The following is a 51,289-nucleotide window of genomic DNA, read 5'->3' on the forward strand; positions in this document are numbered from 1 at the left end:
AGTTTTCAAAGAGCAATGTTCGTTACTTCCTAACGAAGCAACTTTTATATAATATCATTTTCGCGAATCCTCGTCAACACTTTTTTAAGATTTGTTTTACTTTCTTAATCTGTATGTGACTCGCTCGTAACAACAGATATAAATATACCACCATTGTATCTTCGTTGCAATACTTTTTTTAAAAAATTATACAACTAGTTTTTGTAACTAAAGGTATTAAATAAAAAATCGAATACGAAGCAGTCTTTTTAAAAGACTGTTCGTACTCGATTTAGTTTACCTTCTCTTCCATTAACGGTGACGCATTAATGGGAATAATAGAACATCGCGAATTGATGGAGAATTCGTTAACAGCATAACTAAACGATCGATACCAATTCCTAAACCACCAGTGGGAGGCATACCGTATTCTAATGCTTCAATGAAGTCTTCATCCATTTCATGCGCTTCATCGTTCCCTTGTTCACGTTCTACTAATTGTGCTTCGAAACGTTGACGCTGATCGATCGGATCATTTAACTCTGTGAAAGCATTTGCGTGTTCGCGAGCTACAATGAACAACTCAAAGCGATCTGTGAAACGTGGATCTTCTGGATTTTTCTTTGCTAATGGCGAAATTTCAACTGGATGACCATAAATAAAAGTTGGTTGAATTAATTTTTCCTCTACTACTTGTTCAAAGAATTCATTTACAATATGGCCAAATTCCATCGTATCTTTTATTTCAATATTATGCTCTTTCGCTAATTGTTGAGCTTCTTCTTTCGTCATGTGCTTCCAGAAGTCTACTCCTGTATATTCTTTAACCGCATCAACCATGTGAAGTCGTTTCCACTCAGGTTTTAAATCAATTTCATATTCACCGTATTGGATGGTTGTTGTACCTAGTACCTCTTGCGCTACATGTGCCACTAAGTTCTCTGTTAAACTCATAATGTCCTTATAATCTGCATACGCTTCATATAATTCAATCATTGTAAATTCAGGGTTGTGTCTTGTTGATACCCCTTCGTTACGGAATACACGACCAATTTCATATACCTTTTCCATTCCGCCGACGATTAAACGCTTCAAATGAAGCTCAATCGCAATACGAAGGTGCAAAGGCATATCTAATGCATTGTGGTGTGTATTGAATGGACGAGCAGCCGCTCCACCAGCAACTGAATGCAACATTGGTGTTTCTACTTCCAAGAATCCTTGTCCATCTAAATAACGACGGATTTCTTGAATGATTTTACTGCGCAAAATAAAAGTATGCTTGCTTTCCTCATTCGTAATTAAGTCGACATAGCGTTTACGATAGCGCTCCTCAACATCCTTTAAACCATGGAATTTATCAGGAAGCGGACGAAGAGCTTTTGTTAAAAATACATACTCTTTTGCCTTGATTGAAAGCTCTCCTACATTTGTTTTAAACACAACACCTGTTACACCAACAAGGTCTCCTAAATCCGTTTGTCCGAAATCTTGATACGGTTCTTCACCGACTGCATCTTTTCTTACGTAGATTTGAATTTGCCCACTAATATCTTGAATATGCGCAAACCCAGCTTTTCCTTTTCCACGTTTCGTCATCACACGTCCTGCAATCGTTACCTGGATTTCTTTTTCTTCCAGCTCTTCCTTAGAAATATCACCATACGCTTCTTTAATTTCTGCTGCTGTATGTGTACGATCAAAGCGGCTGCCAAATGGATCCTTCCCACCTTCTTGCATCGCTTGCATTTTATCTCGTCTTACTTGCAATTGGTCATTTAATTCTTCATGACTCATCGAATATCATCTCCGTCTGTATTTTTCAGCATTATATAACCGTATGCGATTGATTGTTTAACATCCTTATTTATTCTTACATAAAACAAAGAAATCGAACAAGCCTTTTAACTGAAATATTTACGTTTTCAGCCCATATAAAAACTGCCAGAAAATCCGGCAGTTGAAGTTAAGCGTATTATAGGGAAACGCCGACACAATGTCAAACGTTTACACCATTTGCATATTTTGTTCTTTCGCTTCAATTTCTTCTACAAGACCGTATAGAAGCTTCACAACATCTTCTCGTGTATTACATTCGTTAATCTCTTTACGTGCTTTTCCATTCCCTTGAACACCTTTTAAATACCAAGCAGCGTGCTTACGCATCTCACGTACTGCAATATTTTCATTTTTCAAGGCAATAAGGCGGTCCATGTGGAGTACGCATACATCCATTTTTTCACGTACACTTGGCTCCGGCATTAGTACACCTGATTCTAAGTATTTAACAGTTTGATAAATCATCCATGGATTCCCAAGTGCAGCACGGCCAATCATAACACCATCAACACCGACCCCGTCTAGCATTCTTTTAGCGTCTTGAGGCGTTACAACATCCCCATTCCCGATAACCGGAATGTTCACTGCATTTTTCACATCTCGAATAATATCCCAGTTTGCTTTTCCTTCATACATTTGAACACGCGTTCTGCCGTGTACAGCTACCGCACTGCCGCCAGCACGTTCTACCGCTCTTGCATTCTCGACAGCAAAAATATGATTGTCATCCCAACCGATACGCATTTTCACCGTAACTGGTTTATCAACTGCATCAACAACCGCTGACACCATATCATAAATTTTATTTGGATCAAGCAGCCATCTTGCTCCTGCTTCACATTTAATAATTTTAGAAACGGGGCACCCCATATTAATATCAATAATATCAGCATTTGTGTTTTTATCCACAAACTTAGCCGCTTGCACAAGTGATTCTTTTTCGCCGCCGAAAATTTGTAAGCTCAATGGATTTTCACGTTCATCTATATATAGCATACCCATTGTTTTTTTGTTCTTAAGATTAATCCCTTTGTCACTAATCATTTCAGCACACACAAGTCCTGCGCCAAACTCCTTTACTGTTAAACGGAAAGCCGAATTGCAAACACCAGCCATAGGAGCCAGCACAACAGGATTACTTATTTCAACATTTCCAATCTTCAACAAACTATGGGCCTCCCTTACTTTTCTCTTTCTTATCATCTAGCGGTTGCAGCTCTTCTAATGACACACTGAGCATATCCGACACATCTTGTAAAAAATAATCTGGCGGTACTTTGTTTCCTCTTTCTACTTCACCTAAAAAAGAAACAGATACACCTATTTCTTTCGCAAATTGTTCTTGTGTAAACCCTTTTAACTTTCGAAAAGCCCGAATACGTCGCCCCCATTTTTCCGCTTCCATAATCGTACTCCTTCTTTATCCGGTATCTGATTTAGAATATCGTTCAAAGATGCGTTTACGTTCGGAAGTTTGATGTCTGGGTCTAATTCCAATAGTGGAACTATCACAAATGCTCTTTCTTGCATCCGAGGATGTGGAACAGAAAGACTCTCTGTCTCAATATTTTCTTGATTATATAACAAAATGTCAAGGTCTAAGGTCCGAGGCCCCCATCTAATTTCCCTCTTTCTCCCTAATTTTGTTTCGATATTCAAACAAGTTTGCAGCAATTCTTCGGGGCTTAAAGAAGTAAAAACTTTAATTACCGCATTTAAAAAGCAATCTTGATCTGTATATCCTACAGGATCTGTTTCATACAAAGATGAACAGCCGACAATATTTACCGATTCATTACCATCTAATAATCGAAGCGCTTCATGAAAAGTAGCAAGTCGATTGCCGATGTTGGACCCAATCGAAAGGTATGCGATATTCTCCATCGTTATCTCCCTCTCGTAATTTCAATTGCAACCGATTTATAATGCCCTCGTATCGGCGGATTAGGCTTGATTACTTTTACCGTACAATTTTGAATGCTAGGGAATTTCTCCAATAGCTTTGTTGAAATGGTTTCAGCAACTGCTTCAAGCAGCTTCATCGGCTCTCCTTCCACAATCCCTTGAACTACTTCAAATAATTCACCATAGTTAATAGAGTCATCTAAGCAATCCGTTTGACCTGCTTTTGCTAAATCCGTCTCCACTACTATATCAACAACAAATCGTTGTCCAAGTTTTGTTTCTTCTGGAAACACACCGTGATATCCATAAAACTCCATTTCGTTTAGATAAATTTTATCCACTGTATTCTCCTTTCTTAACAAGCGCATCCATCATCTTTGCTGTACGCGCCATTTCTTTCACATCATGTACTCGAACAAGCTGGCATCCTTGTCCAATACCGAAGCAAATCGTAGCAGCCGTACCTTCTACACGCTCTACCGGCGGCAAATCTAATACATGTCCGATCATAGATTTACGAGATGTAGCCAACAAGACCGGATAACCTAATGCCACAAGCGTATCAAGATTTCGCATCATTTCTAAATTCAGTGTGACATCTTTGGCAAATCCAATCCCTGGATCCAAGATAATTTGTTCCTCTCTTACACCGGCCGCTTTTACAAGAGCGATGCTTTCATACAAGTCTTGCAGTGCATCACGCATAAAATGTTGATAGGTTTGCCCCTCGCGATTGTGCATGAGGATAATCGGCACTTGATATTGAGCTGCGACCTTTGCCATTTCAGGGTCAGCCTTCGCTCCCCATATATCATTAATAATATGAGCACCTGCTTCAATCGCAGCTTTTGCGACCTTTGATTTATACGTATCAATTGAAAGCGGGACATCAATCCGTTTAGAAATCGCTTCAATAACAGGTGCGACACGCTCTATTTCTTCTTCATCTGGAATTCGCTCATAATTCGGGCGTGTTGACTCTCCCCCGATATCGATTAAATCTGCTCCATCCTCTACCATTTGCTCTGCATGTCTTAGGGCTGCATCAATATGATCGTAGCGACCGCCATCTGAAAAAGAATCTGGTGTAACATTTAAAATGCCCATAATATACGTTTTCTTTTGATAATCAAGCGTATAAGGGCCGCATTTTGTTTGCAAATTACTTATTCCCGACATTTCTTACTCTCCTTCATCTCATCAAAAAATTCACATACTGAGTGTACTCACTTTCAAAGGCAAAACGCAAGTTACACAACTAAAAAAAGCAAAGCCCCTAAAGGAACTTTGCCTTTTACTATTCCTACCAAGATTATTCAAAGTGATAAAGAGGTGTACTTAAATAACGCTCTCCGTTACTTGGAATAATAGCTAGTACTTTTTTACCCGCACCTAACTCTTTAGCTACTTTAATTGCAGCACTAATCGCAGCTCCTGAAGAAATACCACCTAAGATTCCTTCTTCTTTCGCAGCACGGCGAGCATATTCAAATGCTTCTTCCGTTGTAATTTGAATAATTCCATCATATAACTCAGTATTCAAGATGCTTGGTACAAAACCTGCACCAATTCCTTGAATTTTATGAGGGCCTGGTTTTCCACCTGATAAAACTGGAGAATCTTTCGGCTCCACCGCGTAAATCTTAATGTTTGGATATTTCTCACGTAACACTTCACCAGCACCTGTAATTGTTCCACCTGTACCGATACCAGCAATGAAAGCATCTAATCCTTCATCACCAAAAGCTTCAACAATCTCAGGACCTGTTGTTTGACGGTGAACTTCAGGGTTTGCTGTATTGTTAAATTGTTGAGGTAAGAAATAGCCTTTCTCTTTTGCTAATTCTTCTGCTTTAGCAATAGCACCTTTCATACCTTCTGGCCCTGGAGTAAGAACTAATTCCGCACCATATGCACGAAGTAAGTTACGACGCTCTAAGCTCATTGTTTCCGGCATAACAAGAATGGATTTATATCCTTTAGCAGATGCAACTAATGCTAGACCAATTCCTGTATTTCCACTTGTAGGCTCAATAATTGTATCGCCCTCTTTTAATTGACCGCTTTTTTCAGCTGCCTCAACCATTGCAAGTGCAATACGATCTTTTACACTGCTCCCTGGATTAAAGTACTCTAGTTTCAAGTAAATATCTGCGATGTTTTCTTCTGGAATTCTGTTTAATTTTACAATTGGTGTTTGACCAATTAATTCAAGTACGGAATTAGCAATACGTGCCATTTCGTTCACTCCTTCATTTTTAAATACCTAGTAAGTATATTGGTTTTATTAATTTAAAATTATCAGATTGTATAGACTATTGTCAACTATTTTCTACTTTCTTCTAGTAGTTTTTACTTATTTCACACCATAAAACCATTCAACTTCTAGTTCATCCCAAAATAGTTCGCTAGATACAGATGTTTGAATATGTTCCATAGCTAATTGACGACGAATCTGTTGTTTCACTTCATCATAAGAGAATTGCTCTCCTTTAATTTTTTCATGAAGATATAGAACCGCCCAGCCTTCTTCAATTTGAATCGGCTTGCTCCAATCATTTGTTTTCATTGATGCCGCCGTCTCAATATAGACCTTTGGCACTCGTTCATTATCTTCAGAAATAAAACCCATCGCCCCGCCTTGATTAGCTGTAAACTCATCAAGAGATTTCTCCATAGCTAACACCTGAAAAGAAACGCCCTTTGTCAGCTCTTTCACTACTTTATCCGCCTCACTTTTTGTCGTTGTTGTTAAGTGAGAAATTCGATAAGTAGTCGGGATTCGAAATAAATCCTGATTGTCGTTATAATAGTTTTTTATTTCTGTTTCCGATACGCTTACATCTTTCGTCAAAATCTCTTCTAATAATAAGTCTGCTTTGATTTGAGCCTTTCTCTGGTCTTCAGACTGACTTTGTGATTGTTCGTAGGTTCCATATAACGTTTTCATTATCTTATATTCGCGCTCAATTTCCTGGTCTGTGACGCTTACATCATATTTCTCAGCCATTTGTTTTACGACTTCCTCATCAACCATTTCTTTGAGCACATCTTTCCCGTACCGTTGTTCTAGCTCATTTATCCAACTCTCTCTTGAGATACCTACATCACCAATTTGAGCTACCGTTTCTCCTCCGCCAACCGTTCGAGAGTTAAACATCGGCCAAATCGCAAATACGACAATCGTAATCAGATTTAACAAAGCAAGACCAGCAACCATAGATCTTAACCGCTTCTTCGACAACTATCCTTCCCCCGTTGGCCTTTATTTTGCTTCTGCCGCTAATTCCTCAAGCTCTTCTTTAGAAAATTGATATTGTTCATTACAAAAGTGACACTGTGCTTCCGCCTTACCTTCTTCTTCAATAATGTCCTGAATTTCTGCTTTCCCTAAGCTGATTAAGGCATTTGAAATTCTCTCTCTTGAACATTGGCATTGAAACGATACTGGCATTTTCTCTAACACCTTTACATTTCCTTCTCCTAAAAGTTGGTCCAAAATTTCTTCAGGCGTTAATCCTGCTTGAATCATTTTTGAAACAGGCGGAATACTCTGCAATCGATTTTCAATTTCTGTAATAGTTGAATCGTCTGTTCCAGGCATTAATTGAATAATAAAACCACCAGCTGTTTGAATAGAGTTATCCGGATTCACAAGCACGCCTACACCTACTGATGACGGAACTTGCTCTGAAGTAGCAAAATAGTAAGTGAAATCTTCACCAAGCTCTCCTGATACAATCGGAACTTGGCCAGTAAAGTGATCACGTAATCCAATATCCTTTACAATCGTTAACATCCCATCGGTACCGACTGCTCGTCTTACATCCAATTTACCATGCTCATTTAAATCGAAATGAACGTGTGGATTCGTTACATAGCCGCGCACTTCACCTTTTGCATTGCTATCCACTAGAATGGCACCGATTGGCCCGCCACCTTCGATTTTAATCGTGAGCTTTTCCTCACCTTTTAACATAGCTCCCATCATCAAACCCGCTGTCATAGCACGACCTAATGCAGCAGAAGCAGTTGGCCATGTATAATGACGGCGCTGAGCTTCTCCCACTGTTTCTGTCGTAGAAACGGCATACGCACGCACCTGTCCATTATATCCCAATGCCTTTACTAAATAATCTTTCACTACTTTTGCCCCTTTCCTAGCTGCCTTTAATTCTTTAATTCTTTACTTGTTCACGATTCCGCTTATAAATTAACTGAAGTCCCTTTAACGTTAAAAACGGTTCTACAATATCAATCGCCGTGGATTCATTAGCAATTAACGGTGCAAGTCCTCCTGTCGCGATAACAAGCGGCTCGATTTTACTTTGCTCCTTAATTCGAGCAACAATGCCTTCTACTTGTCCTACATAACCATATAAAATACCAGACTGCATGGCTGAAACAGTATTTTTACCAATTACACCCTCCGGACGGCTAATTTCAATTCTCGGTAGCTTCGCTGCTTTTGAATAAAGAGCCTCCGTTGAAATATTAATCCCAGGGGCAATTGCTCCACCCATATATTGTTTGTCTTCATTAATGTAACAATAAGTTGTTGCTGTTCCAAAATCCACAATAATGAGAGGGCTTCCAAATTCGTGAATACCAGCAACAGCATTCACAATTCGGTCCGCACCTACTTCACGCGGGTTTTCATATTTAATGTCTAACCCTGTCTTAATACCTGGTCCAACAACCAACGGCTTAATACCAAAATATTTCTTACACATTCTCTCTAGCGCAAACATAATAGGAGGCACAACAGAAGATATAATCATGCCATCAAATTGGTCAAAAGATAGCCCCTCATGCTGTAATAAAGATTTAATGATCATTCCATACTCATCTTCTGTCTTATGACGATTTGTCTCAATTCGCCAATGATATTTCAAAATATCATCCTCATATACCCCTAAGACTGTATTTGTATTTCCAACATCTAATACAAAAATCATCGTTCTATCCCCCTAATAAATTATTCTCCTACGTCACACTTAATCATTATTTTACACGATAATAGAAGTAAAACGAAAGTATCTTGTCATATTCTGAGAATAAGATAAGTAATTACTAAGCGAGAAAAAGGTATTCCATCTAGGAATACCTTTTTCTCGTTATACAATCATAACTTATTATTTGTATCTTTTGGACCCTTTTCTAAAGAAGGTGCTTGATTCCCTTCAAAAGGTGTCGAATCTTCTTTTTTGGCATTAATCTTTACCTTTACATNNATCCGGTAGTTTCCCCTCACGGTACAGACTTTGGATTTGTTCTTGGTCTAGTGTTTCCACATCAAGTAACGTTCTTGCTACTAAATCTAACTTCTCACGATTTTCTGTAAGAATTTGCTTACATCTTTCATAAGACTCATTAATGATTCGTTGTACTTCTAAATCAATTTCATAAGCAATCTTATCGGAGTAATTTTGTTCGTTATTAAAATCACGACCTAAAAATACTTGACCTTGAGAGCTTCCGAATTGAAGCGGACCTAACTTGCTCATCCCGTACTCCATAACCATACTGCGAGCAATACCAGTAGCACGTTGGAAATCGTTATGAGCACCTGTACTTGCCTCACCAAACGTAATTTCTTCCGCTACACGTCCACCAAGCAAACCAACAATTTTATCCTTCAGCTCTGGCTCTGTCATAAAGAAACGATCTTCCTTCGGCAACATTACCGCATACCCGCCTGCTTGACCACGTGGAACAATCGTTACCTTATGTACCACTTCTGCATCATCCAATACTAAACCGATAATTGTATGCCCTGCTTCATGCCAAGCTACAATATTACGCTCTTTCTTAGAAATAACACGCGTTTTCTTAGCAGGTCCTGCAATAACACGGTCAGATGCTTCATCTAAGTCAGACATATCAATTGTTTTCTTATTCTGACGAGCTGCCACAAGAGCCGCTTCATTTAATAAGTTTTCAAGGTCCGCTCCAGAGAATCCTGGTGTACGTTGTGCAATAGCCTTTAGATCAACACTATCTGCTAATGGTTTATTACGAGCATGTACTTTTAATACTTCTTCACGACCTTTTACATCTGGGCGACCAACTGTAATTTGACGGTCAAAACGGCCCGGTCTTAATAACGCAGGGTCAAGAATGTCTGCACGGTTTGTTGCAGCAATCATGATAATCCCTTCATTTCCACCAAAACCATCCATTTCAACAAGCAATTGGTTAAGCGTTTGTTCACGCTCATCATGCCCGCCTCCAAGTCCTGCACCACGTTGGCGTCCAACAGCATCAATTTCGTCAATAAAGATAATACACGGAGCATTTTTCTTAGCATTTTCAAACAAATCACGCACGCGCGAAGCCCCTACTCCGACAAACATCTCAACGAAATCTGAACCACTGATAGAGAAGAATGGAACACCCGCTTCACCAGCTACTGCTTTCGCAAGTAATGTTTTACCCGTACCAGGAGGTCCCACTAAAAGCACCCCTTTTGGTATACGAGCACCTAGCTCAGCGAACTTTCGAGGGTCTTTTAAAAATTCAACCACTTCGACAAGCTCCTGCTTCTCTTCATCTGCTCCTGCTACATCATTGAAGCGAACTTTCTTCTTATCATCATTGTATAGCTTAGCTTTACTTTTCCCAAAGTTCATTACACGGCCGCCGCCGCCACCTTGAGCTTGGTTAAGTAAGAAGAAAAAGAGAATGAAGATGATAACAAATGGAATAATTCCTGTAAAGAACGTTACCCAACCACTTGTTTTTTCCGCAGGTTTTACATCAAATTTTTCAATTCCTTGCTTGTCAACAATCTCACCAATTTTTGCTTGATAATATTCATTTGGTGGGATATATGTTACAAAATATTGACCTTCTTTATACCCTTCAAGCTGCCCTATAATTTCATAAACGCCACTTTCAGGCTGCATGGTTAATGATTTTACTTTCCCATCTTCCAAGTTTTTATAAAGCTGGTCTTGGGTAATAGTCTCAGTCGGTTCATTGTTATTGTTAAAAATACTAACAATCCCAATAATGACCAAAAAGATCAATAAATAAAATATCGTATTACGGAAGATCCGATTCATACCCTACCTCCTCCCATGAGTCAACAAACTATAGTAAATAGTATCATAGAAAATTATTCGTTTACAATATTTTAACACCGCTGTTTTTATTGGTGTTCAGCTGAATCAGCTGTTGTAAATCTCAGGCTTTAATACGCCGATATAAGGTAGATTACGGTATCTTTCTGCATAATCCAAGCCATAGCCAACAACAAAGGCATCTGGCACGATAAAACCTGCATAATCTGGTTTTATATCTACTTTTCTTCCTGTAGGCTTATCTAACAATGTCACGATTCTGACCGATTTAGCTTTGCGGTATCTGAATAATTCCGCCAAGTAGCTTAATGTTAAACCGCTATCAATAATATCTTCAATAATCAAGACATCTCTGCCTTCTACAGATGCGTTCAAATCTTTAACGATTTTCACTTCACCGGAAGATACAGTCGAGTTACCATAGCTTGAAACATCCATGAAGTCCATTTCTAAATGGGCATCCATTCTTTTTAATAAGTCACTCATAAACGGCAGAGCTCCTTTTAACACTCCAACAGCTAATGGAAATTTATCTTGGTAGTCATTTTCAAGCTGTGCTGCTAATTCCTTAATTTTACTTTGAAGTTCTTCCTCAGTTATTAACACTTTTTCAATGTCATTTTTCATGGTCATTGTTATTAATTGCCCCCTATGAAGAATTAAGCTTTCTTATATTGTAAATAAATTAAAGACGATTCATCGATTACACTTTCTGATTCTATGTAGGATTTTTTTAGACCCGGAAGCCAAATGATGTGTCCCATTCCATCGACAACAATAGGCCAATCATTTCGTTTAAAAATAGGGACCTTCTCATCAATAAAAATATCCTTTATTTTCTTTGTCCCGCCTAAACCTTTGACTTTCATGCGATCCCCCATATGTCTTGTACGGACCGTTAAAGGAAAAGTAACCATCGAGTAAGGAATAATACAAAAATCATTTCCACTTATAGCAGGAATGTCTCCTTCTATATACTGTGCTTTAATCCTATATCCATTCGGAAGAAACGTATCACCAGGAATTTGTAATAAAAGGGAATAATTCACGGTTTCCCGTTTAAAAAAACGAAAGGTACATATATGATACGATTTTTCTACAATGAGGCCCTCCGGAAGATGCAATTCAGCAGATGGTTGAGGATTCAAAAATAAAGATAAAAGCTGATCAATATGTAGTGCTGAAAGCGATGATGGTCTATCTAAGTAAAGATAATTTAATATTAGTTGAATCGCTCTCCTTTGTAAAGGCTTAGGCATCGCAAGTATGGAATCAATCTGAATAGATGCATAACCTTTCTCTTTTTTCACCCAAATCCCATCCATTTTTTTTAAAACCAAGTCGTGCAAAAAAGCTTCATCTTCGTAAATTTCTTCACTGAAACGTTGAAATTGTTCATGAACAAGCGGATTTTCTTGCTTTAAAAAAGGCAATACCTCATGTCGAAAGCGATTTCTTACATAATCGTTCTTGGCATTACTAGGATCTATCCTCGGTTGCAAGGAATGAGTCCTAGCATATTCATAAATATCTGCCTTTGTTACAGCAAGAAATGGTCGAACAATTTTCCCATCCTTGAACGGACGTTTCAATGGAATACCAGCTCTCGCTGTTCCGGTTGCTCCCCTTGTCATACGCATCAGCATCGTTTCTACTTGATCATCACCGTGATGACCAAGAACAAGCGTCGAACACCCGTATTTCTTCATCAATTCTGCAAAAAGTTCAAAGCGTAATTTCCTTGCAGCAAGCTGCGTGCTCTCACCTGTCTGTTTCATATGTGCCGGTACATCGATTCGACACCCTTCAAATACAATGTCCCATTCTTTACAAATCTTCTCTACAAACAAATAATCTTCATAAGACTCTTCTCCGCGAAACATGTGATCGACATGAGCCACAAAAAGGTCCCACTCCATTACCTTCTGCAATTGTTTCAGAACATGTAACAATACAAGTGAATCAGGGCCTCCTGAAACCCCTACTAATAACTTTGCATTCTTTTCTATTAACTTATGCTTATGAATGACATGAAGCACTTTATGCTGTAACATACTCTCTTCCTTCTTTGTTGACAGTCTGCCCATCTCCCTCTATGTATACGATTCAACAGGCAAATTGTTTCAATTTTTTTGTATATAATTTACTATATCATAACAATTGATCATACATGTAAAGAGCGTACAACAAAGAAATAACTGCTACAAGGACAAACGTTTCCACAAAGTGACCTTTCTTTTTTTGTCTTGCCTTTTGCTGCAGACGACTTGCTTGTTTTGTTGATTGAGTTGGTTTAGTTTTTTGCACTTTTTGCGTTTTGGGAATGGGTTGATCACTTGGTTGACTTAAAATAGTAATTAAATCTTGGCGCATTTCTTCTGCTGATGTATATTTCCCAAGCAATGCTTTTTCCAACATCTTTCGATAGGGCTTCAATACTTGCTTCTGAATAATTCGCTCTTTTAATTGCATATATCCTTCCCCTTTTTTAGAAAAGCGAGTTGGATAAGCAGCATTAAGCATAATCATTGCTACAGCAAACAAGTCATATGATGGGTCTGCTTTACGAGAACCTAATCCCCAGTATCCTCTATCGAAAAATTCAGTAAACTCTTTAATAGCACGTCCTATCGCTGTTGTTCCTCCTACATCGACACAACGTACTCGGTAAGCAGGCATGGAGACAATTAAATTCTCCGGTTTTAAGTCCCCAAACACCCACCCATGTTTATGTAATTCCACTAAACTCGTTAGAAGCTGAAGCATAAGCACACCAATCCAAGCTGTTCCCTTCTTCTCTATAAACTCTAAAAGCCCTTCGCCTTTAATATACTCCATTACATAAAACGGCAAAGTAGCACCTTGTCGCTGAAAATCATCCGCTTCCAAAAAATAAGGTCCAATGGCAGACCCATGGACCTTAGAAAAGGATTTAAGAGTATTCATCTCAGAAATAATGGACGTACCATTGTCACTTAGTTTTAAGGCAAATGGCTGATTTTTACTTTCAACTAAGTAGACAACTCCATTTGCACCGTATCCTAACTCCTTGATAACTGTGTACTCATTTGCATTCCATTTTCCGGTAATGCGATCACCTTTTTTAAGTTTACATTGAGTCCTCATAGTATTGTTCATCATGTGATAATAAGCCCCTTAATGAACGCTTTTTATTAAAATATGATAATGCTTCACGAATGGCTGGACCTGTTGGCGTAATCCCTCCTGTTGTTAACTTCGGAAAGATTTTTGATAATGCATTAAGCTCTGGCGTCCATTCTAGTAATTTTTCAACATCTTTCTTTTTCCCGGGAAATACAAAAACAGAAAAGCGATTTTCACCTATTCTTGCATTCATACTGAGTGATAAGTCGAGCAGCGAATCCTTTACTGTAGGCAATTTATGCTTCATGCTGGCACTTGTATCCACAAGCACTAATACTTCAAGCTTACTCGTTTCTCCAAGCTCATCGACCACCTCCATCACTTCTCCTCGTGTATCCGGCGGTAAATCCTCAAGCTTCTTAGACTCTCCTAATATGTGCTTAAGCTCTCGATTAATCACCCCTTGTATCGTTTGAGTCATCGCTTTTTGTGTTACCATTTGAACAGTTTGTGATAATTGCTGTGCATACACAATTTGACTTACACCACCACCTGATAACGCAATATTTTCAATTTCTTTTATCCCTTTTTCATCAATGACATCATTTTCTACAACACCAATCACATTTACTGTAATCCCCCGCTCGCGAGCCAATGCTGCCATCGCTGCAGGATCTTCCCCTTGATTTGAGCAACCATCCGTAATGAGCAATATTTGACGCAATGTTCCTGCTTCCATGTGTCAGTCTCCCTTCTTTCAGTCTTTTAACATAATTGACTAAAATAGGGTTATTTATACAAACCATCACTGCGCTTTTTTACGTTTAGATGCGACCGGAATAGATGCCCACTTCGGTGTATTGTGCATAATTTTCGCTGTCACAATCGTCATGTCATCGTCAATTACTCCTTTCGTTCGAATGACTTCTTCTAAAATTAAATCGGAAATCTCTTGTGGATCATCTGTTTTCAGCTCTTTAATTTTCCGCTTCATCCAAAATTCAATATTTTCGATATGATCTGGTCCTTCAAAAATACCATCGCTCATCATGATCAGCACATCGCCTGCTTTCAGCTGTTCTGATACTACATCTACATCAAAGTCTTCAATAATCCCCATTGGTAAGTTACTAGATTCAATTTTAATAATTTTATCTCCTCTTTTTATGAAACTTGGAATCGAACAGACTTTTAAAAATTTTGCTTTAGCATCTTGTAAATCAATCATGGCTAAATCCAGCGTTGAAAAAATTTCATCGGTCGTGCGGAGAGATAATACGGAGTTTACTGATTTAATAGCAATCTTCTCTTCAATCCCTGACTGTAAAAACTTTTGTAACAGCTTTAATGTTTCCATGCTTTCGAAATGTGCTCTTTCTCCGTTACCCATTCCATCACTAATAGCTACTGCATATTTACCACTCCCAATCTCAAGTGTTGTATAGCTATCTCCCGAAACAAGACCGCCCCCTTTGGCCGCATGAGCAACACCCGTTTCAACTACAAACTTTTTAGCTGAACGAAACCGACTTCGCATTCCCCAGCTGGATTCGTTGCACATTGCTCTGAATGAACAACTACAGTTTCTCCTAATATATCTGATAGCATTGGTGCTATTAACTTTTCACACTCTCCTCTCCCTTGGCAGTAAGGTACTCTCATTTCAATATCGACATTCCCTTGATCTAAGTTATAGATTTCAATATGGCCAATATGAAGGCCAAAATCTTGAATCGCCTCCATAATTAATTCTTCATGTTGATGATGGCTTTGCCTTTCTCTTTGAATTTCTTTAGCGAAGTCCTCCATAACTGCGGATACTCCCCGCAATTGATCTGCAACTAATCTTCTGCTCTCCCTTACCTTTCTTTTTAATTTTTGATTAGCTTCATAAAAAGTAAGCTCATGTGCAATGGCCGCAATGACTCTAGGACCTGAGCGGCAATATTTCCCCCACTCATTCGCCGTTTTTTGTGGAAGCTGCCCATCATTTTCACTGAGTTGATACATAATTTCGTGCATGCCTTCATAAGTTGTATTAAAGTTCTTCACCCAACATTGTTCTTTTCTAAAGCACATTTGACATGTCTTTTCAGTCACATTCCCTAAAAAGTAATCAAATTCTTTTTCTTCTTCCTCCTTTATTCCATATTCATCTATTTGTGAGAAACTGTTAGACAGAGCTTCAAACACGTGAGAAAATTGCTCGACTCGTTGAGCTGTTACATCACGAACTTTACGGGCATATTGCTGCTGCTCATCCATATGCTCTGTCGTCCCAGGGATATGTTTAGAAATTTTATGAATTAATGAAGTGGGAGTTAAGAGAAATAATGCGACTGCAATTAATGATTCATAGAGGGTGATCATAATATTACCTGTCCCTTCACCGTATAAACCAATTAACAGCGTCGCAATTAATAAACCAATTGCAACCCCGGCTTTTTTCCCTTCCTTTAATAGGCCCCCAAGTAAACCTGCAAAAGCAAGTAGACTCATCTGATAGAGACTAGCTATACTCGCTAAACTAAATATTAAACCTGTGACGACTCCTACGGTTGAACCGATAGCCGCACCACCTGCCAGTCCAAATAGAAGTACAAGGTATCGTGAAAGAACATGGTCTAATGATATATCATAAAAGACCCAACCTATCGTTCCTGTCATCACAGAAGCCAGCAAAATAATAATGCTAATAATTTCTTCTGTTTTTAACGTTGGTGATCTTTTTCTAATCGATAGAAGTGGAATAGATTGAATAAAGATTAACGTTAAAATCATCGCTAATCCCGCTTCAACGCCAATCATCATAAGATCGTAAAGTTGAATGGATTGAAAGATAAGATAGTGCTCGGCTAAATTGGCCAAGAATAAGGAAGTAAATACATACAGTGCGATTGTCTTAAATTGCCCTTCGATATCCGGCTTCCTTATTTTATGAAGGATAAGGAATAAAAAGACCGATGCAAAGATGACAAGACTGTTAGAATAATGAAGAGTGAGAGCTCCTGCAAGTAAACCAATGAGGGCTAATGGGGCATGATCTCTTCGTATTAAGAAAACAGCTGCGAAAAACGGTAGTGCAAATGGAGCTAGTTGTGACAGAATTAAGGCTCTTCCTAAAAGAAAGCCAATAATAGCTACTGGAATTCCTTTATTGGAAAATAAATCCTCCATTTTAACCTGTAGCTTTTGAAACCAATTAATAGCCCCTGCCTTCACATTCTTCAGTTGAACTTCACCTAAAGGCTCTATTAAGCTTCGATTCACTTTTTCCATTACACACACTCCTATCCTTCTTAGTGTGTTTTATTATAAAGAGTGCTTGTTCAATTTTTTGTCATAATTTTAAAAGTGGCTATAAAAAATGTTCGACGGAATTCTCCTTGAACATCCACATGTATACAGGTTTTTAAAGGCGTATGGGCCTTTTCCAAACATTCACATCCATTTCCTATTCAAAATCCCCCTTTTTTTAGCTGATTTTCGCAAAAAATCATTAGTATATTTTTCCTAATGCTAGAAAACGACAAAAGGTTAATTTTTTATTGACAATTTTATAAGGCGATTGTAAGATATATCTTGTGCTTAAAAAGAGTATCATGGCGGTGTAGCTCAGCTGGCTAGAGCGTACGGTTCATACCCGTGAGGTCGGGGGTTCGATCCCCTCCGCCGCTATCTTTCATTTTTAAATAGGCCCCTTGGTCAAGCGGTTAAGACACCGCCCTTTCACGGCGGTAACACGGGTTCGAATCCCGTAGGGGTCATCATCAAAAATGCCTTAGGCTCATTCTCTATTAATAGAAGAAAGCCTAAGGCATTTTTTATAGCTTTATAAAACAGATTTATAGAAAGTTCGACCATAAAAAAACAAGCCCTTTAAGGCTTGCCTTTATATAAAATATGAAATGGTTTCACAGGATCATTGCTAGAATATGATTTTCAGCAGCAGTCTACCCGCGTCTTCCTCCTCTACCTCCCCGTTTTGTTTCGGTATTGCGTTTGAGGGAAGATAAGCGGTCTTCACTATCTTTTAAGAACTTTGCCATTTTTGTCTCAAAATTTTCCTTTGGACGGAAATTATCTTTAGAACGAAAATCCTTAGAACGGTCATTTCCTCTATTTTGGCGCGGACGTTGTGAATAAGATGATTGTCCTTCTGGACGATCTTTTGCTTTCTTAATAGATAAGCCGATTTTACCATCCTTCTCAACATTAATGACCTTTACCTCTACAGCATCGCCTACTTTAAGATGATCATTAATATCTTTTACATAGTTATCAGCTACTTCACTGATATGGACAAGTCCCGTTGCACCTTCAGGTAATTCTACGAACGCACCAAAATTTGTAATGCCTGTTACTTTACCTTGTAACTTGCTGCCTACTTCGATTGACATAAAAAAAATGTTCCTCCTTAGAAATGTTCAAAATCGCTTCACTATCTATTATAATACGAAAGGAAAAAAACAGTGTCAATATTAGTCACTGTCTTCATCATTTTTTGGTAAATTAAAAATAATTTCTCCCTCTTCTGATAAGAAGTAATCCCGTCTTACGATTTTCGCTATATACTCATCATCATTCAGCTTTACAATTTCTTCTTTAAGTACCTTTTCTTCCTTCTTAAGCGTCGCTAATTCGTTATCGATTTTTTCCCTCTGTTGCGCTTTTTCATCCAATGCAGCATTTTGAGATACGATAGTCACTACAGCAAAAATGAAAAAAGCGAACAAGCAGATTCCATATAGCATTAATCGCCGCCTTAACCCTCGCTTCTTTCTCTTCATGGACTGAGCTTTTTTTTCTTGTTGGACAACATACTCATTTTCCATTTTTGTTACGTTTATTTTGCGGAGGCTCTTCATTCCCTTCCACCTCAATCTTTTTCTTTTCTCCACCTATTAAAAAATGTCTTTATTACATTCTTGCATTTCATTAAAATTCCTGTCAATTTTTTATAAAACTTTACGACCTTTTTTGTAACAGTATCCGGCAGCATTTCCCATAGTTTTATCAAAATCCACTGAAGCGGTTTAAAAATGATCCGTAAAATAAGCAAAATAAACTTACCTAGCCACTTTATACAAACAAATACCAGTTTAAAAATGCCTATACACAAGGTGAAAATTGTGACTGCTATCCATTTTATCGGAAGGAATAGTAAATAGTGAAATGCCTTTAATGTAAATTCGTATAATTTAATTACGATAGTAATAAGCATTTCTAATCCGCGTTGGTAAATATTTTTAAATAACGCTTGGTAAGCAGAGAAGCCGCATAATAAGGCAAGAAATAAATAAAAGCGAAATTCCCCTTCATTCACTAAAAATAGAACATAAAAAATGAGTAACCCTTGGATCACCCAAAATAACACATCGTGAATAAATACAATCCAGCGCTTTCGTTCAGCACGCTTTAAAAATCGACTATACGTATCGAGGGCAGCTCCAAAAAAACTGCCCATCCCTACCATTACTAGTAACGTATAAAATTGCGTCGTTAACGTCATTTGAATAACTTGCCAAAGAAGCCTTTAGCTTTCTCCCCTGAATGTTCATCCAAGTAAACAAGGTCAAAGATTTTCCCTTTAATTGAGACAATACCTTTATCGACGTCTAAATTCTTCATCTGTAAATTTTGCCCGCGGATCGAGAGAAATCCCATCGATGTTTCAAGCAAAAATTCTTCATTATCAAAACTTTCTACTTGCTTCACACCTGTAATATCTAGTAAGCGTCGACCTCTCATCGTCACATCATGTTCTGGTACAGTTCCTTTAGAATAGCTTGAGTTCGGGTCTACATATTGGCTCATTCTCATCCCTCACAATAACACTAGTTTTCTAAAAATGTATGTGGGGATGAAGAGAAATAGAACAAGCCTCCTTTTACTGTTCACTTCCTAGCTTTTCTTCTTTTACGACTGTATACATTTCGGCAGCCGCTTCCTTCTTTGTTGTCTCTTGAATTTTATCAATGCGAACCGTAACAAGTTTTTGGCCAAAGCGAACCGTCAGCTCATCTCCTTCTTTTACATTCGAGCTCGCCTTCGCTTGTACTCCATTAATGGAAATACGACCTTGATCGGCCACCTCCTTAGCTAACGTACGGCGCTTAATTAAACGTGATACTTTTAGAAACTTATCTAATCTCATTGACATAGCAGATTCCTCCTTCTCTTACAATCCTTTTTTCTTTGCCTCATTCCAAAAATGATCAAGCTCAGCCAATGTATAATCCGAAAATTTTTTCTTATCTTGGCGAACACGATCCTCAATATAAGTAAAACGGCGGTAGAACTTTTGATTTGCTCGGTATACAGCTTCCTCGGGCTCGATTTTATAAAAGCGCGCCACGTTAACGAGTGCAAAAAATACATCGCCCAGTTCATCTTGAATGTGGGTAATATTTGGCGTTTGGCGTTTTATTTCTGCCTCCACTTCTTCTATTTCTTCACGAACTTTCTGCCATGCTTCTATTGCTTCATCCCAATCAAATCCAACTTTTGCCGCTCGCTTTTGATACGCTTCTGCACGCATTAAATTTGGCAAGGATTTCTCTACATCTGCCAGTAAAGAAACAAACTCTTCTGCTTGTTCTCCCTTTTCTTCTTCCTTAATTTTTTGCCAATTGACAACAACCTCTTCTTCTCCACTTACTTGAATATCACCAAATACATGTGGATGACGACGAATCATTTTTGCAGAAATACTTTCGACAACATCATCGACCGTAAACAGGCCTTCATCTTCTCCAATTTGTGCATGAAGCATTACTTGCAGAAGAACATCTCCTAATTCTCCAATCATTTCCTCATCATCTTGCTCATCAATAGCATCAATTAGTTCATAGGCCTCTTCGATTAAATATTTCTTTAAACTCTCATGTGTTTGCTTCTGGTCCCACGGACAGCCATTCGGTCCTCTAAGCTTAGCAATAATTTGACGCAGCTTAGAAAACTCACGGTATTGCAATTCGTCCTCTTTAACTGGTGGCACATATACACTCGTTAAATTACTTAACTCCATTTGACGGTCAAGCTCATATAATGGAACTTTCGTCACTTTTTCCTGTGTGCTCCCTGCAGCTGCCACGATATATACATTATAATCATCCGGAAGCTTCTCCATCAGCGTCAGCTTCACTTCGGAAGCAGTAAACATATCGTATACTTGTCCAATAATCATATGTTGAGTAATCTGCAATTCATCCCGATGAAGAGCTGTTCCATCCAGTAATTGAAATCCATCAATAGGATCCATTTTTACCGCCTGAAACAACGCATCTAAAAAGCTTTGTCCCCCTTCTACCTGAATGGTAATGCCGCGCTCTGGACCTTTTTCTAATAGTAATTGCACGGTTTTTTCTGCAACCATTGGATGTCCTGGTACCGCATATAAAATAGGTTGAGTGGAAGCCTTTTGTAAAAGCGTTTCGGATATTTCCTCATAAACAGCTTCAAATCCATCATGCTTTTCATAAACGGCATCAAAGCTAATAAACCCCACCCCTTCAGCTTTTAACTCTTCAATAACGGGATGATCCATTGTTCGAACCAAGCACGTCTTTTCCTGCTTAAGCTTCTTATAAATCCCGAGTGGGAGCTGATTCAAATCCCCCGCGCCCAGACCAATGATTGTAATCATATTTGTCATGTTATTCATTACTCCTATTCCATTTATTCAATCGCTCTAATTGATTACCAAATGGCAAAAGCATCAATTCGTCTTGTTTAAACAAACCTGTACGTAAAATAATAACACCAAAAACAAGTGCACCAAGAACAACACCAAACAGCGCTTGAATTGTAGCCATCATTCTTGTTTCACTCGGAACAAGCCAATCCGCCGCCATATTAAATCCCCATAATGTACATGCCATACATCCAACACTAAGCATAACAATTCCTATATCTTTTCCTATCCATAATGATTGTTTCACATCACTTTTTAAGACGCAAGAAAAACCAATTGTCATTCCTAACAAGGAAAGGACAGTTGCCACAGCGGCTCCATTTATATGATAATGCGGAATTAGCCACACATCTAAGAACCACTTTCCGACAACTCCTGCTGCCACAATGAATATAGGGGCTATATAGTGTCCTAAGCTTTGAATGACAGCAGCCATTGTCATAATAAGGGATGAAAGTACAATCGATACGGAAAAAATAGCAAGTGTCACTGAGCCAAGACTATCGGTATATAACATCTTATTCACAGGTTTGATTAGACAAATAAGTCCTACTGTTGCAGCTGAGCCAATCATAAGGCTTACGCGCAATGATAATCTGATTTTTGAAAGCAGCTCCTGTTCATTTTGACTCTTACCATATCTTGCAATCAATGGAACAAGTGCTAACGAGAGTGAGTTCGCTACAACCGTCCCTAATTGAAGCAGCGGTTGACCACGATCATATATCCCCTTCCACTCTTTTGCTGTCATCTCAGCAATTCCAGCTTGCCTTAGTAACGCATATAAATGCAGTGAATCCATCAACTGAAGGAAAACGAGGATTAAACTAGATATACAAAAGGCCAAGCCTTGAAATATTAATACTTTCATAATCAGCGGAAACTGTCGAAGCTGAAGTGCATTAAGCTGAACTCTTTTCCTTTTTTTATATCGCACAAAAAAAATCAGTAAAAGAATAAGCCCCGTTAGTCCGCCTGTGATTGAACCGAAAACGGCCCCTGCTCCTGCATCATACAAAGAATACCCTTGGTGAATCAAGATGGGTGTGAAAACAAGAATAGTAAGCACACGAACGAACTGCTCAGCAACTTGTGAACTCGCTGTTGGGAGCATCTCATGATTTCCTTGAAAATATCCACGAAAGACGGCGGCTAAAGGCATCAATAAGTAGGACAGGGACAAAATTTTCAGCAGTTCAGCTAAACGAGGATCTGCCATTTTATTTGCTAACCAATCCGCTCCTAAAAAAAGACTCGTGGAACTCACGAGCGCGATTACACCTAACATAAGAAAAGAGGCAGCCAATATATCCCTTTGAGCAAACTTTCCTTCAGCAATAAGCTTCGAAATGACGATAGGAAGACCGAGCGTCGACAACGTAAGCACAATTCCGTAAAACGGATATACTTGCTGGTATATGTAAAAGCCGATGTCCCCTACAATATTTTGATAAGGTATTCGATAAGCTGCGCTTAATACCTTTACCATAATAGCCGCAATACTTAAAATAAATGCACCGCGAAAGAACTCCTTCGATGCTGAATACGGCTGATTAACCATGCTAATACCCCACTTCATTTCTATGTGGTTGTTATTATAGCATATTTTAGCAATCAAAAAGCAGCTCCAGTCAAGCAGGCAACTTGCTTAACTTAGACATTTTTATGCTTTCTTAATCTACAGAAAAAGGACAGCTCTATATCGCTGTCCCTTCTCCTTATTTAATCAATAGCCTGTCTAACTCTTATTTTATTGCTCCATCTGACGTGCAAGGAAGCTAGCCGCTGTCTCAACAGATTTTTGCTCTACATCGCCTACTGCCGCTTCTTTAGCAAGAATCAAAACAGCACCGATTGGGTCACCGTTCGCAATAATTGGAGCCACTGCATATGATTGCACTTCTTCATGAATGCCATCGACGAATGAAATTTGACCTTTTGGAGAAGCAATTGTAGAATTGCGATCTTCCATAATCTTCTCAACTAGTTCACTTACACTTTTATTTAAGTACTCTTTCTTGGAACCACCTGCTACAGCGATGTATGTATCACGGTCGCATATTAATACAGGATTCCCTAAACTATCATATAGCGCTTCCGCATATTCTTTAGCAAAGTCACTTAATTCACTAATCGGCGAATATTTTTTCAAAATTACTTCTCCGTCGCGGTCGACGAAGATTTCCAAAGGATCTCCTTCACGAATACGCAAAGTTCTTCGGATTTCTTTCGGAATTACGACTCTTCCTAAATCATCAATTCGGCGAACAATACCAGTTGCTTTCATCTTATGTTGCCTCACTTTCATCTAAATTGATTTGGATGTATATCTTAGTAACCATTGTGCGGAGCGCTATAGCACTAGTATTTTACTAATGGAAAGTTCTATACATATTGAAGAAATATTTCTTTCCTATATAGATTATTCTAAATGAGTAACTAAGACAGAGTCGGTTATTCCGATTAATTTTTTTCCGCTATTTGTACTTCTTGTTTGGCCTGCTGAAGTCCCTCCACAAGCTCAAATAACACCTTAAACCATTTAGATTGCTCGATACCTTTCGTATGAACAGCCAGCTTTAAGCATTTCCCTTCCATACCCAAGCTAATCATTCTACTATGTTTCGCGGTAAGCTCGCTCACCTGTTTTAAATTAACTTTTTGTGTATCGTTTTCTGAAAATAAGATGGTAATAACCTGTTTTAATTGTTTAATGCTTTCAATACCAGCTTTCATCGCATAAACTTTCATTTCAGCCATTAAAAATAAATAATGAACTTCTTCTGAATATTCACCAAAACGGTCTCTCATTTCCTCTTGCAGCTCTTTCACTTCTTCAATTGAAGTAATGCCTCTAAATCGTTTATACATCTCGATTTTCTGATGACCATCAGCAATATACGCATCTGGTATATAGGCGTCTACTTCAATATCCATATCCAGTGATACTTTTTCTTCTGCCGGTTGCTCATTACGTTTTGCTTCTACCGCTTCTTTTAACATTTGCGAATACAAATCAAAACCGACCGAATCAATAAATCCATGCTGTTGGGCTCCAAGCAAGTTCCCCGCTCCACGAATGGATAAGTCGCGCATTGCAATCTTGAATCCGGAACCAAGTTCAGTAAACTCCTTAATCGATTGCAGGCGTTTTTCAGCTACCTCTGTTAGCACTTTATCTTTTCGGTACGTAAAGAAAGCATACGCCACTCGATTTGAACGTCCAACTCGCCCGCGAAGCTGATACAGTTGGGAAAGACCCATTCGATCTGCATCATACACAATTAACGTATTTACGTTCGGAATATCAACACCGGTTTCAATAATCGTCGTACTTACTAATACGTCGTATTCTCCTTCTAAGAAACCAAACATCACGGCTTCCAATTCCTGCTCTGTCATTTGGCCATGCGCAAATGTCACACGAGCATCAGGAACGAGCATAGCAATTTCCTCTGCTTTACGCGCAATATCTTCCACACGGTTATAGAGGAAATAGACTTGACCATCTCGAGCCAGCTCTCGCTCAATGGCCTCTTTCACCAATCCTCCATTATACTCCATCACATAGGTTTGAATAGGGAAACGATTTTCTGGCGGTGTTTCAATAACCGATAAATCTCGAACCCCGAGCATCGACATATGAAGGGTACGAGGAATCGGCGTTGCTGTTAACGTCAGCACATCCACATTCGTCTTCAATTGCTTAATTTTTTCTTTATGCGTCACTCCAAAACGTTGCTCTTCATCGATAATTAAAAGGCCTAAATCATGATATTGAATATCCTTCGATAAAATCCGGTGTGTACCAACAACGATATCAATAGTGCCTGTCTTCAGACCTTTTACCGTTTCTGTTTGTTGCTTTCTCGTTCGAAAACGACTCATCAAACCTATGGAAATCGGGAAATCCTGAAAACGTTCTCGTAATGTTTCATAATGCTGTTGAGCTAAAATCGTTGTTGGAACAAGAAAGGCTACCTGTTTTCCATCGGCAATCGCTTTAAAAGCAGCACGAATAGCCACCTCTGTCTTTCCGTACCCTACATCGCCACAAAGCAAGCGGTCCATCGGTCTTTCCCGCTCCATATCTTTCTTAATTTCAGCAATCGACCGCAACTGATCTTCCGTTTCATTGTATAAAAAGGATAATTCAAATTCTCTTTGCATATCTCCGTCTGGTGAGAATGCGAACCCTTTTGCCGCTTCCCGCTCGGCATACAATTTAATCAAGTCGTCTGCGATATTTTGCACAGAGGAGTGAACCTTACTTTTCACTCGTTTCCACTCTGTTCCACCCAGTTTATAAAGCTTTGGTTCTTTCCCTTCCGAACCGACATATTTCTGAACAAGGTCAATTTGATCAACAGGTACATACAACTTATCGTCTGCTTGATAACGGATATGGAGGTAGTCTTTATGAACGCCATTAATAACTAATGTTTCAATTCCCAAGTACTTCCCAATTCCATGATTTACATGAACAACATAGTCCCCTACTTTTAACTCAGAATAACTTTTAATTCGTTCTGCATTCGATAATTTCTGCCTGCGACTCGATTTTTTTGCCCTTTTATTAAATAGTTCCGTTTCTGTAATAATCACGATTTTTTCCATCGTCATTTCAAAACCACTATTTAAACTACCACGCAAAATTTGAACTTGGCCTGGCTGTAAATGACTAGAATCCTTTAATTCAGCAGCTTCGATATCGTAATCTGCCAGCACCCCCTGAATCTTCTTCATGCGTTCCTCATCCTGACCAAGAATCACAACGGTGTACTGTCCTTTTTTCCAATGCTCAACCTCTGCTTTAAATACATTCATTTGTCCATAAAAGTTCTGCATTTGCTTACAAGCCACGTTCACGATATTCTGTGGATTTGTATGCGGTACATGGCGTAAAAATAATGATAAATAAATGAATGGATAAGAAGAATGCGTAATTAAACTCGGCAGGTCATGAGCTAACTTCACATCATGAACAATTTTCCCCTCACCTAATAAATCGGTGTACCACTGGGCTTCTTCTTTCTCTAATGATTCATTAATTTCTTGAATCCGACTGATTTCATCCAAAAGAACAATTCCATCATCAGGAAGATAATCTATTAAACTAGCCGGTTTATCGTACGCTAAACTGAAATACTTAAAAATTTGATCCGGCTTCTGTCCTTGTTTTAATTGCTCTAATTCATGCCCCACTGTCTCAGCAAGCTGTTCCTTCACTTTATCATCTTTAAACTTTTTCAAACTCTTACTTAAGTTTCTTTCAAGCTTTGTCATTATATTGTTAAGATGTTCATCTTCTAGTAAAGCTTCACTTACTGGTCCAACTGTCACTCGAGAAAGCTTTTCAATAGAACGTTGGTCATCAGAAGAAAATGTTCGAATCGACGTGATCTCTGTATCAAATAATTCAATTCGAATTGGATTCATTTCGGTAATCGGATACAAATCAATAATCCCACCGCGAATACTACATTCACCTGGTGAAGAAACCATCTCCGTACGACTATATCCCATAGTAATTAATTTATGTAATGTTTCCTCCAGCTCAATATCAGCCCCCACTTGAAAGGACAGCTGGTACTTCTTCCATACCTCTTTTGGTGAAAGGAACTTACGAATACCAGGAATCGGGACAATAACAACGCCTTTCTTCCCTTGCGACCAAAAATTTAATGTCTCTACTCGCTGCGCCCTTAATTCGGGGCTGGCAACACTTAAATCTGCTGCAATTAACTCATTTGCAGGAAACACATAAAGCTCTTCTTCCGGAATAAAATTCAATAAATCCTCTTGAAATTTTTGCGCTTGTAGAAGATTATGTGTCACTAATAAAATTGACTTATTCGTTTGTTCATAGATAGATGCCACAAGCATCGACCTTGATGAACCAGTTAAACCAGAAACCAATTGTTCCTTTAATCCTTCATCAATACCCGCTATTAACGAATGGACATTATCGTGCTTGGAGAACAAATTTTGTAATCCATTCACCATCTTTGCCCCTCCTCCCTATAAAATCAAAATTATGCTTTTTTCTATCCAATCATTTACCCTGTTTACTTTGTTATAGAAGGCTTTTCGGTTTTAGCTTATTTCATGGAGCAGAGCTAAAATGTGCCAAAAATTATAAAATCACCAACATGGCTTCACACAGTCAATATACTAACTAAAAGAATCCTTTATATGATGCTATTGATTTTTTTGCAATATTAGTAAATGAAGACAAACGGAAAAATGCTTTGGAATTTATCCAAAGCTCCTCCCGCTTAATGAATAATATAATCGTTTTGATATAACTCTGGATTTCTTTGCAATGATTCATAACAATCTTCGCAAATCGACTTAACCTGAATGTTTCCAGAAGAGTCATAAACGATCATCTCTTGCCTTTCTTCATCACTCAGCTGGTTAAACCCTAACTGTGCCGCTTGTATCTGCTGTTCTTCAATAGTGCCCAGCTTGATTCCACAATGACGGCAATGATAATGGAGAGCCATATAGTAACCCCCTATACTGTATTGCCATTAGTATGAACAGAAATAAGGGATTTTTATTCATTAAGCAAGAAAGATATTTTTCCTCATACATTATTGATTATATACATTCATTACTTGTAAAAAAGGCGTCTTTAACCAAGCTTCACATGCATTAGCACTTTTTTCAACGGTGTTCATAATCTCTGGCCATTCCTCAGATGTAAATTTCCCCAATACATAATCTGAAATAGCCATCGGTCCAGAAGGCCGCCCAATACCAATCCGAATTCGGTTAAAGTTTTGTGTACCAAGATGAGCAATGGTTGATTTAATCCCATTATGCCCACCAGCACTTCCCTTTTGACGCAGCCGAACTTTACCAGGAGGTAAATCCAAATCATCATATAGCACGACAACATCATCCACTTCTACTTTAAAGAAACTCATAACAGCTGAAATAGATTCACCAGATAAATTCATATATGTCAACGGTTTAAGCAGAATTACCTTCTCGTTATCAATTACACCCATCCCATATATTCCTTTATGTTTTGCTTGATTTAAAGGAATAGACCATTTATCAGATAATGCATCTATTACTTCAAACCCGACATTATGTCGCGTTTTTTCATATTGTTTTCCAGGGTTACCCAGACCTACGATTAACTTCATTTTTCACACTCCGTTACAACTAAGTTTCATGGAGTCACCTTTTATTATATACATTTTTGGAAACATTAGTAAAAATAGTATCTCATATCTCTAGAGGAATGCAAGCTTCACAAGACCTAAAAGGATATATCTCTACCCTTTTATATAACAGAATTATATGAAGCTATTGATTATTTACCTTGTCTTTCATATAGGCTATGTAAAACAATAATGTGAATCCAAACGTTGCATCACAGTATAACAAAGCCTTCATAATAAAAAAGCGCAACCCATAATGTGTTACGCCTATTATACCATGTTTATTTTTTTATCTAAAACAAAGAAAGGAAGCCAGCGTAATCTCTACGCTTGGGATTCTGGAGAAGCGGCTGTTTCACGCCCTTCTTCATTCGTCGGTATGCCGCTTTCTTGTTGTTCACCTGTACTAATTTCTCGTTCTTGGCGAGGGGCTAAGACAGAGGCCACTACTTCGTCACCACTATGATTAAGCGTTACACCTTGTTTCATATTTAAATCGGAAATATATAGTGTTTCATTCACTTCAAGCTCTGTCACGTCAACATCAATCGACTCTGGAATGTCACCTGGCGTCGCAGTAACGGTTACTTCATGGAGAGACTGCTGAAGTACTCCGCCATCTTTTACACCACTTGATTGACCGACGAGATTAACTCGTACATTTACTTGTACTTCCTCCGACATATCAACGATTAGAAAATCAGCATGATACATCTCTTGCTTTAACGGATCAGATTGATATTCTGAAAGCATAACCTGATGTTCTTTACCTTGACACTTTAATGAAATAATGCCATTTCGACCGATTTCCTTCAATGTTTTTTTCAAATCCGCATAATTCAAGGAAATTGCTTGACTCCCATTCTCGCTTCCGTAAACTACTGCTGGTATTTCTCCACTTTCACGTAATTCTCTTAATGTAGATTGTTTGAAGTCTGTCCGCTCTTTTGCTACTAGTACATGGCTCATCTTCATCTTCACCTTCCCAGTTCTATAAAAATTCAAGCTAGTCTACATCATCTTTCCCCTTATGTATCCAATTTATGCATAAAAAAACAGCAAGCGAAGCCGCTCACTGTCTTTTACACCTATCTATCATCAATCAAACAATGTACTTACTGATTGCTCTTCATGAACACGGATAATTGCTTCAGCAATTAAAGGTGCTACAGATAACTCAGTAATTTTTTCGATTTTCTTTTCTTCCGGAAGAGCAATAGAGTTTGTTATAACTAGTTCTTTAATCGTTGAATTTTGGATACGTTCAATGGCAGGGCCTGAAAGAACTGGATGTGAACAGCATGCATATACTTCTTTCGCACCGCTCTCTACTAACGCATTTGCAGCAAGTGTAATCGTACCCGCTGTATCGATAATGTCATCGATTAAGATCGCTGTTTTCCCTTCAATATTACCAATGATGTTCATAACTTCTGCTACGTTTGGTCTTGGACGACGCTTATCGATAATAGCAATTGGTGCTTTTAGGCGATCTGCCATTTTACGAGCACGTGTTACACCACCATGGTCTGGTGAAACAATTACGATATCTTCTAATTCTTTTCCACCAAAGTAATCAGCTAAAAGTGGCACAGCTACTAAGTGGTCAATTGGAATATCGAAGAAACCTTGAATTTGCGGTGCATGAAGATCTAACGTCACAACACGGTGTGCTCCAGCTGTTTCTAAAAGGTTCGCAACTAATTTCGCTGTAATTGGCTCACGAGCACGAGCTTTACGATCTTGACGCGCATATCCATAGTAAGGCATAACAATATTAATAGTCTTTGCTGACGCACGTTTTAAAGCATCGATCATAATTAAAAGTTCCATTAAGTTCTCATTAACTGGTTGGCTAGTAGATTGAATGACGAAAACGTCACAACCACGGATACTTTCTTCGATGTTAATTTGAATTTCACCATCACTAAAACTTGTTACCGTACACTTACCAAGCTCTACTCCAATAGCATCAGCAATTTCTTGAGCTAACCCAACATTCGAGTTCAATGAAAACACTTTTAAATTAGGATCTAAATACTGGTTTGACATGATGACCTCCATAGGTTAATTATTAGAATTTAAGTTTTTCACGTAATCTTCTTTGTTAATCTGACGAGCGCGGGCAATAGACAATGCTTCACCTGGTACGTCTTCTGTAATCGTTGAACCAGCTGCCACATAGGCACCCTTCCCAACCGTTACAGGTGCTACAAGGTTTGAATTGCAACCAATAAATACATCATCTTCAATTTTCGTCAAATACTTCTTCTTACCGTCATAATTGACCGTAATCGAACCACATCCGATATTGACGCCTTTTCCTACCTCTGCATCGCCAATATAGCTTAAATGAGATGCTTTGCTGCCTTCACCGAAAACTGTCTTTTTAATTTCAACAAAATTACCGATTTTGACAGAATCATGGATTTCAGATTGTGGTCGAATATGAGCAAACGGACCAATGTTCACATTGCTTCCAATGCTGCTGGAATGAGCAACAGATTGATGAATATGCGTTCCCTTGCCAATTTCGCAATCTTTAATTTCTGAATGCGGTCCAATCACACAATCTTCTCCAATCACTGTTTGACCCGCAATCGTTACACCCGGGTAAATCGTTGTATCTTGACCAATACTAACACCGGATTCAATATACGTTGTTGCAGGATCGATAATCGTCACTCCATTACGCATATGGGTTTCATTCATTCGCTTACGCATAATCTGCTCTGCCTGTGACAAAGCAAGACGATCATTCACACCTAATGTCTCTTCGAAGTCTTTTGTTTGGAATGCAGTTACAGTCTCTTGTGCAGATTTCAAAATTTCAATAACATCAGGCAAGTAGTATTCATTCTGCACATTGTCATTCGAAACTTGTTGTAACGCTTGGAATAACGCCTGATTGTCAAAGCAATACGTACCTGTATTAATTTCTTTTACAGCACGTTCCTCGTCCGACGCATCCTTATGTTCGACAATTTTTTCGACAAGTCCATTGGCATTGCGAATAATTCGACCATATCCATCAGGGTTCTCTGCGTAGGCTGTTAAAACCGTCGCCTTTGCTCCTGTTTCTTCATGCAAAGTAACAAGTGCCTCCATCGTTTCCGCCTTGATTAAAGGCGTGTCTCCGCAAATGACAAGAGTTGTTCCTTCTTGCTTAGCTAAAACGCTTTCAGCCTGCATCACTGCATGCGCTGTTCCAAGCTGCTCAGCCTGCAAAGCATATTGACACACATCACCAAGTTGTTTTTGAACTTGCTCGGCACCGTGTCCAATAATGGTTACGATTTCTTCTATTTGAAGTTGATTGACTTGTTCAACAACATGCTGTACCATTGGTTTTCCGCAGACTGGGTGCAAAACCTTGTATAGTTTTGATTTCATTCTTGTACCTTGTCCCGCGGCCAATATTATTGCATACCGATTCCTCATAACAGGCCTCCATTTTAACCTTTTTATCCATTAAAAATATTATCTTAAATAGCGAATCATTTCAAGGTAACAATTAAAAGTACCTTTTATTATCAATTTTGGGTGAGATAAATTCTTCATATTTTTCAAATAAGCAGGAGTTTTGAAGAATAGTGGGGGAAGTGAATGAAGACGGGTGACATTGTGGTTTCGCACAAATGAGCCAACATTTGTATAAATCAACAATATTCCATTAACATGGCCAGTAATAAAAAGAGCCTTACTAAGTAGTAGGCTCCTAGATGCAAATTTTATTGATTTTTTAAGCTAAAGAAGCGCCAGCTCCTGCTTCCTCTAATTCCGTTTCAAGTTCTCCTAAACGATGATATTCTGTTAAGACAGCTTCTTGAATTTTACCGCGTGTAGAGGAATTAATTGGATGAGCAATATCACGGAACTCTCCATCCGGAGTACGTTTACTTGGCATTGCAACAAATAAACCATTGTTTCCGTCAATCACACGAATATCATGAACAACAAATTCATTATCCAATGTAATTGATGCGATTGCTCTCATGCGTCCATCCGTGTTTACACGGCGTAATCTTACGTCAGTTACTTCCATTAAGTTCACCATCCCTATTTGTTGTTATGAAACTTTAATTTAAGTAATTCAACAAAAAAAGGAGAACTCCTTCTAAGAATTGTAAGTTTTTTAGAAAATTTAGAATTTATTTATATTTTTTTCAATACTTATAAAAAAAAGCTCGTCTTATTTGACGAGCGCAACTACTTCAATTTCAACTAATGCATCTTTTGGAAGGCGAGCTACTTCTACACAAGAACGGGCTGGCTTATGTGTTGAAAAATACTCTCCGTACACTTCATTAATTGCCCCAAAATCATTCATGTCTTTAATAAAAACCGTAGCTTTAATAACTGTTTCAAATGACGCTCCCGCTTCTTTTAAAACGGCTTGTAAGTTGCTGAACACTTGATGAGTCTGTTCCTTTACATCGCCTGTTACCATCTCTCCAGCTGGAGTAAGTGGAATTTGACCTGAGCTGTAAAACACATTATTAACAATAATTCCTTGTGAATATGGACCAATAGCTGCTGGTGCTTCATTTGTATGTACTGCTTTCATATTCATTTCCCCCTTTATTCAATCATTTAGAAAATAATTCCCGCGGCTTACATTAATTTTTTTATCTCTTTCATCAACCTCTGACAATCTAATTAATGATATATAATCTTCAATCAGACGTTCCTCATTATGTTCAGACTCAACAAGTACAGCAATACCTGCTACTGTTGCTTTAAATTCTTCCAGCAAACTTACCATGCCTTTCATGGTTCCGCCAGCTTTCATGAAATCATCTACAATTAACACATTAGAACCTTCCACTAAGCTTCTTTTTGAAAGAACCATCGTTTGGATTCGCTTGGAGGAACCAGAAACGTAGTTAATGCTCACCGTCGAACCTTCCGTTACTTTATTGTTTCTTCTAACAATCACAACGGGAACATTCAAATAATTCGCAACCGCATAAGCAAGCGAAATCCCTTTTGTAGCCATCGTCATAATAACAGAAACATTCGCTTTCGCATATCTAGCCGCAATAATGCGCCCCACTTTATTTACCGTTTGCGGGTCACCTAGAATATCTGTCATATATAGGTAGCCGCCCGGAAGTAATCGCTCCGGACTTGCAATCGTCTCACACAGCCCATCAATAAAGGCAGCTGCATCCTCTTCTTTGATAGATACCATGTATTTCACACCGCCCGCAGCACCTGGAATGGTCGTTAACGAGCCAATGCCTCGCTGTTCAAACGTTTCTTTAATAATCGTTAAATCTTCGCTTATAGAAGACTTCGCTGACTGATATCTTTCAGAGAAAAAAGTTAGTGAAACGAGTTCTCCTGGATGCTCTAATAAATAATTAGTCATATCGACAAGTCTTTCACTGCGACGAAATTTCACAAAAACACCCCCTGTCTTATTTCCGAATATTTTATAGTAACTATAACACTAATGTACGTATTTATTCAAGATGGTTCTGAGTTCCAAGCAAACGAACAGCGTATACCTGATCACAAAAGCCGCGCAAACCATTATAAATTCTTTGCATACGAGAATCATGCTCCACTAGCCCAAAAACTGTCGGACCACTTCCACTCATTAGTACGGCATCTGCTCCAAACGTTTTCATCTGATTTTTAATGTTTGCTACTTCTGGATAAAGCGGTAACGTCACTTGTTCTAATACATTCCCTAAACCACTGCATACTTTTTGATAATCATTATTTTCAATCGCTGCAATCATTCCGTACACATCTGGATGCTCCATATCAGAAAGCTGTAAGCGTTTATAAACATCCGCTGTCGAAACACCAAGCGTTGGTTTAGCTAAAATAACCCAACAATTCGGAGGCGGTGGTAAATGAGTAATTTTCTCACCTCGACCTTTTGCCAGCGCCGTGCCTCCATATACACAAAAAGAGACATCAGAACCAATTTCTGCGCCAATTTCCGCTAATTCATCTAATGAGAGACCAAGCCCCCATAATCTATTCAATCCTCTTAATGTCGCAGCCGCATCACTACTTCCTCCAGCAAGTCCAGCTGCAACCGGAATATTCTTTTCAATGGTAATCGAAACGCCTTTATTCACATTGTACCGTTCTTTTAATATATGTGCAGCCTGATAAGCTAAATTGCGATGATCGTCTGGCACAAAACGATTATGAGATAGAATTTTGATACTTTTCCCAGGAATCTCTTTCAATTCAATTCTATCGGCAAGATCCACCGTTGTCATAATCATTTCTACTTCATGATAGCCATCAGGTCGCTTAAAAAGCACATCAAGCGCCAAATTTATTTTAGCTGGTGCCTTCTCCATGAGCTTCACTATTTCCACCTACTTTAACGTTCTTAAAAGTTCTTGTCCTATTCTATCATATCTGAATCTATTCTAAAGGTTTTTTCCGTGTAATTTCAATGAAATGAAATTTAAGTATTTCTTCAAAGAACCTAAGGGAAAAGCGGACTCGCCTAAAGAAAGAACCAAACTCTATTATTCACAATGTAAACATAAATGATTATGCTTATACATGGAATAAGAGTTTGGTTCTGATTAGATGTGTAGATAGCATGAAGTCGTATAGTCAGACTAAGATTGTTATTGCCCCATCATTTGACGCTGTGCTTTTTCAATGGCGAGTTTCACCATGTTTCCTGCATCACGAGCTCGAATGCCGCCCCAGCCTTCTTTCTGAACAACATCGTAAAAACCAAGTTCCTTTGCCAGTTCTTCCTTTAAACCTTCTGACATAATCCCTTTTCTTCTACTCAATTGAAACAGCTCCTTTTGCATGCTACTACATCTATAGTGTGCACATGAAACTTTATTATCATGAGCTTTTTATAAAAACTAAAAAGCAGCAAACATAACGTTTACTGCTTACTCTAATTACATTTCTTGTTGTTTGTTTAAAAACGTTAATTGTACGGTTTCCGTTAATACATCCGCATAGCTGTAAGATACTCTTTCAAACGCATTTTCCTCTTGGTCAAGCTCAATTACAAAAACAGCCGGGTAAGTTTCCGCCAACGTTCCAAAACGTTCTACAGTCTTTCTTCTTCCACCATTCGCCTTTAAAAGCAACCTTTTTCCTAGGTTTGAATCAAGTGCCGTTTTAATATCAGCTAAAGTTTTTGGCATTTTCGGTCCACCTCACTAAGTATAGTATATCACATTCTAGGTTGAAACGCAAATAAAATATTAAATTATATCAGCACTTAAAAATGTTTGTCAATAATTTTTATTATAAAATCCATTAAAAATATTGGCTAACCATAGTATGGCACTATTATTGAAATATTATGTAAAGCTGTTACAACTGTTTTGCTCTACATGAAAATAAGCTACATCTGTATGAGAATGCAGCTTATTTTTCTTCTTGAATCGGTTTAAACGGCAAACCTGTTCGCAGGACTCCTCTTGTTTCAATGCCGCCTAACCCTTTTTCCCCTGTTAATGTATTACGCAGCACATCCAATACATGTATATACTCACGAAATGGTGTAAAACTAATCTTCCCTACTATATAGACAGGATCTAAAGCATGGATATTAACTCGCGAAGGAGAGCTTGCAAAATTTGCCCCTGCTTGAATGATGGATTCAAAGTGAGACTGACAAGCTCCTGCAAAAATAATAAGATGATCTAAGCTTGCTACCTTTTTGCGTGCTTCACGAACTGTCTCGACAAATTCCTTCGAATGGCGATAGGCCTTTAGATCCGTTATATCGCCTTTCGATTTCGAATAAGAATCATGCCCTGTAATGACGAGAATATCAGGTCGATAATGATCCAATAAGCCGCCGATTTTGTATGGCATCTCTTTCTCATTACAAAATACACCGTTTACAGGAATATGAAACCTTGCATATAAATCCAAACACTTGCGTAAATAAGATGCATCTCCATCAATATGAAGCACCTTGCCCGGTATTTGAAAATAATCCCCATCATATCGATATCCGTTACTCGATTCATAACCGCTCTTTTGCTGCTGTAATTCTAAATCTTGCGTAAGGAGACGATTGGATTGCTCTTGTAGCTCTTTTGTTGCACGTTGGCGTTCATTTCGCTCTTCTTCCTGAATCTTTACTAAATCTTCAAAAGGAGCATCTGCAATTAGCCGAAACTCTTCTCCATATAAAATGGCTTGCTTCTTTCCATTTACCTCCCGAATATCGATGACGCGAAATAATATATCGCTCTCATATGAAATTCGTCCAACAATATCATTAATCTGCACAGTCATGGTCTCACCCCATGAGAAAGATTCCTTTAAGTTAGGTGCTTTATCTTTCTACAGTATGCAAAAGCACAGTCCATGGTGAATATAAAAACAGAAGCCTTCCAACATGCTACACAAGCTGGCAGGCACACGAGATCGTAGTTTCACATGGAACAAGTCTAAAACCCTTCGACTAACAAAAGGCAGCAAGGCGCAGAAAAAGAAGTCATCTATCGCTAGACAATAAAAAAAGCTAGAGGTCATCCCCTAGCTGATTTTCCATCTTTATTTAAATGTCCCTAATAAAGCATCACTCAAACGCCCGAATTCTTCAATCGTTAACGTTTCACCCCGTCTTGTTGGATCAATACCTGTTTCTTCAAGGGCCTCAATAATTTGCTCCTTCTTCTCCTTACCACTTGGAAGCTGACTGGATAAATTATTTAAAATGGTTTTTCTTCTTTGGGCAAAGCTTGCACGTGTCACCTGAAATAAAAACTCTTCATCCTTTACTTCCACGAGCGGCTTTTCTCTTTTCGTCAATCGAATGACTGCAGAATCTACATTCGGCTGCGGCATAAAGACTGTTTTGGGAACAATCATCACCGTTTCAGCTTCCGTATAGTATTGGATAGCGATAGATAAAGAACCATACTCTTTCGTACCCGGTTTCGCCGCAATCCGGTCTGCCACTTCTTTTTGCAGCATACAGACAATCCCCCGAATCGGCAAACGATCAGCTAATAACTTTAAAATAATCGGTGTCGTCACATAATAAGGGAGGTTCGCTACAACCATTAAATCACGTATACCTGCAAGCTCTCCCGAAATCACTTGCTGAACATCGGCTTTTAAAATATCCTGATGAATAATCTTCACATTCTGATAGGGTGACAATGTATCCGCTAAAATAGGCAGCAGGCGCTGATCGATCTCAAACGCTGTCACTTTTTTACTTCTTTTAGCAAGCTGTTCCGTTAAAGCTCCAATTCCTGGTCCAATCTCAATAGCACCGCTTTCTTCTGTCAGCTCTGCAAAGTCTACAATTCGATTTAAAATATTCGTATCAATTAAAAAGTTCTGCCCTAAACTCTTCTTAAAAGAAAAACCATACTTCTTTAAGATTTCTTTTGTTCTAATAGGTGTTGCAATGTCTTTATTCATTCTTTTCCTCCTGATTTATCCGAACCATTGCCTCAATAAACGCTTTCTTCGAAATTTGAAACATGTTCAAACGTTTATATAACTGCTTACCATTTGTGTGGCCAATGCGTAACAGTACGCCAAGTCTTACTCTTCTATCCTTCGCACCTGCCCCGCCGATTAAACCTGCATCAACAAGGTCCTGCTGCGAAATTTCTTCAGGAGCCTCTTCATCCATTAATTGTGCATCCTTCAACGCATTGCGAATCGCCTCGGGAGATGCATGCTCCACACCAATACCGCGTCCAGATTTCGGCAATCCCTCCTGTTTCGTAATGAAAGCATGCTTACAGCCCTTCACTTGCTCCGAAATCGTATTTCTAATTTTTTGACCTGGAAAGTCTGGATCAGTAAAAATAATCACGCCTCGTGTTTGCTGAGCAAGCCGAACTTGTTCAATAACAGATTCATTCACGGCTGAACCATTTGTCTCAATCGTATCGGCATTCACCGCTCTCTTAATGGCCACGGTATCGTCTTTTCCTTCCACTACGATAATTTCCTTAATTTTTTTCATTTCTTCCTCCATATCACGAAACCTTTTTATGTTTTCACTCGTCTATGCAGTATAGGATACCAAAATATATTCTTACTTGATACGTATCACCTTGCTAATCAAGGCTCTTGCACTTGTCTTATTATAAAGCAAAAGCGATGTTAAACATATTGTGAATCTAAAAACCCATGCATCATACGTCTAGAAAGACAAATAAAAAACAGGAGATACATCATCTCCTGCTAAAAGTCTTCTAATCGATTATACGAACCTTTACCCTCTTGACACCCCAACGATAGGCTTCAGATTTAGAAGGGATAAACACATCAATTTTATTTCCTTTAATCGCTCCACCTTTGTCGGCAGCAACAGCATAGCCGTATCCTTCAACATGTACTTTAGAACCAAGCGGGATGACATTAGGATCAACAGCAATCACCTTTGCATGTGGATTACTCTTTAAATTCATTCCCGTCGCTGTCACGCCGGAACAACCATTACAGCTTGCTGTGTAAGCGGTTGATGAAACATATATTTCTTTTCCGCCTGATGAACTACTAACATTACTTGCATAAGTAGCAGTGGGAGTAGGAGCCTTCGTTCCTACTGCGACTACCTGATCTTGCTTTTCTTTTATAACCTTTTCAGCAATAACTTTTCGTTTCACTTCTTTACCGTTTTCTTTTATGACTTCATATTGTGTTGAAATTTGACCTTTTTTCCCTTCTGTCAGGATTTTTTCTTTTCCTTCTGAAAGGGAATCATCTTCTTTTTTCACAATGTCATATTCGATTGGTGATTCCACTACATCGGTGACTTTTTCAACTCGAGTGACGTTTATTGTATTCTTTGCTTGAACTTTTTCCGATAATTTCGGCTCAACTCTATCTAATTCATTGAGCTTCACACCTTGTTGCGTCAAAAAGTCAACGACCGTAGTCGAAGTTGACCACACTTGCTTTTTCTTACCTCCCACTACTAAAGTGAGTGGAAAGGCTTTTTCAACGGAAATTTCCATTTTTTCTTTAATAGGGGTCTTTTTAGCAGGACTCAATTTATCATGTTGTGTCACTTCAATGTCTTGTTCCTTTAACAACTCACCTACTGTATCAGTTGTTGTCCATACTTTTGTTTCCTTGCCGTCCTGAAGTAATGCTACTTGTTGAGCAGGTTTCCAGACTACTTGTACATCCTCTTTCAACTGACTGTTTTTCGAGGGCAATATATAGTCTTCAGCTTTGACCTGAATCTCTAACTCTTTTAATATCTCATCTACAGTAGCGGCATGTGTGCGCACTACTTGCTCTTGTCCATCAATGCTGACAGTAATCGTCTGCTTTGTACCTTGATAAAACAGGATTCCAACCACTATCGTAAGCACAAGTACACTACAAATAGCATTGGTTGTTCGCTTTATCCCAAAAGACTTGGGAACTAAGTTCTTCATAGTTTCTACAAAAATGAAAAACTCCTCCTTCCTCTCGGTGATTATAAAGACATACTCAGCAAGATGTCAACCCACCTGTTTTTTTCATTGTTAGGAAATTAGTTCCTATTATGACTAGTGTCTATGAAATTGAAAAGGGTGAATTCTCGACAACATTAATCATTGATAGACATGAGATTTGTAGAATTTTTGGGAATTGACGAGAAATAGACAATTATTGGGCAAATATTCACAAAGGAAATTGTCAATTTATGCCGAATATTTTTTTAGCATTTTCTGTTGTAATGCGTGCAACCTCTTCTACTGAAACTTGTTTAATACTTGCAATCTGCTCAGCTACTAGTTTCACATAAGCCGGTTCATTTCTTTTTCCTCTAAAAGGATGCGGAGCTAAGTACGGACAATCGGTTTCAATAAGCAAGCGATCTAGTGGAACTTCTGCTGCAACTTCCTTCGGTTTTTTGGCATTTTTAAATGTAACTGGCCCACCGAGAGAAATATAAAAGTTCATCTCTAAACATTCTTTTGCCGTTTCCACACTGCCACTAAAGCAATGCATAATACCACCTACAAGAGATGCCTCTTCTTCTCTTAAAATGGTTATAATATCTGCTGTTGCTTCTCGATTATGAATAATAATTGGTAGTTTCACTCTTCTAGCCAAACGAATTTGCTTTCGAAACACCTCCATTTGGATTTCTTTTGGTGACTTATCCCAATAATAGTCTAGTCCCATTTCTCCAATTGCTACGACCTTTGGATGTGCTGCTAGTGATTCGATCCACTCTAAATCAGCATTAGTCATATCAATTGCATCAACAGGATGCCAGCCTACAGCCGCATATAAGAAATCATATGTTTCTACTAACTCCATTGCCCTTGTAATCGTTGGACGATCAAACCCTACGACAATCATGTTAGCGACTCCCGCTTCTTGTGCTCTCTTAATTACTTCTGTCAAATCTTCTTCAAACTGTTCTGCGTTCAGATGTACATGCGTATCAAATAGCATTTCTATCTTCCTCTCTACCATTAGTTTATTACGAAATACAGTGCTTATGTTTCACAATTCGATTACAAATATGTAACAAAAAAATCGAATTTGGTAAAAATATACATAAAAAAGGCATAAAAACGTTTCACATGAAACATTTTTATGCTTTTTTCTCTATCTTTAAATACCTGTTTTTTATTTTACTTTAGAGCCGTTCGGAAGCGCTGCATCAACAGTTGCAACGGATAATACACCTTCATTACTTCCTGCTAGAATCATTCCCTGTGATAATTCACCGCGCAATTTTACTGGTTTCAAATTTGTAACACAAATGACTTTTTTGCCCACTAATTCTTCCGGTTTATAATATTGAGCAATACCTGATACAACTTGGCGTCTTTCATAGCCCAAATCTAGTTGTAATTTTAAAAGTTTATCAGCCTTTTTCACCGGTTCTACTTCTAGCACTTGTGCTACTCTAAGCTCTACCTTCATGAAATCATCAATTGTAATTTCATCGACTTCTGGAATTTCAATTTCTTTCGGTTCTTCCTTTGCTTCCTCTTTTGGAGCTCCACCCTGCATTTGCTCTTTAATATATTGGACTTCCTCCTCCATCTCTAATCGAGGAAAAATTGGTTCTGCCTTAATTACCTTTGTTTGAGCTGGAATTTGTCCAAAAGCATCCAAGCTATCCCACGTTTTTAATATCTCATCAGTAATATTTAATTGGGCAAAGATTTTTTCTGGCGTCTGTGTTAAAAATGGTTTTAGTAAAATAGCCACTCGACGTAATGTTTCAGCTAAATGAACCATTACACTTCCTAGTTCATCGCGCTTTTCTTCCTCTTTTGCAAGTACCCATGGCTGTGTTTCATCAATAAATTTATTCGTTCTGCTCACAAGCTGCCAAATAGACGTCAAAGCAACTGAGAATTCCATATTCTCCATAGCCTCTTCATATTTCTTCACAGTTTCCCTATTCATCTCTAATAAAGACTGTTGGAATTCACCTTTTGAATCTACATAAGCTGGAATTTCTCCATCAAAATATTTATTAATCATGGCAACCGTACGATTAAGTAGATTTCCAAGATCATTCGCTAAATCAAAGTTAATACGTTCAATAAAGCCTTCTGGAGTAAATACTCCATCTGAACCAAATGGTACTTCACGCAGTAAATAATAGCGTAACGCATCTAACCCGTAACGATCAATTAATGTAACAGGATCGACCACATTTCCTTTTGACTTTGACATCTTGCCATCCTTCATTAATAACCAACCATGTGCAAACACTTTGTTCGGTAATGGTAAGTCCAGTGCCATCAACATAATTGGCCAATAAATAGTATGGAAGCGTACGATTTCTTTTCCAACAAGATGAACATTAGCCGGCCAATATTTGGTATACTTTGATTCATCTTTAGCCCCATAACCTAAAGCGGTAATATAATTCGTTAAGGCATCAATCCATACATACACAACATGCTTCGGATTACCTGGTACTTTAATTCCCCAATCAAAAGTCGTACGCGAAACAGCCAAATCCTCTAAACCTGGCTTAATGAAGTTATTAATCATTTCATTCTTACGAGATTCCGGCTGAATAAATTGTGGATTTTCTTCATAAAATTGCAGCAAACGGTCTGCATACTTACTCATTCTAAAGAAATATGATTCCTCTTTTACCTTTTCAACTGGTCTGTTGCAATCCGGGCACTTTCCATCATTTTCTTCAACTTGACGCTCTGTAAAGAATGATTCACAAGGTGTACAGTATAACCCCTCATATTCATCTAAATAAATATCTCCCTGATCAAGCAGCTGCTTAAAAATCTTGGAAACAACTTCTTTATGACGCTCTTCTGTTGTTCTAATAAAGTCATTGTAAGAAATATCAAGTTTTTTCCATAAATCTTTAATACCTGAAACGATATTATCGACATATTGCTGTGGTGTTATCCCTTGTTCTTCTGCCTTTCGTTGAATCTTTTGACCATGTTCATCGGTCCCTGTTAAGTACATGACATCGAATCCACGCAATCTTTTATAGCGAGCCATTGCATCGCCTGCCACAGTTGTATAAGCATGACCTATATGTAAATTTCCACTTGGATAATAAATAGGCGTCGTAATATAAAATGTCTTTTGGTTATCCTTCATATTCTTTTCCTTCCTCCTCAACTTTTGCAAATCTAGTTCTATAAATATCACTAAACTGCATGAAACCGCTACCCCTATTTTAACGCTATCTGTCCATCTATGCGACTAGAAAACATAAACTCCTCTTTAAAAAGGACACAATGCCATTCATTTTATCATCATTGCCTCATTTATAAATAAAATATACCTGCGTCAAACAATACATATACAAATGGAATCTATATTTTTACAAAAATATACAAAAAAGTAACCTAAACTGAACATTTCATTGGAATTATATTGAATTTATGAGTATAATGAACATTGGCAAATGTCGATTGCCGTACACCCGTGTCGAATTCTGTTGACCATTATCAAACGTTCAATTTCCCTTTAAAAATTTTTCGGTAAATAATGGGATAAAAAGGATAAAAAGCACAATAAACCCTTGATATATGGGCATTTGACCACTCAAAAAATACAGTAATAATAAAAAATAAAATCATTGACGTATTTGGGAATGGCTGGTATTATAGGTTTATAAGAAGTTTGTCGAATATTGACGAATAAAAAATAGATAATAGATTATAAATTTGAGAGGAGATTTTATTAGTTATGAAATCTACAGGAATCGTTCGTAAAGTTGATGAATTAGGTCGTGTGGTAATTCCGATTGAGCTTCGCCGTACATTAGGTATTGCAGAAAAAGACGCTCTAGAAATTTACGTAGATGATGAGCGCATCATCCTAAAAAAATATAAACCAAATATGACTTGCCAAGTAACTGGTGAAGTATCTGACGATAACTTAACACTTGCAGGCGGTAAATTAGTTCTTAGCCGTGAAGGTGCTGAAATTCTTATTAAAGAAATTCAAAATAGTTTCGAAGCTTCTAAATAAGATATAAAAAAAGCTACTAGATGGATCTAGTAGCTTTTTTGTATTTATTCTTCAATATGATAGGCTTGATACACTTCCCTCTTTTGCAACCCACGATCTTTTGCAACCTGCTTAATAGCTTCCTTCGACTGAAGCCCTTTCGCTTCCACATAGTAATCTACATGTTTCACTAAATCCATTGAACTCCACCAAACGATTTCTTCCTCTTCTGTGGCAGGCATAGCCCCTTCTATAATTAAACAAAATTCACCACGTACTTCAGATTCATTTGCCCATGCTAATGCCTCACTAATCGTTCCACGAATAAATTCTTCAAACTTCTTCGTCAACTCACGGCATAAAACAATATTTCGGTCTCCTAATATATCAAGCATCTGCTTTAATGTTTCTTTTAAACGATGAGGGGATTCATACATAACCCATGTAGCTTCTATCTTCTTTAATCTCTGAAGCTCCTCCTTCTTCTGTTTAGCCCCTCTTTGCAAAAATCCATAAAAATAAAAGGGCTGTGGTACTAAACCTGAAGCAATTAAAGCCGTTAAAGCTGCATTTGCCCCCGGGAGCGGAATAACCTTTAATTGCTCGGCAATTGCATCTTTTACTAGTTCATAACCTGGATCTGAAATCGTTGGCATTCCTGCATCGCTGACTAAAGCAATTACCTGTCCGTTACGAAGTCGATCCAGCATATGCCTGCCGCTATTCTCTTTATTATGCTCATGATAGCTTACAATCGGTGTTGTAATCTCAAAATAATTGCATAGCTTTTTCGTATTTCTTGTATCCTCTGCTGCAATAACATCTGCTTCCTTTAAAATACGTAAAGCTCGAAAGCTCATATCTTCTAAATTGCCAATAGGGGTTGGTACTAGATACAAGGCCGGCTCGAGACCTTCTCTTTCAAAACTTTTCTGCTGCCACATACTACTCCTCCTTTTTCATCCATTTCTGTTTACTCTGCCGTGATAGCTGCTTAAAACGATATTCAGCTTGCATAGCCTCCTTTTTCGTATCAAAGGTTTCATAATAAATAAGTGAAACAGGCGTTCTTCCACGCGTATATTTGGCCCCTTTTCCTTGATTATGAAGATTTACACGGCGTTCTAGATGATTTGTATAACCTGCATAATAGCTTGTATCTGCGCATTCTAATACATAAAAATAATGCTTACTGCTCTCCATATAAAATCCTTCTAATGTCTGGATTATATTCATTTTGTTCATTATAGACGACAAGCGGTGGTAACACCTTTAAGTCTGGGTTCCCATCTTTAATGCCCTCAATTAAAATCGTATTCGCTTCTTTATTTTGTTTTGGATAGACAAACTGAAGTCGCTTCGGCTCAATGCGATATTGCCTCATTAGACTTAATATATCCATTAATCGCCCTGGACGATGAACAAAAGCAGCCTTTCCTCCTTGGCGTAACAATTGACTGCTTACTCGAATGACGTCTTCAAGGTTACACATAATCTCATGACGAGCAATTGCATAATGCTCATTTTTATTGATTTCCTCTTGAGAAGGTGTTGGAAAATACGGTGGATTACACGTCACTACATCGTATTTGCTATACCCAATCTCCTTCACTATCTCTTTCAAATCACCATGAATCATCTCAATTTGCTGGGATAGCTCATTATAGTTTACACTTCGACGCGCCATATCACAAAGCCGCTCTTGAATTTCAACACCTATAATTGACCCTTTTGTCCGAGTACTCAATAACAACGGGATAATCCCATTTCCTGAACATAGATCAACTAGTTTCCCTTTTTGAATTGGTACATTCACAAACTTCGACAATAGCACGGCATCTAATGAAAAGGCAAACACAGAAGGGCTTTGAATAATTCTTAAATCCTCTGCTAATAAATAATCAAGTCGCTCATCTTCTCTAAGTTGCACCATAGATTGTTTCCTCCTAGCCATTTTTCATCGTACAAAAAAGGTCTGACTCATGCTTACATGTCAGACCCTGAATTACTATATATTATCATGTAAAAGAGACAAATAAACGCTCCCTAGGCTATTTTTTATTTAAAAAGGATAGACAGAAGAGACAATCTCCTTCTTTACGTAAACTACCAAAATGAAGATTACAAATATGAAAACCTTCTTGATAAATGCGAGCTAAGTTATCATACCCTTCACCGATATCTATAGCCTTTTCCTCACTATTTATCGACTTCACTTTCACCTTGCTGGCTCCTTTTTTAGCAGCCTTTGGCACTTCAATTAAATCTAATCTACGTCGCAAGTGGTCATTCTCCAGCTTTAATGATTGATTATCTTCCAATACTTCGGCAAGATGTTCTTTCAATTCTCCAAGCTGTTTGTACAGTTGACCGATTTGGGTTTCCATACTCGTAACCGATTCAAAAATCTCTTTCTTATCCACGCTACCCACCACCTTACTAATCTGTGGCTTGAATAGAAACGGCTCCCTCGTTTAGAATCTCATCTAAAGTATATTCTAATACTCTGTCTTGTTCGATTAATTCAACTTGAAGTACACGTTCTAGAATGTTAAGCCCAACTACCTTGCCTTTACCGTTTGGAGTTTTAATAATTTCCCCTAAATCAGGAAGCAGTTCTTTTGCACTTTCGTATTCATCATTTTCATATTTTAAGCAACACATCAGACGTCCGCATAAGCCTGATATTTTTGTTGGATTTAACGATAGGTTTTGGTCTTTCGCCATTTTAATGGAGACAGGCTCAAAGTCACCAAGAAACGTTGAACAGCAAAGCATCCGGCCACATGGTCCAATTCCGCCTAGCATTTTAGCTTCATCGCGTACACCAATTTGACGAAGTTCAATTCTAGTTCGAAAAATAGCAGCCAAGTCTTTCACTAAATCACGAAAATCAACACGTCCATCTGCTGTAAAAAAGAAAACGACTTTATTTCGATCAAATGTATACTCAACATCAACAAGCTTCATATCTAGCTTATGTTCTTCTACCTTTTGACAACAAATATCGTAGGCCTCTTTAGCAGCCGCTTTATTCTCCTCTACAATTAACCGATCTTTTTTATCCGCAATCCTTAACACTTTTTTCAAAGGCAGGACAACATCATTTTCTCCTACTTGCTTCCGGGCTGTTACAACCTTGCCGAATTCCACACCACGAACGGTTTCCACTATGACAAAGTCATCCTTAGGAATATCGATTTCACCCGGATCAAAATAGTATATTTTGCCCGCTTTTTTAAAACGGACGCCTACAACATCATACAAATCATGATCCCTCCTGCAAATTCAGCACGAGCTGTTCCATTAACAGCTGTGGATTTGTATTGGACGACAACTTTCGTTTCGTATCCAAAATAGTGCCCATACAATCTGCAAGACGCCTTTGTGAGAGCTGAAGAGCATGAGAGGCAAGCTCTTCTTCCTGATTTTGAAACACGACGAAGTTCCGCTTGTCCAATTGAATATATAGTAAATCCTTATAAATCAAAAGTAGTAAATCAAGCCCTTTATCTAGTTGCTCTCGTTCCTTAAAGTGAGAAAACCAATCCGTTTGTAAAAATAACAATGCCTTCATCCGGTTTTGTTTTAACACTTCATATAATTTTACCACTATTTTTTGAGCTTGTACAAACCATTCATCGTGACTCAGCGCTAAACCTTCTTCTACATTTTGAGTAATTTGGGAAATAACGGAGGCAATTTGCGGTTGAAGATTGTGCTCTACCAATTTTTGTTTCACATTCTCAGGAGAAAGCGGCTGAAAGGTTAATACTTGACATCGCGAAATAATCGTTGGTAATATCCTTTGAACTTGCTCAGTCATTAAGATGGCAACCGTATCATCCGATGGTTCTTCTAGAAATTTCAATAAGCTATTAGCCGCACCTACGGACATTTTATCAGCATCAGCAATCATATAGATTTTCCGATTTGCTTCTACACTTTTTTTCGAAAATTCCTCTTGAAGCTGTTTAATTTGCTCCTTTTTAATCGATAAGCCATCTCGCTCGATATAATGAACATCTGGATGATTTCCACTCATGATTCGCTTGCAATTTCTACACTCTTCACATGGCTCATAACCAGCAATAGGAGCTTCACACAACAAGCTTTTAGCAAAAACATGGCTCACTTCATGTTTACCTATTCCTTTTTCTCCTTCAAACAAATAAGCATGTGCCACTCGTTTTTTTACTAAGCTATTTTGCAACATCCTCATAATCTGCGGCTGTACTTGTTTTGCTTCCTGCCATGTTTTATTCAAAATGATCAACTCACTTAAGTATTATAAATTCATGTATCAGATACAAACTGTATTATTTTCTCATTATATCAATTATTAGAAAGGAAGATAATGACAAATCGTTGTCCTATCATCCTTTTTTATGCAAAAATTCTACAATACTTTGCTTTGCCTGTTCAAACACGACCTCTAACGATTGACTCGCATCAATTAATACGAATCTCTCCTTCCATCGATTCATTACAAGCTGATAGCCTTCACGTACTTTTTTATGGAAATCGATTGTTTCCAGGTCTAAACGATTCACTTCCCGATGATTATTCGCTTGAATTCGCTTTAATCCTTCATCTGGTTCAATATCAAAATACAGCGTTATATCTGGCATAACATCAGCAATCGCAAATGTATTAATACTATAAATTTCTTCAATTTCTAAGCCGCGTGCATACCCTTGATAAGCAAGCGAGCTATCAATAAAACGATCACATAGTACAATCATTCCCTGCTCTAATGCAGGAATAATTCTCTCAACTAGATGCTGACGCCTTGCTGCAGCATACAATAAAGCTTCCGTTCTTGAATCCATCGCTGTATTCTCTTTATTTAAAATCACTTCTCGAATTTGTTCTGCAATTGGAATTCCGCCTGGTTCCCTAGTTACAACAACACGATGTCCTTCCTTTTCTAAAGCAGCTCCTAAAAGTTGCAATATCGTTGTTTTTCCAGCACCTTCAGGCCCTTCCAATGTAATAAATGCTCCACGATTCATCGCTTATCCCACCGTTCATTATTTTACTGCTAGTATATCATTTTAACGGACAGACCCAGATTCGTAAACGATAAGCTCACCACTCATCAATGCTTGTCCACCGTGAAAACGGGATTTATGTGCTAATAAATGTTTTAAAGTCGCCACTTTCTCAGCTGTAATCATTTCCCCCGGCATAATAAAAGGAATCCCTGGAGGATATGGAATGACCATTTCTGCTGAAACTTGACCAATTGCTTCATTTAATAAAACTTGTTTTGTTTTCATTTGCTTCATATCTGAATAAGATACTACTAGTGTTGTTATGATTGCTTCTTCCTTCCATTGAATCATAGAAGAAGTACTATTTTGTCCCTTCTTCCCTTTTAGCACTCCTTGTATTTGTTCAATGGTCTGTCGTAAAGGATAAAACTGTTCCTTTTTTAATAATGGCAATATGAGTAAGACATTGCGGGGATCCGCCAATTCAGAATAAATGCCTGCTTCTTCAAGTAAAGCTTGTACTTCATAACCACTTAGTCCCTGTGTTGATCGAATACTCACCTTTAGCGGGTCAGCTGCAACACCTTTAGGCGGTTCTAACACTTCAACTTCTTTAACAGCAGATAGCTGGTCCTTAAAGTCAGCTATTCTCTTGATAAGGAATTGACAATCATCCTCTGTAAAAGCAGCCAAATATGCTCGCGCCAAATCAAGCGATCCCATTATTGGATAAGATGGGCTGCTTGACTGTAGCATTTGTAAGTACCATTCAATTCGTTCTCTACTAACTAAGGTAGTATTCACATGTAAATAAGAGCCCATTGTCATCGCAGGTAACGTTTTATGAGCTGAGTGGACCACTACATCTGCTCCTGCTTCAATCGCACTTTGTGGAAATTGATTATCGACAGAGAAATGGGCTCCATGTGCTTCATCAACTAATACTGGAATTCCTTTATCATGGGCTACTGTTATAATGGAGGATAACTCCTGGCTGAGACCATAATAATTAGGAGAAGTCAAAATAATCGCCTTTGTCTCTGGATACAAGTTCAAAGCCTCTGTGATCAGCTGAACATCAAGCCCTCCAGCAACTTCCCACTCTTTATAAATCGTTGGTTGTAAAAATACCGGTTTAACGTTGGCTAACATAAGGCCATGCAGAATAGATTTATGGCAATTACGTTGGACAAGTACAGTATCTCCCTCTTCACATGTTCCCATAATCATTGCTATATTTCCTACAGTCGAACCATTTACAAGAAAATAACTGTTCTGCACATCATAGAGGTTAGCTAATAGCTGCTCAGCTTCTTTAATTGGACCTTCTGGTGCATGCAAATCATCTAATCCTGATAGCTCAGTTGCATCTATTTGAAGTAAAGACTCATACATCTTTCTGCCTTGCTTCGTAAATATTTGTCCGTTTTTATGTCCTGGTACATGATAGGAAACTTTATTTTCTTTATGAAAAGCTGCTAAAGCGCTAAATAACGGTGTCTGTAATTGATTCATGTATCTCTTCCCTCAATCCATGGATTCATATTCTTATTTTACCAAATAAAAATTTCTTTCTCTCCCCATAGATATACTTTTATACATAATAAAAAGTCAAGGGGACCGTTTCCTTGACTCTCTGATTCTCTAAATATATTCTTACGAAAAGATTTCAGGATGTGTAATTTTTTTTAATTGCTTGAGATAATATTTATACCGCTCATCCTTCGTATCCGTTGTAATGATCTCACGCTCACATTCCTCGCAAATAAATGATGTATATACATAAATACCTGATGTTTTTCTACATTCACAAACCACGCATGTTTCCCCTGCCGTTTTTTCGGTTGTTGTTGTTTCCAACATCTCCACCTCCATACCTGCATTCTCTCCAAAAACTTTTTTTCTTATACCTACTATATAAATAGTTTAAGAGAACTGGGATAACTGCTCATAACAATGTATGATAAAGGTATTCGATACGTGTATGTCTCTTTGAAAGTTTATAAGGCATATGCTGATTAAAAAAATTCCCATTGATTTCTTCCTGCTAAAACATAAAAAAGATCAGCTTTTCAGCTGATCTCATGCTTGCCTGGCAACGTCCTA

Annotated in this window: 51 protein-coding genes, 2 tRNA genes and 1 pseudogene; 3 read left to right on the forward strand and 51 right to left on the reverse strand. The window is 38.2% G+C overall.

The annotated features are described in order from the left end of the window. Positions 1-291: 291 nt before the first annotated feature. The 16 genes and pseudogenes from lysS to spoIIE all read right to left on the reverse strand — a co-directional run bounded on the left by lysS (position 292) and on the right by spoIIE (position 17,192). Positions 292-1,776 carry a lysine--tRNA ligase gene (gene lysS / locus V7068_RS05215; protein ID WP_127758636.1) on the reverse strand — a complete coding sequence of 495 codons (1,485 nt, stop codon included), beginning with the start codon at positions 1,774-1,776 and terminating at the stop codon, positions 292-294. Positions 1,777-1,986: 210 nt separating this feature from the next. Continuing rightward, positions 1,987-2,985, reverse strand: coding sequence for a tRNA dihydrouridine synthase DusB (dusB, locus tag V7068_RS05220; protein WP_499711389.1), 999 nt, complete (start codon positions 2,983-2,985; stop codon positions 1,987-1,989). Position 2,986: 1 nt separating this feature from the next. Further along, entirely contained in the window at positions 2,987-3,223 is a 237-nt protein-coding gene (locus V7068_RS05225) for a helix-turn-helix domain-containing protein (RefSeq protein WP_127758634.1), read from the reverse strand. Then, positions 3,175-3,702 (reverse strand): 2-amino-4-hydroxy-6-hydroxymethyldihydropteridine diphosphokinase, encoded by a 528-nt coding sequence (gene folK / locus V7068_RS05230; protein ID WP_499711390.1) that lies wholly within the window; start codon positions 3,700-3,702, stop codon positions 3,175-3,177. The genes V7068_RS05225 and folK overlap by 49 nt, the downstream gene beginning before the upstream one ends. 2 nt (positions 3,703-3,704) lie before the next feature. Further along, the gene (gene folB / locus V7068_RS05235; protein ID WP_499711392.1) at positions 3,705-4,064 is read right to left on the reverse strand and encodes a dihydroneopterin aldolase; all 360 of its coding nucleotides are present in this window, start codon (positions 4,062-4,064) and stop codon (positions 3,705-3,707) included. Then, complete coding sequence (folP, locus tag V7068_RS05240; RefSeq protein ID WP_499711394.1) at positions 4,057-4,902, reverse strand: dihydropteroate synthase; 846 nt, start codon at positions 4,900-4,902, stop codon at positions 4,057-4,059. Before folP ends, folB begins: the two co-directional genes overlap by 8 nt. A 133-nt stretch (positions 4,903-5,035) precedes the next feature. Beyond that, positions 5,036-5,962 (reverse strand): cysteine synthase A, encoded by a 927-nt coding sequence (cysK, locus tag V7068_RS05245; protein ID WP_127758630.1) that lies wholly within the window; start codon positions 5,960-5,962, stop codon positions 5,036-5,038. A gap of 117 nt (positions 5,963-6,079) precedes the next feature. After that, on the reverse strand, positions 6,080-6,967 hold the full coding sequence (locus V7068_RS05250; RefSeq protein WP_499711396.1) for a peptidyl-prolyl cis-trans isomerase: 888 nt from the start codon (positions 6,965-6,967) through the stop codon (positions 6,080-6,082). Positions 6,968-6,988: 21 nt separating this feature from the next. After that, positions 6,989-7,867 (reverse strand): Hsp33 family molecular chaperone HslO, encoded by an 879-nt coding sequence (gene hslO, locus V7068_RS05255; RefSeq protein ID WP_252288231.1) that lies wholly within the window; start codon positions 7,865-7,867, stop codon positions 6,989-6,991. A gap of 34 nt (positions 7,868-7,901) precedes the next feature. Continuing rightward, positions 7,902-8,681 carry a type III pantothenate kinase gene (locus V7068_RS05260; protein ID WP_127758627.1) on the reverse strand — a complete coding sequence of 260 codons (780 nt, stop codon included), beginning with the start codon at positions 8,679-8,681 and terminating at the stop codon, positions 7,902-7,904. 255 nt (positions 8,682-8,936) lie between these two features. Next, the gene (gene ftsH, locus V7068_RS05265; RefSeq protein ID WP_499711398.1) at positions 8,937-10,790 is read right to left on the reverse strand and encodes an ATP-dependent zinc metalloprotease FtsH; all 1,854 of its coding nucleotides are present in this window, start codon (positions 10,788-10,790) and stop codon (positions 8,937-8,939) included. A 105-nt stretch (positions 10,791-10,895) separates the two neighbouring features. Further along, entirely contained in the window at positions 10,896-11,435 is a 540-nt protein-coding gene (hpt, locus tag V7068_RS05270; protein WP_499711432.1) for a hypoxanthine phosphoribosyltransferase, read from the reverse strand. Between the two features lie 32 nt (positions 11,436-11,467). Further along, a complete protein-coding gene (gene tilS, locus V7068_RS05275) occupies positions 11,468-12,862 on the reverse strand; it encodes a tRNA lysidine(34) synthetase TilS (protein WP_499711399.1) in 1,395 nt (464 codons plus the stop codon). A 97-nt stretch (positions 12,863-12,959) separates the two neighbouring features. Beyond that, a complete protein-coding gene (prkT, locus tag V7068_RS05280; RefSeq protein WP_499711401.1) occupies positions 12,960-13,949 on the reverse strand; it encodes a serine/threonine protein kinase PrkT in 990 nt (329 codons plus the stop codon). After that, entirely contained in the window at positions 13,918-14,652 is a 735-nt protein-coding gene (locus V7068_RS05285) for a vWA domain-containing protein (protein WP_127758623.1), read from the reverse strand. The genes prkT and V7068_RS05285 overlap by 32 nt, the downstream gene beginning before the upstream one ends. 66 nt (positions 14,653-14,718) lie before the next feature. Further along, a pseudogene (gene spoIIE / locus V7068_RS05290) lies at positions 14,719-17,192 on the reverse strand (stage II sporulation protein E). Between the two features lie 325 nt (positions 17,193-17,517). On the opposite strand from spoIIE, the gene V7068_RS05295 reads away from it, so the two are divergent. Next, positions 17,518-17,591 (forward strand) — tRNA-Met (locus V7068_RS05295). A gap of 17 nt (positions 17,592-17,608) precedes the next feature. Continuing rightward, positions 17,609-17,680, forward strand: a tRNA-Glu gene (locus tag V7068_RS05300). Between the two features lie 186 nt (positions 17,681-17,866). On the opposite strand, the gene V7068_RS05305 is transcribed toward V7068_RS05300, so the two are convergent. The 26 genes from V7068_RS05305 to metG all read right to left on the reverse strand — a co-directional run bounded on the left by V7068_RS05305 (position 17,867) and on the right by metG (position 43,328). Next, complete coding sequence (locus V7068_RS05305; RefSeq protein WP_375351297.1) at positions 17,867-18,313, reverse strand: S1 domain-containing RNA-binding protein; 447 nt, start codon at positions 18,311-18,313, stop codon at positions 17,867-17,869. An 81-nt stretch (positions 18,314-18,394) separates the two neighbouring features. Then, entirely contained in the window at positions 18,395-18,781 is a 387-nt protein-coding gene (locus tag V7068_RS05310) for an FtsB family cell division protein (protein ID WP_499711403.1), read from the reverse strand. Between the two features lie 11 nt (positions 18,782-18,792). Next, positions 18,793-19,425, reverse strand: a complete 633-nt coding sequence (gene yabQ / locus V7068_RS05315; RefSeq protein ID WP_499711405.1) for a spore cortex biosynthesis protein YabQ — start codon at positions 19,423-19,425, stop codon at positions 18,793-18,795. Then, a complete protein-coding gene (gene yabP, locus V7068_RS05320) occupies positions 19,422-19,730 on the reverse strand; it encodes a sporulation protein YabP (RefSeq protein WP_119117756.1) in 309 nt (102 codons plus the stop codon). Before yabP ends, yabQ begins: the two co-directional genes overlap by 4 nt. Before the next feature lie 73 nt (positions 19,731-19,803). After that, positions 19,804-20,070: an RNA-binding S4 domain-containing protein gene (locus V7068_RS05325; protein WP_119117789.1), complete on the reverse strand. Its 267-nt coding sequence runs from the start codon at positions 20,068-20,070 to the stop codon at positions 19,804-19,806. A gap of 24 nt (positions 20,071-20,094) precedes the next feature. Continuing rightward, positions 20,095-21,570 (reverse strand): bifunctional methyltransferase/pyrophosphohydrolase YabN, encoded by a 1,476-nt coding sequence (yabN, locus tag V7068_RS05330; protein WP_499711407.1) that lies wholly within the window; start codon positions 21,568-21,570, stop codon positions 20,095-20,097. Position 21,571: 1 nt separating this feature from the next. Continuing rightward, positions 21,572-23,170, reverse strand: coding sequence for a putative polysaccharide biosynthesis protein (locus V7068_RS05335; protein WP_499711408.1), 1,599 nt, complete (start codon positions 23,168-23,170; stop codon positions 21,572-21,574). Positions 23,171-23,359: 189 nt separating this feature from the next. Then, positions 23,360-23,896 (reverse strand): stage V sporulation protein T, encoded by a 537-nt coding sequence (spoVT, locus tag V7068_RS05340; protein WP_127758616.1) that lies wholly within the window; start codon positions 23,894-23,896, stop codon positions 23,360-23,362. Between the two features lie 176 nt (positions 23,897-24,072). Beyond that, positions 24,073-27,612, reverse strand: a complete 3,540-nt coding sequence (gene mfd / locus V7068_RS05345) for a transcription-repair coupling factor (protein WP_499711434.1) — start codon at positions 27,610-27,612, stop codon at positions 24,073-24,075. A 275-nt stretch (positions 27,613-27,887) separates the two neighbouring features. Next, the gene (fin, locus tag V7068_RS05350; RefSeq protein ID WP_127758615.1) at positions 27,888-28,118 is read right to left on the reverse strand and encodes an anti-sigma-F factor Fin; all 231 of its coding nucleotides are present in this window, start codon (positions 28,116-28,118) and stop codon (positions 27,888-27,890) included. Between the two features lie 90 nt (positions 28,119-28,208). Next, a complete protein-coding gene (pth, locus tag V7068_RS05355) occupies positions 28,209-28,769 on the reverse strand; it encodes an aminoacyl-tRNA hydrolase (protein WP_499711410.1) in 561 nt (186 codons plus the stop codon). Between the two features lie 342 nt (positions 28,770-29,111). Continuing rightward, on the reverse strand, positions 29,112-29,756 hold the full coding sequence (locus tag V7068_RS05360; RefSeq protein WP_499711411.1) for a 50S ribosomal protein L25/general stress protein Ctc: 645 nt from the start codon (positions 29,754-29,756) through the stop codon (positions 29,112-29,114). Positions 29,757-29,885: 129 nt separating this feature from the next. Next, the gene (locus tag V7068_RS05365; RefSeq protein WP_499711413.1) at positions 29,886-30,839 is read right to left on the reverse strand and encodes a ribose-phosphate diphosphokinase; all 954 of its coding nucleotides are present in this window, start codon (positions 30,837-30,839) and stop codon (positions 29,886-29,888) included. Positions 30,840-30,854: 15 nt separating this feature from the next. Beyond that, positions 30,855-32,228, reverse strand: a complete 1,374-nt coding sequence (gene glmU, locus V7068_RS05370; protein ID WP_499711414.1) for a bifunctional UDP-N-acetylglucosamine diphosphorylase/glucosamine-1-phosphate N-acetyltransferase GlmU — start codon at positions 32,226-32,228, stop codon at positions 30,855-30,857. Between the two features lie 301 nt (positions 32,229-32,529). After that, positions 32,530-32,832, reverse strand: a complete 303-nt coding sequence (spoVG, locus tag V7068_RS05375) for a septation regulator SpoVG (protein ID WP_119117765.1) — start codon at positions 32,830-32,832, stop codon at positions 32,530-32,532. Between the two features lie 147 nt (positions 32,833-32,979). Continuing rightward, a complete protein-coding gene (ridA, locus tag V7068_RS05380; RefSeq protein ID WP_119117766.1) occupies positions 32,980-33,354 on the reverse strand; it encodes a 2-iminobutanoate/2-iminopropanoate deaminase in 375 nt (124 codons plus the stop codon). A gap of 18 nt (positions 33,355-33,372) precedes the next feature. Continuing rightward, entirely contained in the window at positions 33,373-34,194 is an 822-nt protein-coding gene (gene purR, locus V7068_RS05385) for a pur operon repressor (RefSeq protein WP_252288185.1), read from the reverse strand. 61 nt (positions 34,195-34,255) lie between these two features. Then, positions 34,256-35,125 carry a 4-(cytidine 5'-diphospho)-2-C-methyl-D-erythritol kinase gene (gene ispE, locus V7068_RS05390; protein ID WP_499711416.1) on the reverse strand — a complete coding sequence of 290 codons (870 nt, stop codon included), beginning with the start codon at positions 35,123-35,125 and terminating at the stop codon, positions 34,256-34,258. A gap of 270 nt (positions 35,126-35,395) precedes the next feature. Next, entirely contained in the window at positions 35,396-35,569 is a 174-nt protein-coding gene (locus V7068_RS05395) for a small, acid-soluble spore protein, alpha/beta type (protein ID WP_119117769.1), read from the reverse strand. Positions 35,570-35,686: 117 nt separating this feature from the next. Beyond that, positions 35,687-35,938 (reverse strand): biofilm formation stimulator Veg, encoded by a 252-nt coding sequence (gene veg / locus V7068_RS05400; protein WP_119117770.1) that lies wholly within the window; start codon positions 35,936-35,938, stop codon positions 35,687-35,689. A 226-nt stretch (positions 35,939-36,164) separates the two neighbouring features. After that, positions 36,165-37,046 (reverse strand): sporulation peptidase YabG, encoded by an 882-nt coding sequence (gene yabG / locus V7068_RS05405; protein WP_499711417.1) that lies wholly within the window; start codon positions 37,044-37,046, stop codon positions 36,165-36,167. 261 nt (positions 37,047-37,307) lie between these two features. Further along, complete coding sequence (rsmA, locus tag V7068_RS05410; protein ID WP_499711418.1) at positions 37,308-38,186, reverse strand: 16S rRNA (adenine(1518)-N(6)/adenine(1519)-N(6))-dimethyltransferase RsmA; 879 nt, start codon at positions 38,184-38,186, stop codon at positions 37,308-37,310. Next, positions 38,179-38,742 (reverse strand): ribonuclease M5, encoded by a 564-nt coding sequence (gene rnmV, locus V7068_RS05415; protein WP_499711419.1) that lies wholly within the window; start codon positions 38,740-38,742, stop codon positions 38,179-38,181. Before rnmV ends, rsmA begins: the two co-directional genes overlap by 8 nt. A gap of 232 nt (positions 38,743-38,974) precedes the next feature. Further along, the gene (locus tag V7068_RS05420; RefSeq protein ID WP_499711421.1) at positions 38,975-40,168 is read right to left on the reverse strand and encodes a resuscitation-promoting factor; all 1,194 of its coding nucleotides are present in this window, start codon (positions 40,166-40,168) and stop codon (positions 38,975-38,977) included. 244 nt (positions 40,169-40,412) lie between these two features. Next, positions 40,413-41,180 (reverse strand): TatD family hydrolase, encoded by a 768-nt coding sequence (locus V7068_RS05425; protein WP_499711422.1) that lies wholly within the window; start codon positions 41,178-41,180, stop codon positions 40,413-40,415. Between the two features lie 177 nt (positions 41,181-41,357). Further along, positions 41,358-43,328 (reverse strand): methionine--tRNA ligase, encoded by a 1,971-nt coding sequence (gene metG, locus V7068_RS05430; RefSeq protein WP_499711423.1) that lies wholly within the window; start codon positions 43,326-43,328, stop codon positions 41,358-41,360. Positions 43,329-43,922: 594 nt separating this feature from the next. On the opposite strand from metG, the gene abrB reads away from it, so the two are divergent. After that, positions 43,923-44,207 carry a transition state genes transcriptional regulator AbrB gene (abrB, locus tag V7068_RS05435; RefSeq protein ID WP_119117778.1) on the forward strand — a complete coding sequence of 95 codons (285 nt, stop codon included), beginning with the start codon at positions 43,923-43,925 and terminating at the stop codon, positions 44,205-44,207. 44 nt (positions 44,208-44,251) lie between these two features. Here the strand turns inward: abrB and rsmI are convergent, their stop codons facing one another. The 9 genes from rsmI to V7068_RS05480 all read right to left on the reverse strand — a co-directional run bounded on the left by rsmI (position 44,252) and on the right by V7068_RS05480 (position 51,046). Further along, a complete protein-coding gene (gene rsmI / locus V7068_RS05440; protein ID WP_375351285.1) occupies positions 44,252-45,130 on the reverse strand; it encodes a 16S rRNA (cytidine(1402)-2'-O)-methyltransferase in 879 nt (292 codons plus the stop codon). Between the two features lies 1 nt (position 45,131). Beyond that, positions 45,132-45,389, reverse strand: a complete 258-nt coding sequence (locus V7068_RS05445) for a GIY-YIG nuclease family protein (protein WP_127758601.1) — start codon at positions 45,387-45,389, stop codon at positions 45,132-45,134. Next, positions 45,376-46,119 (reverse strand): tRNA1(Val) (adenine(37)-N6)-methyltransferase, encoded by a 744-nt coding sequence (locus V7068_RS05450; protein ID WP_119117781.1) that lies wholly within the window; start codon positions 46,117-46,119, stop codon positions 45,376-45,378. Before V7068_RS05450 ends, V7068_RS05445 begins: the two co-directional genes overlap by 14 nt. Positions 46,120-46,237: 118 nt before the next feature. Beyond that, positions 46,238-46,609, reverse strand: a complete 372-nt coding sequence (yabA, locus tag V7068_RS05455; RefSeq protein ID WP_252288156.1) for a DNA replication initiation control protein YabA — start codon at positions 46,607-46,609, stop codon at positions 46,238-46,240. A 16-nt stretch (positions 46,610-46,625) separates the two neighbouring features. After that, entirely contained in the window at positions 46,626-47,453 is an 828-nt protein-coding gene (locus tag V7068_RS05460; RefSeq protein WP_127758599.1) for a PSP1 domain-containing protein, read from the reverse strand. Between the two features lies 1 nt (position 47,454). Continuing rightward, a complete protein-coding gene (gene holB / locus V7068_RS05465; RefSeq protein ID WP_499711426.1) occupies positions 47,455-48,453 on the reverse strand; it encodes a DNA polymerase III subunit delta' in 999 nt (332 codons plus the stop codon). Positions 48,454-48,562: 109 nt separating this feature from the next. Further along, entirely contained in the window at positions 48,563-49,201 is a 639-nt protein-coding gene (tmk, locus tag V7068_RS05470; RefSeq protein WP_499711428.1) for a dTMP kinase, read from the reverse strand. Positions 49,202-49,243: 42 nt separating this feature from the next. Then, positions 49,244-50,698, reverse strand: a complete 1,455-nt coding sequence (locus V7068_RS05475; RefSeq protein WP_499711430.1) for an aminotransferase class I/II-fold pyridoxal phosphate-dependent enzyme — start codon at positions 50,696-50,698, stop codon at positions 49,244-49,246. Between the two features lie 141 nt (positions 50,699-50,839). Further along, complete coding sequence (locus V7068_RS05480) at positions 50,840-51,046, reverse strand: sigma factor G inhibitor Gin (protein ID WP_499711431.1); 207 nt, start codon at positions 51,044-51,046, stop codon at positions 50,840-50,842. Positions 51,047-51,289 lie beyond the last annotated feature (243 nt).

The sequence above is a fragment of the Bacillus sp. JJ634 genome, assembly GCF_036962285.1.
GTDB lineage: Bacteria > Bacillota > Bacilli > Bacillales > DSM-1321 > Peribacillus > Peribacillus asahii_A.

What these genes read in the sequence shown, in the direction of transcription:
- lysS (WP_127758636.1), bottom strand. Translation starts at nt 1,776, where the DNA reads ATGAGTCATGAAGAATTAAATGACCAATTGCAAGTAAGACGAGATAAA.
- V7068_RS05225 (WP_127758634.1), bottom strand. Translation starts at nt 3,223, where the DNA reads ATGGAAGCGGAAAAATGGGGGCGACGTATTCGGGCTTTTCGAAAGTTA.
- folK (WP_499711390.1), bottom strand. Translation starts at nt 3,702, where the DNA reads ATGGAGAATATCGCATACCTTTCGATTGGGTCCAACATCGGCAATCGA.
- folP (WP_499711394.1), bottom strand. Translation starts at nt 4,902, where the DNA reads ATGTCGGGAATAAGTAATTTGCAAACAAAATGCGGCCCTTATACGCTT.
- cysK (WP_127758630.1), bottom strand. Translation starts at nt 5,962, where the DNA reads ATGGCACGTATTGCTAATTCCGTACTTGAATTAATTGGTCAAACACCA.
- V7068_RS05260 (WP_127758627.1), bottom strand. Translation starts at nt 8,681, where the DNA reads ATGATTTTTGTATTAGATGTTGGAAATACAAATACAGTCTTAGGGGTA.
- hpt (WP_499711432.1), bottom strand. Translation starts at nt 11,435, where the DNA reads ATGAAAAATGACATTGAAAAAGTGTTAATAACTGAGGAAGAACTTCAA.
- tilS (WP_499711399.1), bottom strand. Translation starts at nt 12,862, where the DNA reads ATGTTACAGCATAAAGTGCTTCATGTCATTCATAAGCATAAGTTAATA.
- prkT (WP_499711401.1), bottom strand. Translation starts at nt 13,949, where the DNA reads ATGATGAACAATACTATGAGGACTCAATGTAAACTTAAAAAAGGTGAT.
- V7068_RS05285 (WP_127758623.1), bottom strand. Translation starts at nt 14,652, where the DNA reads ATGGAAGCAGGAACATTGCGTCAAATATTGCTCATTACGGATGGTTGC.
- V7068_RS05305 (WP_375351297.1), bottom strand. Translation starts at nt 18,313, where the DNA reads ATGTCAATCGAAGTAGGCAGCAAGTTACAAGGTAAAGTAACAGGCATT.
- V7068_RS05310 (WP_499711403.1), bottom strand. Translation starts at nt 18,781, where the DNA reads ATGAAGAGCCTCCGCAAAATAAACGTAACAAAAATGGAAAATGAGTAT.
- yabQ (WP_499711405.1), bottom strand. Translation starts at nt 19,425, where the DNA reads ATGACGTTAACGACGCAATTTTATACGTTACTAGTAATGGTAGGGATG.
- yabP (WP_119117756.1), bottom strand. Translation starts at nt 19,730, where the DNA reads ATGAGCCAATATGTAGACCCGAACTCAAGCTATTCTAAAGGAACTGTA.
- V7068_RS05325 (WP_119117789.1), bottom strand. Translation starts at nt 20,070, where the DNA reads ATGAGATTAGATAAGTTTCTAAAAGTATCACGTTTAATTAAGCGCCGT.
- yabN (WP_499711407.1), bottom strand. Translation starts at nt 21,570, where the DNA reads ATGACAAATATGATTACAATCATTGGTCTGGGCGCGGGGGATTTGAAT.
- V7068_RS05335 (WP_499711408.1), bottom strand. Translation starts at nt 23,170, where the DNA reads ATGGTTAATCAGCCGTATTCAGCATCGAAGGAGTTCTTTCGCGGTGCA.
- spoVT (WP_127758616.1), bottom strand. Translation starts at nt 23,896, where the DNA reads ATGAAAGCAACTGGTATTGTTCGCCGAATTGATGATTTAGGAAGAGTC.
- fin (WP_127758615.1), bottom strand. Translation starts at nt 28,118, where the DNA reads ATGGCTCTCCATTATCATTGCCGTCATTGTGGAATCAAGCTGGGCACT.
- pth (WP_499711410.1), bottom strand. Translation starts at nt 28,769, where the DNA reads ATGAAGTTAATCGTAGGTCTGGGTAACCCTGGAAAACAATATGAAAAA.
- V7068_RS05360 (WP_499711411.1), bottom strand. Translation starts at nt 29,756, where the DNA reads ATGAGCCATGTACTAGTAGCAAAAGAGCGGACAGACTTCAAACAATCT.
- V7068_RS05365 (WP_499711413.1), bottom strand. Translation starts at nt 30,839, where the DNA reads ATGTCAAACCAGTATTTAGATCCTAATTTAAAAGTGTTTTCATTGAAC.
- glmU (WP_499711414.1), bottom strand. Translation starts at nt 32,228, where the DNA reads ATGAGGAATCGGTATGCAATAATATTGGCCGCGGGACAAGGTACAAGA.
- spoVG (WP_119117765.1), bottom strand. Translation starts at nt 32,832, where the DNA reads ATGGAAGTAACTGACGTAAGATTACGCCGTGTAAACACGGATGGACGC.
- ridA (WP_119117766.1), bottom strand. Translation starts at nt 33,354, where the DNA reads ATGAAAGCAGTACATACAAATGAAGCACCAGCAGCTATTGGTCCATAT.
- veg (WP_119117770.1), bottom strand. Translation starts at nt 35,938, where the DNA reads ATGCCAAAAACTTTAGCTGATATTAAAACGGCACTTGATTCAAACCTA.
- yabG (WP_499711417.1), bottom strand. Translation starts at nt 37,046, where the DNA reads ATGACTGTGCAGATTAATGATATTGTTGGACGAATTTCATATGAGAGC.
- rsmA (WP_499711418.1), bottom strand. Translation starts at nt 38,186, where the DNA reads ATGAATAAAGACATTGCAACACCTATTAGAACAAAAGAAATCTTAAAG.
- rnmV (WP_499711419.1), bottom strand. Translation starts at nt 38,742, where the DNA reads ATGAAAAAAATTAAGGAAATTATCGTAGTGGAAGGAAAAGACGATACC.
- V7068_RS05420 (WP_499711421.1), bottom strand. Translation starts at nt 40,168, where the DNA reads ATGAAGAACTTAGTTCCCAAGTCTTTTGGGATAAAGCGAACAACCAAT.
- V7068_RS05425 (WP_499711422.1), bottom strand. Translation starts at nt 41,180, where the DNA reads ATGCTATTTGATACGCATGTACATCTGAACGCAGAACAGTTTGAAGAA.
- metG (WP_499711423.1), bottom strand. Translation starts at nt 43,328, where the DNA reads ATGAAGGATAACCAAAAGACATTTTATATTACGACGCCTATTTATTAT.
- abrB (WP_119117778.1), top strand. Translation starts at nt 43,923, where the DNA reads ATGAAATCTACAGGAATCGTTCGTAAAGTTGATGAATTAGGTCGTGTG.
- rsmI (WP_375351285.1), bottom strand. Translation starts at nt 45,130, where the DNA reads ATGTGGCAGCAGAAAAGTTTTGAAAGAGAAGGTCTCGAGCCGGCCTTG.
- V7068_RS05445 (WP_127758601.1), bottom strand. Translation starts at nt 45,389, where the DNA reads ATGGAGAGCAGTAAGCATTATTTTTATGTATTAGAATGCGCAGATACA.
- V7068_RS05450 (WP_119117781.1), bottom strand. Translation starts at nt 46,119, where the DNA reads ATGGTGCAACTTAGAGAAGATGAGCGACTTGATTATTTATTAGCAGAG.
- tmk (WP_499711428.1), bottom strand. Translation starts at nt 49,201, where the DNA reads ATGAATCGTGGAGCATTTATTACATTGGAAGGGCCTGAAGGTGCTGGA.
- V7068_RS05475 (WP_499711430.1), bottom strand. Translation starts at nt 50,698, where the DNA reads ATGAATCAATTACAGACACCGTTATTTAGCGCTTTAGCAGCTTTTCAT.
- V7068_RS05480 (WP_499711431.1), bottom strand. Translation starts at nt 51,046, where the DNA reads ATGTTGGAAACAACAACAACCGAAAAAACGGCAGGGGAAACATGCGTG.